The 57,671-nt window shown below is 69.6% G+C and carries 46 protein-coding genes and 1 pseudogene (2 of these 47 running past the window's edge); 28 read left to right on the top strand and 19 right to left on the bottom strand.

Annotated features, from left to right (window positions below; genetic code table 11):
- The 3 genes from I1A62_RS16090 to I1A62_RS16080 all read right to left on the bottom strand — a co-directional run.
- Nucleotides 1-325, bottom strand: the start of a protein-coding gene (locus I1A62_RS16090; protein WP_219459151.1) for a magnesium transporter CorA family protein. Its footprint begins 698 nt before the window's first position; the window shows 325 of its 1,023 coding nt (coding positions 1-325); the start codon lies at nucleotides 323-325; its stop codon lies beyond the left edge, outside the window.
- 37 nt (nucleotides 326-362) lie between these two features.
- Complete coding sequence (locus I1A62_RS16085; protein ID WP_219459150.1) at nucleotides 363-1,565, bottom strand: FAD-dependent monooxygenase; 1,203 nt, start codon at nucleotides 1,563-1,565, stop codon at nucleotides 363-365.
- Nucleotides 1,566-1,633: 68 nt separating this feature from the next.
- Nucleotides 1,634-2,863 (bottom strand): aromatic acid/H+ symport family MFS transporter, encoded by a 1,230-nt coding sequence (locus I1A62_RS16080; RefSeq protein WP_219459149.1) that lies wholly within the window; start codon nucleotides 2,861-2,863, stop codon nucleotides 1,634-1,636.
- A gap of 48 nt (nucleotides 2,864-2,911) precedes the next feature.
- Between I1A62_RS16080 and I1A62_RS16075 the strand changes: the two genes are divergently transcribed.
- From I1A62_RS16075 to I1A62_RS16060, 4 genes are all read left to right on the top strand, one after another.
- The gene (locus I1A62_RS16075) at nucleotides 2,912-3,718 is read left to right on the top strand and encodes an IclR family transcriptional regulator (protein ID WP_124389859.1); all 807 of its coding nucleotides are present in this window, start codon (nucleotides 2,912-2,914) and stop codon (nucleotides 3,716-3,718) included.
- 64 nt (nucleotides 3,719-3,782) lie between these two features.
- Nucleotides 3,783-4,862: a cupin domain-containing protein gene (locus I1A62_RS16070; protein WP_087557133.1), complete on the top strand. Its 1,080-nt coding sequence runs from the start codon at nucleotides 3,783-3,785 to the stop codon at nucleotides 4,860-4,862.
- A 6-nt stretch (nucleotides 4,863-4,868) separates the two neighbouring features.
- Nucleotides 4,869-5,696 (top strand): fumarylacetoacetate hydrolase family protein, encoded by an 828-nt coding sequence (locus tag I1A62_RS16065; protein ID WP_219459148.1) that lies wholly within the window; start codon nucleotides 4,869-4,871, stop codon nucleotides 5,694-5,696.
- A gap of 5 nt (nucleotides 5,697-5,701) precedes the next feature.
- A complete protein-coding gene (locus I1A62_RS16060; protein WP_219459147.1) occupies nucleotides 5,702-6,415 on the top strand; it encodes a maleylpyruvate isomerase family mycothiol-dependent enzyme in 714 nt (237 codons plus the stop codon).
- A gap of 3 nt (nucleotides 6,416-6,418) precedes the next feature.
- Here the strand turns inward: I1A62_RS16060 and I1A62_RS16055 are convergent, their stop codons facing one another.
- On the bottom strand, nucleotides 6,419-7,111 hold the full coding sequence (locus I1A62_RS16055) for an SDR family NAD(P)-dependent oxidoreductase (protein WP_124389855.1): 693 nt from the start codon (nucleotides 7,109-7,111) through the stop codon (nucleotides 6,419-6,421).
- A gap of 134 nt (nucleotides 7,112-7,245) precedes the next feature.
- Between I1A62_RS16055 and I1A62_RS16050 the strand changes: the two genes are divergently transcribed.
- The 14 genes and pseudogenes from I1A62_RS16050 to I1A62_RS15985 form a co-directional block, all read left to right on the top strand.
- Nucleotides 7,246-8,139 (top strand): LysR family transcriptional regulator, encoded by an 894-nt coding sequence (locus I1A62_RS16050; RefSeq protein WP_124389854.1) that lies wholly within the window; start codon nucleotides 7,246-7,248, stop codon nucleotides 8,137-8,139.
- A 152-nt stretch (nucleotides 8,140-8,291) separates the two neighbouring features.
- Nucleotides 8,292-9,656, top strand: a complete 1,365-nt coding sequence (locus I1A62_RS16045) for an MFS transporter (RefSeq protein WP_219459146.1) — start codon at nucleotides 8,292-8,294, stop codon at nucleotides 9,654-9,656.
- Between the two features lie 24 nt (nucleotides 9,657-9,680).
- A complete protein-coding gene (locus I1A62_RS16040) occupies nucleotides 9,681-10,583 on the top strand; it encodes a shikimate dehydrogenase (protein ID WP_219459145.1) in 903 nt (300 codons plus the stop codon).
- Entirely contained in the window at nucleotides 10,580-12,529 is a 1,950-nt protein-coding gene (locus tag I1A62_RS16035; protein WP_219459144.1) for an FAD-dependent oxidoreductase, read from the top strand. Before I1A62_RS16040 ends, I1A62_RS16035 begins: the two co-directional genes overlap by 4 nt.
- A complete protein-coding gene (locus tag I1A62_RS16030) occupies nucleotides 12,526-13,323 on the top strand; it encodes an aldo/keto reductase (RefSeq protein ID WP_219459143.1) in 798 nt (265 codons plus the stop codon). The genes I1A62_RS16035 and I1A62_RS16030 overlap by 4 nt, the downstream gene beginning before the upstream one ends.
- Nucleotides 13,323-14,414: a Gfo/Idh/MocA family protein gene (locus tag I1A62_RS16025; protein ID WP_219459142.1), complete on the top strand. Its 1,092-nt coding sequence runs from the start codon at nucleotides 13,323-13,325 to the stop codon at nucleotides 14,412-14,414. The genes I1A62_RS16030 and I1A62_RS16025 overlap by 1 nt, the downstream gene beginning before the upstream one ends.
- On the top strand, nucleotides 14,411-16,135 hold the full coding sequence (locus I1A62_RS16020; RefSeq protein ID WP_219459141.1) for an FAD-dependent oxidoreductase: 1,725 nt from the start codon (nucleotides 14,411-14,413) through the stop codon (nucleotides 16,133-16,135). Before I1A62_RS16025 ends, I1A62_RS16020 begins: the two co-directional genes overlap by 4 nt.
- Complete coding sequence (locus I1A62_RS16015; RefSeq protein ID WP_219459140.1) at nucleotides 16,132-16,959, top strand: sugar phosphate isomerase/epimerase; 828 nt, start codon at nucleotides 16,132-16,134, stop codon at nucleotides 16,957-16,959. The genes I1A62_RS16020 and I1A62_RS16015 overlap by 4 nt, the downstream gene beginning before the upstream one ends.
- 22 nt (nucleotides 16,960-16,981) lie before the next feature.
- Entirely contained in the window at nucleotides 16,982-17,893 is a 912-nt protein-coding gene (locus I1A62_RS16010; protein WP_219459139.1) for a LysR substrate-binding domain-containing protein, read from the top strand.
- 135 nt (nucleotides 17,894-18,028) lie between these two features.
- Nucleotides 18,029-19,342, top strand: a complete 1,314-nt coding sequence (locus I1A62_RS16005; RefSeq protein WP_219459138.1) for an MFS transporter — start codon at nucleotides 18,029-18,031, stop codon at nucleotides 19,340-19,342.
- Nucleotide 19,343: 1 nt separating this feature from the next.
- Nucleotides 19,344-21,290, top strand: a complete 1,947-nt coding sequence (locus tag I1A62_RS16000) for an FAD-dependent monooxygenase (protein WP_219459137.1) — start codon at nucleotides 19,344-19,346, stop codon at nucleotides 21,288-21,290.
- A 9-nt stretch (nucleotides 21,291-21,299) separates the two neighbouring features.
- Nucleotides 21,300-23,033: a dihydroxyacetone kinase subunit DhaL gene (gene dhaL / locus I1A62_RS15995; protein WP_219459136.1), complete on the top strand. Its 1,734-nt coding sequence runs from the start codon at nucleotides 21,300-21,302 to the stop codon at nucleotides 23,031-23,033.
- A gap of 124 nt (nucleotides 23,034-23,157) precedes the next feature.
- The gene (locus tag I1A62_RS15990; RefSeq protein ID WP_219459135.1) at nucleotides 23,158-23,955 is read left to right on the top strand and encodes a hypothetical protein; all 798 of its coding nucleotides are present in this window, start codon (nucleotides 23,158-23,160) and stop codon (nucleotides 23,953-23,955) included.
- 97 nt (nucleotides 23,956-24,052) lie between these two features.
- Nucleotides 24,053-28,327: pseudogene (locus tag I1A62_RS15985) on the top strand (HAD-IC family P-type ATPase); the annotation flags it as partial.
- Between the two features lie 101 nt (nucleotides 28,328-28,428).
- Here I1A62_RS15985 and I1A62_RS47210 read toward each other — a convergent pair.
- Nucleotides 28,429-28,500 (bottom strand): Rv1535 domain-containing protein, encoded by a 72-nt coding sequence (locus tag I1A62_RS47210; protein WP_369691050.1) that lies wholly within the window; start codon nucleotides 28,498-28,500, stop codon nucleotides 28,429-28,431.
- A 141-nt stretch (nucleotides 28,501-28,641) separates the two neighbouring features.
- Between I1A62_RS47210 and I1A62_RS15980 the strand changes: the two genes are divergently transcribed.
- Nucleotides 28,642-28,914 (top strand): hypothetical protein, encoded by a 273-nt coding sequence (locus I1A62_RS15980; protein ID WP_087557150.1) that lies wholly within the window; start codon nucleotides 28,642-28,644, stop codon nucleotides 28,912-28,914.
- Between the two features lie 13 nt (nucleotides 28,915-28,927).
- Here I1A62_RS15980 and I1A62_RS15975 read toward each other — a convergent pair whose 3' ends face one another.
- Both I1A62_RS15975 and I1A62_RS15970 read right to left on the bottom strand, forming a co-directional pair.
- Entirely contained in the window at nucleotides 28,928-29,434 is a 507-nt protein-coding gene (locus I1A62_RS15975; RefSeq protein WP_124389840.1) for a hypothetical protein, read from the bottom strand.
- A gap of 113 nt (nucleotides 29,435-29,547) precedes the next feature.
- Entirely contained in the window at nucleotides 29,548-29,817 is a 270-nt protein-coding gene (locus I1A62_RS15970) for an ANTAR domain-containing protein (RefSeq protein ID WP_124389839.1), read from the bottom strand.
- Nucleotides 29,818-29,952: 135 nt separating this feature from the next.
- Between I1A62_RS15970 and I1A62_RS15965 the strand changes: the two genes are divergently transcribed.
- The 4 genes from I1A62_RS15965 (at nucleotide 29,953) to recD (ending at nucleotide 39,592) form a co-directional block, all read left to right on the top strand.
- Nucleotides 29,953-31,050: a GIY-YIG nuclease family protein gene (locus tag I1A62_RS15965; RefSeq protein ID WP_124389838.1), complete on the top strand. Its 1,098-nt coding sequence runs from the start codon at nucleotides 29,953-29,955 to the stop codon at nucleotides 31,048-31,050.
- A 117-nt stretch (nucleotides 31,051-31,167) separates the two neighbouring features.
- The gene (gene recC / locus I1A62_RS15960) at nucleotides 31,168-34,428 is read left to right on the top strand and encodes an exodeoxyribonuclease V subunit gamma (RefSeq protein ID WP_219459133.1); all 3,261 of its coding nucleotides are present in this window, start codon (nucleotides 31,168-31,170) and stop codon (nucleotides 34,426-34,428) included.
- Complete coding sequence (locus tag I1A62_RS15955) at nucleotides 34,425-37,727, top strand: UvrD-helicase domain-containing protein (RefSeq protein WP_257890821.1); 3,303 nt, start codon at nucleotides 34,425-34,427, stop codon at nucleotides 37,725-37,727. The genes recC and I1A62_RS15955 overlap by 4 nt, the downstream gene beginning before the upstream one ends.
- Nucleotides 37,724-39,592 carry an exodeoxyribonuclease V subunit alpha gene (gene recD, locus I1A62_RS15950; protein ID WP_219459131.1) on the top strand — a complete coding sequence of 623 codons (1,869 nt, stop codon included), beginning with the start codon at nucleotides 37,724-37,726 and terminating at the stop codon, nucleotides 39,590-39,592. The genes I1A62_RS15955 and recD overlap by 4 nt, the downstream gene beginning before the upstream one ends.
- Here recD and I1A62_RS15945 read toward each other — a convergent pair.
- The 5 genes from I1A62_RS15945 to I1A62_RS15925 form a co-directional block, all read right to left on the bottom strand.
- A complete protein-coding gene (locus I1A62_RS15945) occupies nucleotides 39,510-40,040 on the bottom strand; it encodes a hypothetical protein (protein WP_219459130.1) in 531 nt (176 codons plus the stop codon). The two genes, recD and I1A62_RS15945, sit on opposite strands and share 83 nt — an antisense overlap.
- An 18-nt stretch (nucleotides 40,041-40,058) precedes the next feature.
- On the bottom strand, nucleotides 40,059-40,550 hold the full coding sequence (locus I1A62_RS15940) for a DUF4188 domain-containing protein (protein ID WP_219459129.1): 492 nt from the start codon (nucleotides 40,548-40,550) through the stop codon (nucleotides 40,059-40,061).
- 130 nt (nucleotides 40,551-40,680) lie between these two features.
- Complete coding sequence (locus I1A62_RS15935) at nucleotides 40,681-41,169, bottom strand: pentapeptide repeat-containing protein (RefSeq protein WP_219459128.1); 489 nt, start codon at nucleotides 41,167-41,169, stop codon at nucleotides 40,681-40,683.
- Nucleotides 41,170-41,378: 209 nt separating this feature from the next.
- On the bottom strand, nucleotides 41,379-42,305 hold the full coding sequence (locus I1A62_RS15930; RefSeq protein WP_219459127.1) for a polysaccharide deacetylase: 927 nt from the start codon (nucleotides 42,303-42,305) through the stop codon (nucleotides 41,379-41,381).
- A gap of 23 nt (nucleotides 42,306-42,328) precedes the next feature.
- Nucleotides 42,329-43,822, bottom strand: coding sequence for a cytosine permease (locus I1A62_RS15925; protein WP_219459126.1), 1,494 nt, complete (start codon nucleotides 43,820-43,822; stop codon nucleotides 42,329-42,331).
- Nucleotides 43,823-43,930: 108 nt separating this feature from the next.
- Between I1A62_RS15925 and I1A62_RS15920 the strand changes: the two genes are divergently transcribed.
- The 5 genes from I1A62_RS15920 (at nucleotide 43,931) to I1A62_RS15900 (ending at nucleotide 52,720) form a co-directional block, all read left to right on the top strand.
- Complete coding sequence (locus tag I1A62_RS15920; RefSeq protein WP_219459125.1) at nucleotides 43,931-45,421, top strand: PucR family transcriptional regulator; 1,491 nt, start codon at nucleotides 43,931-43,933, stop codon at nucleotides 45,419-45,421.
- 298 nt (nucleotides 45,422-45,719) lie between these two features.
- Entirely contained in the window at nucleotides 45,720-47,054 is a 1,335-nt protein-coding gene (locus tag I1A62_RS15915; protein WP_219459124.1) for an MFS transporter, read from the top strand.
- Nucleotides 47,055-47,117: 63 nt separating this feature from the next.
- Entirely contained in the window at nucleotides 47,118-48,338 is a 1,221-nt protein-coding gene (locus tag I1A62_RS15910) for a M24 family metallopeptidase (protein WP_219459123.1), read from the top strand.
- 74 nt (nucleotides 48,339-48,412) lie between these two features.
- The gene (locus tag I1A62_RS15905) at nucleotides 48,413-49,225 is read left to right on the top strand and encodes an IclR family transcriptional regulator (protein ID WP_219459122.1); all 813 of its coding nucleotides are present in this window, start codon (nucleotides 48,413-48,415) and stop codon (nucleotides 49,223-49,225) included.
- A gap of 66 nt (nucleotides 49,226-49,291) precedes the next feature.
- Complete coding sequence (locus I1A62_RS15900; RefSeq protein ID WP_219459121.1) at nucleotides 49,292-52,720, top strand: serine/threonine-protein kinase; 3,429 nt, start codon at nucleotides 49,292-49,294, stop codon at nucleotides 52,718-52,720.
- On the opposite strand, the gene I1A62_RS15895 is transcribed toward I1A62_RS15900, so the two are convergent.
- The 7 genes from I1A62_RS15895 to I1A62_RS15865 all read right to left on the bottom strand — a co-directional run.
- Nucleotides 52,689-53,381, bottom strand: coding sequence for a hypothetical protein (locus I1A62_RS15895; protein ID WP_219459120.1), 693 nt, complete (start codon nucleotides 53,379-53,381; stop codon nucleotides 52,689-52,691). The two genes, I1A62_RS15900 and I1A62_RS15895, sit on opposite strands and share 32 nt — an antisense overlap.
- Before the next feature lies 1 nt (nucleotide 53,382).
- Complete coding sequence (locus I1A62_RS15890) at nucleotides 53,383-54,765, bottom strand: L-serine ammonia-lyase (RefSeq protein ID WP_124389823.1); 1,383 nt, start codon at nucleotides 54,763-54,765, stop codon at nucleotides 53,383-53,385.
- Between the two features lie 4 nt (nucleotides 54,766-54,769).
- Nucleotides 54,770-55,183, bottom strand: coding sequence for a glycine cleavage system protein H (locus tag I1A62_RS15885; RefSeq protein ID WP_124389822.1), 414 nt, complete (start codon nucleotides 55,181-55,183; stop codon nucleotides 54,770-54,772).
- 152 nt (nucleotides 55,184-55,335) lie between these two features.
- On the bottom strand, nucleotides 55,336-55,995 hold the full coding sequence (locus I1A62_RS15880) for an aminotransferase class IV (protein WP_219459119.1): 660 nt from the start codon (nucleotides 55,993-55,995) through the stop codon (nucleotides 55,336-55,338).
- On the bottom strand, nucleotides 55,992-56,900 hold the full coding sequence (gene folP / locus I1A62_RS15875; protein WP_219459118.1) for a dihydropteroate synthase: 909 nt from the start codon (nucleotides 56,898-56,900) through the stop codon (nucleotides 55,992-55,994). Before folP ends, I1A62_RS15880 begins: the two co-directional genes overlap by 4 nt.
- A gap of 70 nt (nucleotides 56,901-56,970) precedes the next feature.
- The gene (locus tag I1A62_RS15870; protein ID WP_219459117.1) at nucleotides 56,971-57,564 is read right to left on the bottom strand and encodes a sarcosine oxidase subunit gamma; all 594 of its coding nucleotides are present in this window, start codon (nucleotides 57,562-57,564) and stop codon (nucleotides 56,971-56,973) included.
- Nucleotides 57,557-57,671, bottom strand: partial view of a 2Fe-2S iron-sulfur cluster-binding protein gene (locus I1A62_RS15865; protein ID WP_219459116.1) — the 3' end only. Its footprint extends 2,753 nt past the window's final position; only the last 115 of its 2,868 coding nucleotides appear in the window; its start codon lies off the right edge, out of view; it ends in the stop codon at nucleotides 57,557-57,559. Before I1A62_RS15865 ends, I1A62_RS15870 begins: the two co-directional genes overlap by 8 nt.

Below are 57,671 nucleotides of genomic sequence, written 5' to 3'. Positions count from 1 at the left end.
TGAGCCGAAGCCGTGAGTCGAGGACGCCGAGCGTGTTGACGTCGTCGGCGTCGAACCAGGTGGCGTACGCGGTCACGAATGCGTGGCCGGCGTAACGCGTCGCCTTCGGTCGCTCGCCGCGGGCGACGGCATCCTCGATGGCGTTCGGATCGAGCGACAATTCGTTCGCCAACTCGGTCAGGCGCTCGTGGTCGGGGTCGCACAGATCGACCCATACGAGCGCGTTCTCGTCCCGCACCTTCTCGGACACGTCGGCAAGCGGAAAGTCCTTGCCCACGCACTCGCCATCACGCCACACACGGGTTCGCACCAGGTTGAGGGTCACTCACCCAGTCTGCCGAACCCTCCGGGCGGGGAGGCGATTATGACGTGCGATCGGACGCGTAACCCCACAGCCAGTCGGTGTACTTGTAGCTCGACGTGTCCCGGGTGCGGAACAGTTCGTTGCGTGCGATGCGGGCGGTGCCGTCGAGGTGCCACAACTCGCCCCACATGCGTCCGGTGGTGATGATGCGATTGCAGCGCGGTGCGCGTTCGGTGTTGACCTCCTTCAGGATCTGCGGCCACGCGGAGTTGCCACCGCCGGCGGAGAAGTCCTCGTCGGCATAGTCGGCCAGGCACTTCGCGTCCTCGATCGCCATCACCGCTCCCGACGCCAGGTACTGCAGCGGGGGGTGCGCGGCGTCGCCGAGCAGGATCATCCGCCCGTCCACCCAGTTCTCGATGGGCTCGCGGTCGTACATCGGCCACCAGCGGTCCTTCCACAGGTAGTCGATACCGCGGCGGACGTTCTCGTGGCAGTGCGCGTAGGCCTGCTCGAGTTCCTCGGGGCCACCCCAGTTCTCGACCCCGTTCTTGTAGCCGGGCGATTCGAACACCGCGACCTGGTTGAGCATCTCGCCGCCGCGCAGCGGGTACTGGATGAAGTGGCATCCCGGTCCGATGTACCCGACCACGTCCTCGATGTCCTCGTCGAGGTCGACCTCGTCGTACGGCGTGGTGCCGCGGTAGGCGGCGTAGCCGGACGACACCGGTTCGTCGTCCGAGATCTTCGCCCGCAGCCGGGATTTGAGGCCGTCCATGCCGAGGGCGATGTCGGCCTCGTGGGTGCGCCCGTCGTCGGTGCTCACGTGCACCCGGTCGCCGTCGGTGACCACGTCGGTGACGGTGACACCCGTGTGCAGTTCGGCGCCCGCCGCCCGCGCGGCGTCGACGAGCGTCGCGTGCAGGTCGCTTCGGTGGGTCACGAAGTACGGTCCGCCGTAGCGGGCCCGGAACTCGGCGCCGAGGTCGATCTTCGTGAGCACCTCGGCGGTCACGGCGTCGCGGAACACGATGTTCTTGGGCAGGAAGGCTCGGGAGAGAACGTCGTCGAGCACGCCCCAGGAGTCGAGGATGCGGGCACCGTGCGGCCCGACCTGCAGTCCGGCGCCGACCTCACCGAATTCGGTGGCCCGTTCGAACAGGGTGACGTTCGCGCCCTTCCTGGCGAGGGCGAGGGCGTTGGCCGCGCCGCCGATCCCGCCTCCGGCGATGATGATGCGTGCGTCCTGCAGGTTCGACATGACAGTTCCTTCGTTTCGAGCGTTCGGGGCAGGTGAGTGGCAAAGCGTGCCGGGGGACACGGCGGCACTCACGTGGGGGAGGGGAAGCGGCGCCAGATCACGGTGAGCAGCAGTGCGGCGACGAGCGCGCTGACGCCGAAGAGAATGAAGTTGGAGTCCGCGCCGAGCCCGGCGGCCAGCAGCAAGCCGCCGATCTGCGGTGCGGCGACGGCCCCGACACGGCCGACGCCGAGCGCCCAGCCGAGGGCGGTGCCGCGCAGATAATCGGGATAGTAGGACGCGACCGCGGCGATGATGAGGCACTGGGTTCCGTGGGTCCCGACGCCGGCGAGCACGAAGATGACGTAGATCAGCGCCACCGGTGGGCTCGTCAGCAACGACAGCAGCGCGACACCTGCGAGGAGCGCGGCGACGATGCTGGTGGGGATCGTGCCGAACCGGACGCCGCCCCAGGCGGTGACGAACGATCCCGCGACGGCGCCGAGGTTGAGCGCGAGGGCGAACGTGAGCGCGCTGCCGAGGTCGGTGCCCGCACCCTGCATGAGTTTGGGCAGCCACGTGCCGAGGCCGTACCACGCGAGCAGGGTGACCATCGTGGCGAGAGCGAACATGATGCTGACGGAACGGAATCGGGTACCGAGAAGTGCGCTGAAGCCCGTGGCCGGCCGCACCTCCGTCGACGTCACAGCCGCAGTGTGGTCGGGCAGCGTCTTCCACGCGATCGGCACCAGCAGGATCAGCGGGACGAGCGCGAAAGCGAACATCGGCTGCCAGCCCCAGTTCGGGATGACGGGGATGCCGAGCAGTGCCGCGATCGAGCCGCCGATGGGAACCCCGGACATCATCATCGTGGCCACCGCGGCGCGCCACCTCGCGGGGACCAGTTCCGCGGCAAGCGCATTGGACGTCGGAACCAGGCCGCCCAGGCCGAGCCCGGCGATCAGACGCAACGCGCCGAACATGACGGGGCCGGTCGCCAGCGCGCACAGCGCGGTGAACACGGACAGGACGATCGCGCAGCCGATCACCGCCCGCTTGCGTCCCACGATGTCGGAGAGGCGGCCCGCGAGGACGGCGCCGATCATCATCCCCAGGAACGCGAGACTGCCGAGCGTGCCCGCGGTCGCGGCGCTGATGCCCCATTCGTTCTGGAGGCTCGGGATGACGTTGCCGTAGACGATGAGGTCGTAGCCGTCGAAGACCACGAAGAGCCAGCAGACGACGACGGCGATCGTGGCGGTGCGGTCCAGTCCGACGCGGTTCGTCGTCGGCGCCGCGGTGGTGGCGGTGAGGGGCATGTATCGAGGGTGATGCGGCGCACAGCACCCGTGCAATAAAGTTCTGCTGTGCAGAAAAAGAAAACCATCGAGAAGCCGGCGTACATGCTGGAGTCCGTCGACAACGCGCTGCGCCTGCTGCAGATGCTGCGCGACGTCGGAGCGCTGCGGATCAAGGACGCCGCCGAGGAACTCGGCATCGCACCGTCGACCGCGCATCGGCTGATGGCGATGCTGGTGTACCGGGGGTTCGCCGTTCAGGACGAGAAACGCCGGTACCACCCCGGGGCGGCGATGGGGGCCGGCCCGGCGCAGCGGGGGTGGACCCGCGAGTTCAACGACCTCTGCCGGCCCCACATGGAGGCACTCGCGATCCTGTGCGGCGAGACCGTCAACCTCGTGATCCGCGTCGGCACCCAGGCCCGCTTCCTGTCGTCCGCCGAGTCGGCGGGAATCCTACGGGTCGGCGACCGGCAGGGGCAGGTTCTCGATGCGGAATTGACTGCAGGAGGACGCATTCTGCTGGCGGAACTCCCGAGGGACACCCTCGCGCAGCTGTACCTGCGGCCCGCGGATCTGGCCGACGACGAACGCGAGTGGGGCGACCGCCGTCTGCCTGCCGACGAGTTCGAGCGGTTCTACCGGGAACTGTCCGCCGCCCGCGCCGTCGGGTTCGCCGTCAACGTGCAGCAGACCGAGGAAGGCGTCGCCGCATTCGGTGTCGCCATCCGGAACCGGGCCCGGACCGCCGTCGGAGCGCTGACCGTGGCCGTGCCGATCACCCGCTTCCGTCAGCACTCGCAGGGCCCGCTGGTGTCGCAGATCAAGAACGCGATCCGCGAACTCGAGGTCGACATCGCGGATCTCGAACCCTGACCAATTATTCTGCACACAAGAATCTTGTATCGACGTGGCGGCCTGAACTCCTAGCGTCGATGCCATGACCGCCACCGAACCGCACGTCGACGACGACCCCGCGCTGAAGCAGCTGTACACCGATTTCGAGGCCGAGCACCTGAATCCGTTGTGGACTCAGCTCGGCGATCTGATGCCGATGACGCCGACGTCGCGGGCGGTGCCGTTCGTGTGGAAGTGGTCGACGTTGTATCCGCTGGCGCAGCGGGCGGGGGATCTGGTCCCGGTCGGCCGTGGTGGGGAGCGGCGGGCGATCGCGCTGGCTAACCCGGGCCTGGGGGGTGTGCCGTATGTGACGCCGACGTTGTGGGCGGCCATCCAGTACCTGGGGCCGAAGGAGGTGGCCCCGGAGCACCGGCACGCGCAGAACGCGTTCCGGTTCGTCGTCGAGGGCGAGGGGGTCTGGACGGTCGTCAACGGGGATCCGGTTGCGATGCGGCGCGGCGACTTCCTGCTGACCCCGGGCTGGCATTTCCACGGCCACCACAACGAGACCGATCAGCCGATGGCCTGGATCGACGGCCTCGACATTCCGTTCGTGCACTACACCGACACCGGGTTCTTCGAGTTCGGCTCCGAGAACGTCACCGACGATTCGACCCCGGACGTGTCCCGGTCGGAGCGGTTGTGGGCGCATCCGGGACTGCGGCCGCTGGTGGGGTTGGACGCGAAGACATCGTCGCCGATCGCGGCGTACCGGTGGGAGCACACCGACGCGGCGCTGCGCGAGCAGTTGGCGCTCGAGGACGAGGGGTACGCGGCGACCACCGAACCCGGTCATGCCGCGGTCCGCTACACCAACCCGACCACCGGTGGGGACGTGATGCCCACGATCCGCGCCGAGTTCCACCGGCTGCGGGCCGGCGCCCACACCCGCCCGCGCCGGGACGTCGGCTCGACCGTCTATCAGGTGTTCGAGGGTTCGGGCCGGTTCGTCCTGGGCGGGCAGACCCGCACCGTCGGCAAGGGCGACATGATCGTGGTCCCGTCCTGGACGGAGTGGTCGATCGAGGCCGACACCGAGTTCGACCTGTTCGCGTTCTCCGACGCCCCGATCGTCGAGCGCCTGCACTTTCACCGCACGTACATTTCCGAAGGAGCCTGAAATCTCATGAAGCTTGCCACCCTGCGCCGCACCGGCGGCACCGTCGCCGTCCGCGTCGAGTCCGACACCACCGCCACCGTCATCGACGGCTACCCGGATCTGTCCGTGCTTTTGAACGACCCGGACTGGAAGTCGATCGCGGAGAACGCATCCGGTGACACCGTGAATCTCGACGGCGCGGATTACGCGCCGGTGGTCCCGAACCCGGGGAAGATCATCTGCGTCGGGTTGAACTACGCCAACCACATCAAGGAAATGGGCCGGGAACTGCCCGAGTTCCCGACCCTGTTCGCGAAGTTCCGGGAGGCGCTGACCGGACCGTACGACGACGTGATCGTCCCCGCCTACGCCGCCGCCCAGCTGGACTGGGAGGGGGAGTTGGCGTTCGTCGTCGGGAAGCAGGCGTATCAGGTCCCGGAGGCCGAGGCGGAGTCCTACATCGCCGGGTACTCCGTGATGAACGACTACACGATGCGGGACTACCAGTACCGCACGCTGCAGTGGGATCAGGGCAAGACATTCGAGAAGACCAGCGGCTTCGGACCGTTCCTGACGACCACCGACTCCTACACGTTCGGCGGTGCCCTCGTCACCACGCTCGACGGGCAGGTCGTGCAGACCACCACCACCGACGATCTGGTGTTCACCCCGGCGAAGCTGGTGGAGTACATCTCGCACATCGTGACGCTGCAGCCCGGTGACGTGGTGATCACCGGCACCCCGGGCGGGGTCGGGCACGCCCGCAAGCCCGGTCTCTACATTCAGGACGGGCAGACGGTCGAGGTCACCATCGACGGTCTCGGTTCGGTGCGTAACAAGACGATCGTCAAGTAGGGGCCGTGAGTTTCCACGATCTCGACCTGGCCGAGCAGTTGCTGATCGCCCGCCGCGGCACGGCGTATTTCGCGCAGCGTCTCGCCGAGCTGACCGACGAGCAACTGCACGAGCCGACGGCGCTGTCCGGGTGGTCGCGCGCGCACCTGGTGGCGCACGTCGGCTACAACGCGGCCGCGTTGTGCCGGCTGCTGGACTGGGCGGCCACCGGGATCGAGACCCCGATGTATGCGTCGCCGGAGCAGCGGGGGCGGGAGATCGCCGAGGGCGCCACCTTGTCGGCGGCGGCACTGCGGAACCTGTTCGACCACACCGTCGCCCGCCTCGACGAGAAGTGGCGGAACCTGCCGGCCGCGGCGTGGGAGGCGCAGGTGCGCACCGCGCAGGGCCGTACCGTGCCGGTGTCGGAGACGGCGTGGATGCGGACCCGGGAGGTGTGGATCCACGCCGTGGACCTGGGGAACGGGGGCCGGTTCGGCGACTTCCCCGACGTCGTGCTGGAGTCGCTGCTCACCGACATCGTCGGCATGTGGCGTCGCAAGGACCGCGGCGCGGGCCTCGTGCTCACGGTCGACGGCAGTGAACCGGCTGCGGTGCAGCCGGAGTCGCCGGCCGCCGGCAAGGTGTCCGGGCCCCTCGCCGCAGTCGTGCGGTGGGCCGCCGGCCGTGGCGCGGTCGGGCTCGGCGCGGACATCCCCGAGCCGCCGCACTGGTTGTGAGCGCTAGTACGACGCCCGGCCACCGCTGGCGTCGTAGACGGCACCGGTCGAGAAACTGAGCGCCTCGGACGACAGCCACGCGACGAGTTCGGCGATCTCCTCGGGCCGTCCCATCCTGGCCATCGGGGTGAGACTCTGCGAGCGCGCGAGGATCGCCGGGTCGGTGCCGGCGTTCATCGGGCTCTCCACCGCCGCCGGGGCGACCACATTGGCGAGGACGCCGGTCGTCGCGACCTCCTTGCCGAGCGATTTCGTCAACGCGATCACCGCCGCCTTGGACGCCGAGTAGGCGCTCTGCCCGGGATTACCGTCCTTGGCCGCGATGCTCGCCAAGTTCACGACCCGCCCCCAGCCGGCGTCGGTCATGGCGGGCACGAACGCGCGGCACACGAGGAACGTCCCCTCGACGTTGATGCGGAACGTGCGGCGCCAGTCGTCGAGTTCGACGTCGACCAGTGGCGCCGAGGGCCCCACGACACCGGCGCTGTTGACGAGGATGTCGACGCGGCCGAGGCGTGCGGCGAGGTTCTCGACGGCGTCGGCATCGGTGACGTCGAGGCGCTCGTCGGCCCCGGCGGCGATGTCCGCGGTGACGACGCGGACCCCGGCGTCGGCGAGGCGTTTCGCGCACGCCGCACCGATTCCGCTCGCGCCGCCGGTGACGAGCGCGGTCGCGCCCTCGGGATACGTGACCATGGTGGTTTCTCCTCGCGACTGTGTGCGCATTAGTCTTGTTCTATGTGCGAAATCGGAATGATCCATTTCGCACTGTGTACGAATTGGAATATATGGGCTGAGCCACACTCGTCAAACTCGCCGAAGGGGATCCGATGGAGATTCGCTGGCTTCAAGCGTTCGTCGCCGTCGCCGAAGAATTGCATTTCGGCAGGGCCGCCGCACGGCTCCAGATGGCGCAGTCGCCGCTGAGCCAGACGGTGCGCAAACTCGAGAAGGACATCGGCGTGCCGCTGTTCGAGCGGAGCACCCGCAGCGTCGCGCTCACGTCGGCGGGCCACACGTTCCTGCCGCACGCGTACCGCATTCTCGAGAGTGTCGACATCGCGCGTCAGGCCACGCGCGCGTCCGCCGGGGGCGTGTACGGCCGCATCAAGATCGGCTTCACCGGCGTGCTCAACCATCTGTCCCTGCCGCCGCTCACCCGTGCGCTCCGGCAGCGCTACCCCGACATCGAACTCACCCTCGTCGGGCGAATCATGACCCGCGACGCCATCACTCAACTGGACAGTGGCGCACTCGATCTCGCGTTCGTCGGGCTTCCCGTCGAGACGGCCTCGGTGTCGACGCGGCTGATCCGCCGGGAGCCGTTCGGTGCTGTGCTCCCGGCCGATCACCCGCTCGCATCGGAACCGCAGATCGACCTGCGCGACCTCGCCGAGGACGGGTTCGTGACGACGCCGCTGTCGGCCGGTTCGGCGTTGCAGGAGGTGGCGATGCGCGCCTGCGTCGATGCGGGGTTCCGTCCCCGCGTCGTCCAGGAGATCACCGATCCGTACATGATCCTGATGCTGGTGGCGACGGGTGTCGGCGTGGCGCTGATGACGTCGGGCATCGCCGCGATCACGCCCCCGGGCACGGTGTTCGTTCCCCTCACCGGCGAGCCCATCTACATGAACCACGGCCTCGCCTGGTCGCCCCGTCGTGTCTCTGATGCGCTCCGGGTCGCGCTCGCGGTGTCGGAGGAGATCCTGCCGACCCCCGATTAGGACGTTTTCGATCTATATCTAAGACTTTTTTTGCGCTGGACTGCGCATAGTCCGCCATGACACGCTCGTCACGGTCCGGAACTTCGTGTGAGGTGAGTCACCTCCGAAGAACGCCTCGCGGCGACACCGGATCCTGGGACGAAAGGAACACCATGGCAAGCACGTCTACACGCGACACCGGGGGACAACCGAACGAGAACGCCCGCCGGGCCGCCGTCTCGGGATTCCTCGGCAGCACGCTCGAGTACTACGACTTCTTCATCTACGGGTCCGCGGCAGCGCTCGTCTTCCCGAAGATCTTCTTCCCGGGCGGAGGAGCGACGGCGACGTTGCTGTCGATCGGCACGCTCGGCGTCGCGTACATCGCGCGTCCGCTCGGCGCCGTGCTGTGGGGGCACCTCGGCGATCGATACGGCCGCAAGAATTCCCTGCTGGCCTGCCTGCTCCTCATGGGCATCGCGACGGTCGTCGTCGGCTGCCTTCCCACGTACGAGCAGATCGGAATGGCCGCGCCCATCATCCTGGTGCTCCTGCGGTTGCTGCAGGGCCTGTCCGCCGGCGGCGAATCGCCGGGATCCTCCGCGTTGACCCTCGAACATGCGCCGGACGGTCGCCGCGCGTTCTTCACGTCGTTCACCATGAGCGGCATCATGTTCGGCATCGTCATCTCGAGTCTGGTGTTCATTCCCGTGGCCGCCCTGCCGGACGACGCGCTCTACTCGTGGGGCTGGCGGGTGCCGTTCCTGCTCAGCATCGTCGTGACGGGTGTCGCGGTCTGGCTGCGCCGCAAGCTCGACGAGCCGGAAGTCTTCGAGGAGCTGAAGGAGCACGACGACACGGCGGGCATCCCCGTCGTCGAGATGTTCCGCTCGCACTGGCGCACCGTGATCCGCATCAGCCTCAGCGCGACGTTCGCGATGATCAACACGATCGTCAACGTCTTCGCGCTGGCGTACGCCGTGCAGGTCGCCGGGCTCGAACGCTCCACGATGCTGTGGGCCATCGCCACCGCCAATTTCGTCGCCGTGCTCACCCAGCCACTGTTCGGCATCCTCGCCGACCGGATCGGCCGCAAGCCGGTGTTCGTCACGGGTGCCGTCGGCGCCGCAGGCATGGTCTTCGTGTTCTTCCACGCCATCGGAACCGGCAGCGCGCCCATGGTGTTCGCGGCCGGCATCGTCCTGATCGGCCTGTTCTACGCGATGCCCAACGGGGTATACCCCGCGTACTTCCCCGAGCAGTTCCCCGCCAAGGTCCGGTACACCGGAATGGCCGTCAGCCTGATGCTCGGACTGCTGGTCGCCGGTTTCACCCCGGCCATCGCGCAGTGGCTTTCGGCGGGCGACACCGCGAACTGGACCCCGGTCGCCTGGATGTGCCTGGGCTTCGCCCTGCTGTCCTCGGCCGCCGCGCTCACCGGTCCCGAGACCTACCGCACCCCCACCGAGCAGTTGGGCGAACCCGACGCGACGACGGCCGGCACGCGGGAGCAGGCGCTCGTCCGCAACGACGCCTGACCGACACCTCTGCAGGAGATCTTCATGCACCCCGAATCCACCCGGCACCGGATCCGCCTCCTCGGGGCAGGGATCGCCACGTCCCTGTCCCCGGCGCTGCACGAACACGAGGCCATCGCGCTCGGCCTCACCGACTACCGCTACGACCTGATCGACGTCGCCGCGGAGGGCATCCCCGTCGACAGGTCCGGTGACACACTGCGGCGTGCCGTCGCCGCAGGCTGCACCGGGTTCAACATCACCCACCCGTGCAAGCAGGCGGTCGCCGAATCCCTCGACGAATTGTCCGGCAACGCACGTCTTCTCGGTGCCGTCAACACCGTCGTCGTCCGCGACGGGCGGCTGATCGGGCACAACACCGACCACAGCGGGTTCCTCGCCGCGCTGCGCCGCGGACTGCCCGACGCCGCGCTCGGACGCGTCGTTCTCGCCGGCGCCGGCGGTGCCGGTTCGGCCGTCGCCTACGCGCTCGCCGCCGCCGGGGTGCGGGACCTGCGGATCGCCGACCTCGACCCGTCCCGTGCCGCGGACGTCTGCGCGCGCCTCGAGGCCGCCTTCCCGCTGACGACGGTCACGGCCATCGGACTCGACGCGATCGAAGCGAACCTGGCGCACTGCGACGGCGTCGTCAACGCGTCCCCGATCGGCATGGTCGGATATCCGGGAACGCCGTTCGACACCGGCGCGCTCCATCCCGGGCTGTGGGTCGCCGACATCGTCTACCGCCCGCTGCACACCGAACTCGTTCTGGCGGCCACCGCTCTCGGCTGCGCCGTCCTCGACGGCGGCCAGATGCTCGTCGCGCAGGCGGCCGACACGTTCGCACTCCTCACCGGTGTCATCCCCGACCCCGACCGCATGTGGCGCCACCTCGGCGACCTGCTCGCCGAGCAGTCCGCCCCGACCGTCCTGGAGGAGTCCCGATGACCGCGCACCCGTTCGCCGCGCCCCTCGACCTGGGCAACGTGCGACTGCGCAACCGCTTCGTGTCGGCCCCGATGGAACGCAACTACTGCGAGGTCGACGGCACGATGACCGACGAGTACATCGCGTACCTCGAACGCCGCGCGGCGGGCGGCGCGGCTCTCGTGTTCACCGAGGCCAGCTACGTGCGCGCCGACGGCAAGGGCCGCATCCGGCAGATGGGCGTCGACGTCGACGAACGGATCCCGGGCATCGCGAAGCTGGCCGACGCGATCCACGCGCAGGGCGCGCTGGTGGGTGTCGAACTCAACCACGGCGGCCGCACCGCGCAGGGCGCCGTCAGCGGATTCGTCCCCGTCGCACCGTCCCCGATCCCGTGCGCGGTGGTCGGCGGTGACATGCCCGAGCAACTCGACGGCGACGACATCGAGCACATCGTCGAATGCTTCGGCGAGGCCGCCGCGCGCTGTCAGCAGGCCGGAATCGACGTCATCTCGTTGCACGGCGGGCACGGCTACCTCATCCACCAATTCCTGTCGCCGGCGTACAACCACCGCGACGACGAGTGGGCCGACCCGACGCTGTTCGTCAACCGCGTCATCGACGCCGTCCGCACCATGGCCCCGGGTATCGCTCTCGGACTGCGGTTCTCGGCGTTCGAGGCGATCGACGGCGGACTCGACGCGCAGGCGACACGTGCCCGCATCGACGCGATCGACACCGACCGCCTCGACTTCCTCGACGTCTCCGCGGGCAACTACGAATCGGGACAGTGGATCATCCAGCCCGGTGAGTGGCCGCGCGGCCTCCTCGCCCCCTACTCCCGGCAGTACACGCGGGACTTCGACATCCCGGTCGGCGTCGCGGGCCGGATCAGCACACCCGAGATCGCGGCGCAGATCATCGAATCCGGGCAGGCCGACTTCGTCAGCATGGCCCGCACCCTGCACGCCGACCCGGACTTCCCGAACCGCGCGCTGGACGGCGGCCGGTACCGGCCGTGCATCGCCTGCAACTACTGCATCGACAGCCTCGCCGCCGGACCCGTCCCGTGCTCGGTCAACCCGTGGGTGGGCCGCGAACTCGAGCAGCCGTCGACACCGGCGGACGTGCCGGTGCGCGTCGCGGTGGTCGGGGCCGGACCGTCCGGCATGGCGGCCGCCCGCGACCTCGCCGTCGCCGGGCACCGCGTCGACCTGTACGACGAACGCGACAGCCTCGGTGGGGATTTCGCGCTGGCATCCCGGCTCCACGAGTATCCCGAGTATTCGCGGATCGTCGACTGGTACCTCGCCGAACTCGCCGACCTCGACGTCACCTGCCACCCCGGCACCCGGGTCGACGCCGCCGCACTGGCCGGCCTGGACTTCGACGCCATCGTGCTCGCGACGGGCGGCCGCGGACCCGCGGTCGATCTTCCCGGGGCCGGCACCCGCAGGGTCCGCGACGTCCGGGAGTACCTGGAATCCGGCGACCCCGCACCCGAGGCGATCACGATCTTCGGCGCCGACCGGGAGGCGGCCGCCGTCGCCGACGACCTGCTCCAGCACGGCACGACAGTCGTCATGATCGGCCCGCAGGAGACCATCGCCCACGACGTCGGCCGGCGCGGAAAGATCGTGCTGCTGCCACGGCTCGCGGCGAGCGAGAACCTCACCACCCATCTGTCGTCGATCGTGACGCGGATCGAGGAAGACCGGGTGGTGATCGCGACCGGCGGCGAGGAGCGGGTGGTGGACGCCCCGGGCGAACTGCTGATCTCACACGGCATCGAGCCCCGCGTCGACCTGCTCGCCGCACTGAGGGGGCTGGCACCGCGACTCGGCGTCCACCCCGTCGGCGACGCGAGCGGCGACGGCGGCTCCATCCACGCTGCGCTGGTGACCGCGGCCGACGTCGCCGCGAAGATCACCGCGGCCGCCGATGCCCGCGAGGAGGTCAGCGCATGATGGCGATTCCGCCCCTCGGTCTCGGGACCTGGCCGCTGACCGGTCCGGACGCCACCCGGGCCGTGCTCTGCGGCATCGAGGCCGGCTACCGGCTGATCGACACGGCCGCCATCTACGGGAACGAGGACGCCGTCGGCGCCGCCCTCGTGGCGTGCGATCTGCCCCGCGACGAACTGTTCGTCACCACCAAACTGCGGGGGAGCGATCACGTGTCGGGCGACATTCGCGGCGCCGTCGAACGCAGCCTGAAGGGTCTCGGGCTCGATCGGCTCGACCTGTTCCTCATCCATTGGCCGCTGCCACGCCACGACAGGTACGTGGCGGCATTCGAGGCGATGCTCGCCTGCCGCGACGCCGGCCTGGTGCGGCACGTGGGCGTCTCCAACTTCCTGGGCACGCACCTGCGCCGCGTCGTCGCCGAGACCGGAGAGGCCCCGGCCGTCAACCAGATTCAGATGGACCCCTCGCTCGCCCGGCTGCCCGTCCGCCGCGCGAACGACGAACTCGGGGTGTCCACGCAGTCGTGGAGTCCGCTCGGCCGCGGCGACGTGCTCGGCGCACCCGCGGTCACTGCGATCGCCGAACGCCTCGGCCACTCGCCCGCGCAGGTGGTCCTGGCCTGGCATCGCGCGCAGGGTGTCGTCCCGATTGTCCGGTCGGCCGATCCCGCACGTCAGGCCGAGAACCTGGCCGCCCTCGACGTCCGGCTCACGGCTGGGGACGTCGACGCCCTGAACCGTCTCGACCGCGGCGAGTCCGCGGCCCGGGACGTCGAAACCGAGGAGCACTTCTGATGGCACTACGAATCGGCATCGTCGGCTGCGGCAAGATCGCCGGCAACCACGCCCGGGCCTTGCAGCAGGTGCGCGGCGTCGAGGTCGTCGGGTGCTGCGACCCCGACCTGGAACGGGCCCGGACATTCGCTGCGGCGCACGGCATCACGACGGCCGTCGGGTCGGTCGGGGAACTGCTCGACCTCGGTCTCGACGCCTGCACCGTGTGCACGCCGCATCCCGTCCACGAAGAGGTCGTCGTCGCGGCCGCGCAGGCGGGCATTCACGTGCTGTGCGAGAAGCCGATCGCCGTCGACGTCGTCGCCGCCGACCGGATGATCGAGGCCGCCGACCGCGCGGGCATCACGTTCGGGGTGCTGTTCCAGCGCCGATTCTGGCCCGCCGCCCGCCGCATCCGGGATGCGATCGACGACGGCCGGATCGGCGTCCCGGTACTCGGTGAGGCGTCGGTGATCCTGCACCGTCCGTCTTCGTACTACTCCGCCGACGCGTGGCGCGGACGGTGGGACACCGACGGCGGCGGCGTCCTCATGACGCAGGCCGTGCATCAGATCGACATGCTGCAGTGGTTCATGGGCGAGGCCGTCCAGGTGAGCGGCTTCATCCGCACCCACACGCACACCGAGCACATCGAGACCGAGGACAGCGCGTCGGCGGTCGTGTCGTTCGCGTCGGGCGGCACCGCCACCGTCACCGCGACCACCGGCGCCAACCACAACCTCGGCAACCGGGTCACCGTGATCGGGCAGACCGGTGCGATCGCGAGCGTCCTCGAGTTCCCGGAAGGACAGGAGGGTGTCAACGAGATCTGGACCGTGCCGGGCAGCACCGAGTTCCGGGCGCCCTTCACCTCCGGCGTCCGCGCCAACCTCGACGTCACCGAGGTCAACGCCGGACTCTCCGATTTCCACACCCTCCAGGTGCAGGACTTCGCGGACGCCGTCCTGACCGGCCGGGCGCCTGCCGTCACCGGACGCGACGCCCGCGCCTCGCTCGCGATCGTCGCCGCCGTCTACGAGTCGTCCCGCACCGGCCGGGTCGTCGACCTCACGCCCGCCCCGGCCCCCGTCACCACCAAGGAGAACGCATGACCCCCGACCCTTCCACCCCGGCCTACGACGTCGTCGTCATCGGCTCCGGCGCGGGCGGCCTGTCCGCCGCCGTCGCCGCCGCCGACGGGGGAGCGTCCGTCCTCGTCGTCGAGAAGGCGGACACGTGCGGCGGCGCCACGGCGTGGTCGGGCGGGTGGATGTGGACGCCGCGGAACCTGTTCGCGCACGCGGACGGTGTCAACGAGGACCGCTCGGCGCCCCGCACGTATCTCGAACACCGGCTCGGCGAGAACTTCGACGCCGCCAAAGTCGACGCCCTGCTCGACGGCGCACCCGAGATGGTGGAGTTCTTCGAGAAGAAGACGGCGCTGCAGTTCGTTCCGGGCGCGAAGATCGCCGACATCCACGGCGACACACCCGGTGCCGGAACGGGCCACCGCTCGGTCGGACCGAAACCGGTGAGTCTGCGGAAACTCGGACCCGACGTCGCGGCCCTGCTCCGGCGGCAACTCTACGAGACGTCGTTCCTCGGCATGGGCATCATGGCCGGCCCCGACCTGCAGGCGTTCCTGCACTCGACCCGGTCGGCGAAGGCGTTTCTCCACTGCACGAAACGGGTGTCCACCCACCTGCTCGACCTCGCCACCAAGCGTCGCGGGCAGCAACTCGTCAACGGCACCGCGCTCGTCGGCAGGCTGTTGCGGTCGGCGCTCGACGCCGGCGTCGAGATCCGCGTGAGCACGGCGGCCACCGCGTTGACCACCGACTCCGCGGGCAGTGTCACCGGTGTCCGGTTGGCGGGCCCGGACGGCGCCTACACCGTGAGCGCCCGCCGCGGCGTCGTCCTCGCGACCGGCGGCTTCTCCCACGACCTCGACCGGCGCCGCGCACTGTTCCCCCGCACCCCCACCGGACGCGAGCACTGGACGCTGACCCCGTCCACGACCACCGGCGACGGCATCACCCTCGGCGAATCCGCAGGCGGCCGACTCGACCGCTCGGTCGCCTCGCCGGTCGCGTACTGCCCGGTGTCGATCATCCGGTACCGCAACGGCAAGGAGGGCGTGTTCCCGCACATCCTCGACCGCGGAAAGCCCGGCGCCATCGGTGTTCTCGCGGACGGACGACGCTTCGTCAACGAGGGGCTCGGCTACCACGACTACACGCTCGCGATGGTCGAGCAGGTGCCCGACGGCGAGGAGGTGTGCTCCTGGCTGATCGCCGACCAGCGGTACCTGCGGTACTTCCCGCTCGGCATGGCCAAGCCGCTGCCGATCCCCACGTGGCCGTACCTGAAGTCGGGCTACCTCACCCGCGGCCGCACGGTCCGCGAACTGGCCGAGAAGATCGGTATCGACCCGGACGGCCTGGAGAAGACGGTCGCGGCGTTCAACGAGGGTGCCCGCGACGGCGTCGACCCCGACTTCGGTCGTGGCACCACACCATTCACCGTCGGGTCCGGAGACGCCGACAACCCCTGGCCCAATCCGGCGCTCGCGCCACTCGAAGAAGGCCCGTTCTACGCGGTCAAGGTGGTCCCCGGCAGCTTCGGCACGTTCGCAGGCCTGGTCACCGACTCGACGTCCCGGGTGCTGAACGACGACGACCAGCCGATCCGCGGACTGTTCGCCGTCGGCGTCGACCAGTCCAGCGTCATGGGCGGTCACTACCCGTCCGGCGGCATCAACCTCGGCCCGGCCATGACCTTCGGCTACCTCACCGGTCGCCGCCTCGCCTCGACGACAGGAGACCTGCGATGACCGCCCCACTCGGCCTTGCCGCGCTCACGGTGCTCGACACCGCGCCGCTCGAGCAGGTGGACCTCGCCGAGAAACACGGCTTCGACACCATCGGCATCCGGTTGCTGCCCGCCGCACCCGGCACCACCGCCTACCCGCTGCACGAGGACCCGGCCGCCCTCGACGCGCTGGTGCGCCGTCTCGAGGATTCGCCGATCGAGGTGTTCGACCTCGAAATCATCCGTCTGGGAGCGGATTTCGACGAGAAGGACTACGTTCCGCTCCTCGAGGCGGGCGCACGGCTGGGGGCCAGGGCCGTGCTCGTCGGCGGCGACGACCGCGACCGCACAAGGCTCACCGACTCGTACGCCCGGCTCGCGGCACTGTGCGCGAACTACGGCATCGTCGCGAGCCTCGAGTTCATGCCGTGGACGGCGGTCCCCGACGCAACCGCCGCGGTCGAGATCGTGTCGCAGGCCGACGGGCCTGCCCGTAGCGTGCTGGTGGACGCCCTGCACGTCGGACGGTCGAGCACCACTGCGGCCGACCTCGCGGCGATCCCGCGGGACTGGCTGCACTACGCGCAGATGTGCGACGGCTCGGTGCCCGCGCCCACGGACGACGCCGAACTGATCCGTCAGGCGCGCGAGGAGCGGCTCGTTCCCGGGGCTGGTGGTATCCCGCTCGCCGACATCTGGTCGACGTTGCCGGCAGGCCTGCCGGTGAGCATCGAACTCCCCAACGAGCCGCTCCGGCGGGCCGTCGGCACGGACGCGTGGCTCGAGCGGCTGGTCACCGCCACCCGGGAGGTGCTCGCGCAGGTTCCGGCGGCCACCGGCGGCTGATCGTCCGCGCTACCGTTCTTGCATGCCGCGCCCCGACAACGTCCCCGTGTACACGATGCGCCAGCTGGCGGCGTTCGTCGCGGTGGCGGAGACCGGCACGATCAGCGGTGCGGCCGAGCGGATGCACCTGTCGCAGTCGGCGCTGTCCGCGGCGGTGACGGACCTGGAGAAGGCACTGAAGGCGCAACTGTGTGTGCGCCGGCGGGCCCGCGGCGTGCAGCTGACCCCGACGGGGGAGGCGGTCCTGTCGCGGGCGCGTGCCCTGTTACAGCAGGCCGGGGAATTGCAGACCGACGCGTCCGGTGCGGGCGGGGTCGTCGCCGGGCCGATCGCCGTCGGTTGCTACCCGGCACTCGGCCCGACGATCCTGCCGTCGATGCTGTACGCGTTCACCACCGAATACCCGCGCGCGTCGGTGGAGTTCCGCGAAGACACCCAGAACCGGTTGCGGACGGAACTCGAGGGCGGCGAACTCGACGTCGCCATCGTCTACGACCTCGACCTGCCCCCGGACTGGCAGACCGTGCCGCTGATGACCCGGGAGCCGATGGTGGTGCTCGGGGCGGAACATCCGCTGGCGGGCGTCGACGGGCCGGTGCGCCTCGCGGATCTCGCGGAGCACCCGATGGTGCTGCTGGACGCGCCGCCGAGCACCAACCATGCGATGGACGTCTGCCGGCAGGCCGGGTTCGCGCCCCGGGTGGCGTACCGCACCGCGAACTTCGAGACGGCGCGGGCCTTCGTCGGGCGCGGCCTCGGGTGGACGCTGCTGCTGCAACGGCCCCGGGTGGACGTCACGTACGAGGGCCTGCCCGTCGTCGTGAAACCGATAGCCGAACCGAAACCGGCGTCGGTGGCCGTCGTCGTCGCGTGGCATCAGGAGGCGACGCTGAGCCGGGTCGCGCGGGCGTTCATCCGCTTTGTCACGGCCTGAACTGCGGATTCATGCCATCCACGGATTTTCTGCAATTCATGCGGGGATAGTCCCGCTTTTCAGACGTATGTGAGTGGGGTCATTGTTTTCCGGTAGCGCGATGAGTGTGGCGCAGCAGAACCGGGAAGGCAGACGATGACGGCAATCACCGAGGCGACACCGCCGGTGTCTCACAAGGAAGCGCGCAGGGCAGTCCTGTCGAGCTTCGTCGGTACCGCGATCGAGTGGTACGACTTCTTCATCTACGGCACCGCCGCGGCCCTCGTGATCGGACCGCAGTTCTTCCCCGGCGCGTCGACGTTCGCCGGAACCCTGGCCGCCTTCGCCACCTTCGCGGTCGGCTTCATCGCCCGCCCGATCGGCGGCGTCGTCATGGGTCACTTCGGTGACCGCATCGGGCGCAAGTCGATGCTGGTGCTGTCGTTGACGATGATGGGCGCCGCGACCGTCGGCATCGGACTGCTCCCGAACTTCGAGGCCATCGGGGTGGCCGCACCCATCCTGCTGGTCGCGTTGCGGTTCGTGCAGGGCATCGGCGTCGGCGGCGAATGGGGCGGCGCGGTGCTCATGGCCACCGAGCACGCCCCCGAGGGCAAGCGCGGCCTGTACGGCGCGGCGCCGCAGATGGGCGTTCCGGCCGGAGTGATCATGGCGAACGTCGTGTTCCTCGCCGTCACCCAGCTGCTGTCCGACGACGCGTTCCAGACGTGGGGCTGGCGGGTGCCGTTCCTGATGAGCGCCGTGCTCGTCGGCGTCGCGATGTGGATTCGGCTCGGCGTGTTCGAGTCCCCGGCGTTCGCGGAGGCCAAGGAGAGCGACACGATCGTGAAGATGCCGATCGTCGAGGTGCTGACGAAGAACTGGCGGACGGTGCTGCTCGCGGCGGGCACATTCATCGCGACCAACGGCATCGCCTACGTGTTCATGGTGTACGTCCTGACGTACGGCACCACGGAACTCGGGTACAGCCGCGCCACGATGCTCACATTGCTGATCGTCGCGTGCCCGGTCTGGATGGCGGGCATGGCGGTGTCGGCCTGGAAGTCCGACGTGCTCGGGCGGCGCCGCGTGTACACGTGGAGTTCGGTCGCTCTGGTGATCGTCGCGGCGGCGTTCTTCCCCCTGATCGACACGGCGTCGATCCCCGTCATGCTGCTCGCCATGATCGTGATGGCGGCTGTGCTCGGCACCACCGCGGGGCCGCAGTCGGCACTGTTCGCCGAACTCTTCCCCGCCCACATCCGCTACAGCGGTGCGTCACTCGGCTACCAGATCGGTGCCATCCTCGGCGGCGGGCTCGCACCGTTCATGGCGACGTGGCTGTTCGGGGCCTTCGGGAGTTCGACGGCCGTCACCGCCTATTTCGTGGTGATCGCCGTGATCAGTCTCGTCGCGATCCTGCTGCTGCCGGAAACGAACAAGATCGCGAAGAAAGCGGAGGCCGCCTGACATGTCCACCTACTTCCAACCCCGGAAATACGCGGCGACGGACTTCGCGTCGACCAATGCAACCGACGAGGCCCTGCCCGTCGTCGTCGTAGGTGCCGGACCGGTCGGCATGGGCGTCGCGCTGGGCCTCGCGCAGCGCGGCATCCCCGTCACCGTGCTCGAGGCCGCCGACCAGGTGTCGTTCGGCAGCCGCGCCATTTGTATCTCCCGGCACAGCCTCGAGGTCGCGGCCAGGCTCGGGTTCGGACCGGAACTCGAGAAGATCGTGCTCCCCTGGGTGGGTGGGCGCAGCTTCTACCGCGACGAACAGGTGCTGCACTTCGAGATGGCGCACGGCGAACACGACGTCCGCGGGCCCATGGTCAACGTGTCGCAGTCCGAGATCGAGCAGATCATGACCGACACCCTGCTCGCGCACCCGCTGATCACGTTCCACTGGTCGTCGAGCGTCGCCGGGGTCCTGCGGTCGGACGAGGACGTGACCCTCGACGTCGACACCGCGTTCGGTGTGCGCCGGCTCCACGCACGCTGGGTCGTCGCCGCCGACGGCGGTCGCAGCCGGATGCGGGAATTGGCGGGAATCCGCTTGCAGGGAAACAGCTATGAGGGCAGCTACGTCATCGCCGACATCCACTGGGAATCGGCGCTGCCCGCCGAGCGGATGGTGTGGTTCGACCCGCCGAGCAACCCCGGATCGACGATCATCATGCATCGGCAGCCCCGCGACATCTGGCGCATCGACTACCAACTCGACAGTGCCGACGACGCCGAACTCGAGACGCAGGAAGACCGCATCCGCGACCGGATCACGCGGCACCTCGACTGGCTCGAGAACGACGTGCCGTGGACCCTCGAATGGCACGGCTTCTACCGTGCGCACGCGCTCGCACTGGACGACTTCACGCACGGCCGGATCCTGTTCGCCGGCGACGCCGCCCACCTGGTTCCGATCTTCGGCGTCCGCGGGCTGAACTCCGGCATGGAGGACGCCGAGACCCTCGCCTGGACCCTGGCCGCCGTCGTCAACGGAACGGCGGACCGCGCACTCCTGCAGGCATATTCGTCCGAACGACGCGACGCCTGGCAGCAGAACGTCGACAACGCGGGCAAGTCGACGCTCATCATGTCGCCCGGCAGCCACGGTTACCGCACCACCCGCGACGCAGTCCTGGCGCTGGCCACGACCCGCCCGGAGTTCGGTCACCTCATCAACCCGCGGCAGTCGAGTGCCACGCACGCGCACCTGTCGCCGCTCACCTGGCCGGTGGCCGAGGGGACGACCGGTGTGCTGCCCGGGGATCCGATGGAGGACCGCCGCGTTCGGGTCGTCACCGCCGGGGGACCGGTGGAGTCTTCGCTGAACCGGGTCCGCGGAACGGGTTTCGCGGTGCTGGGCATCGGGGTCGACGCCGCCGGCGCCGACGTCGTCGCCGCACACGCCGCCGCGATGTCGATGGCGCTGGCGCCGGAGTCGGTGCGCGCGGTCGTCGTCCCGGCGCAGGGTGTGGCGGTGGACGCGGCGGACGACCTGACGGTCCTCGACGACTCCGACGGTGCGCTGGCGCAGGCCCTCGGCGCGTCCGCGGGGGAATGCTTCGTGATCCGTCCGGACGGGCTCGTCCTGTGCCGGATCCGGGACCTGTCGCTGCTCGGCGACGTGCCCGCGCACCTGCGAGCGGCGACCGCCCCCGTGCTCGGTGTCGTCCCCGCGCACACGGAGACGGCTGCGACGCCGGAGGAACTGCTGCGCGAGAACGTGTGGACGGGACTGTCCGAGGCGCTGGACCAGGCGGAGGAGTCGGACCGGGAGGGCTTCCTGACCCGGCTCGCGTTGCTGCTCGGATCGCAGTCCGGCAGGCGGGAGTTCGAGGAAGCGCTCGCCGCCGCCTCCCACGTGAGTGGCAAAGTGTGCTCCGGCACGCCACGGCACTCACATGTGGGCGCTTAGCCTGGGGGCATGGCGCACGCACAGTTCCTGAACTCACCCAAGACCTTCGTCGTCGACGCCCTCCGCGGGACCGTCGCCACCACCGACGACCTCGAATGGCATCCGGAACCGGGCTATCTCACCCGCCGGGAGCCGTTGCCGTCCGGGCAGGTCGCGTTGCTGTCCGGCGGTGGGTCCGGGCACGAACCGCTGCACGCCGGATTCATCGGCCGGGGCATGCTCACCGGAGCCTGCCCCGGCCTGATCTTCAGCTCGCCCAACGCGCTGCAGGTGCGTGCCGCCACCCGGGCCGTCGACGCCGGTGGCGGAGTCGTGCACATCGTGAAGAACTACACCGGCGACGTCCTCAACTTCCGCATCGCCGGCGACCTGGCGGCGGAGGACGGCATCACGGTCGAGCACGTGCTCGTCGACGACGACGTCGCGTCCGAACGGGAGGACGGACCCGGACGTCGCGGCACTGCGGCCACGATCGCGGTCGAGAAGATCTGCGGCGCTTCGGCCGAACGCGGAGACGACCTCGCCACCGTCGCGGAATTCGGGCGACGCACGGCCCGGAACTCGCGCAGCATGGCGGTGGCACTGAGAGCGTGCACTGTGCCCGGGTCGGACTCGCCGTCGTTCGACCTGCCGGAGGGGCAGATCGAACTCGGGATCGGCATCCACGGCGAGCGCGGAACCGAACGGGTCGACGCACTGCCCGCCACGGAACTCGTCCGCCGGCTCACCGACCCCGTGCTGGACTCGCTCGGCGTGCAGCGGGGCGATCCGGTGATCGCGATCGTCAACGGCCTCGGCGCGGCCCATCCGCTGGAGTTGCAACTGCTGTTCGGTGAATTCGCCGACCATCTCGCAGACCGGGGTGTGGTGATCCGACGCTCGCTGGTCGGCAGCTTCGTCACCGCGCTGGACATGGACGGCGCCTCCGTCACGCTGGTGCGCTGCGACGATCAGCTCCTGGAACTGTGGGACGCACCCACCGCCGCACCGGGATGGCCCAACGCCCCGGCCGGTGAATTCCGCGGCGTCCCAGGCAAATCCGATGTGCAGGTCCATTCGAAGGTCGCCTCCCGGGCGGATGGGTCGGATGTGTCCGGCACCGCGGATGCTCTGGGCCGGGCCGTGGTGGGCCGATGGATGGGCGCATTCGTGGAGAAGGTGCTCGCCGAGGAGTCGAACCTTACCGACCTCGACCGCCGCGCAGGCGACGGTGACTTCGGCACCAACATGGTGGCCGCACTTGATCACGTCGACGTCGCCGGGATCCGCGACCGCTACTCCCCGGCGACGGTGTTCGAGTCACTGTCCGACGCCTACCTCGGTCACGCGGGCGGCACGTCGGGCGCGCTGTTCGGGGTCTGGTTCCGGCAGTTCTACCGGGTAGCCGCCGACGCACCGCAGGGTCTGGACACGAAGGCGATCGCCGCCGCGGCACGGGCGGGCCTCGACACGATTCAGGAACTCGGCCGGGCGCAACCCGGGGACAAGACGATGATCGACGCCATCGCCCCCGCCGTCGCCGCCCTCGAATCCGCCGCCGAGGCCGGGAAGAATCCGTCCGACGGTCTGGCCGGGGCCGCGGACGCCGCCGCCCGTGGTGCCGAGGCGACCGCGGACATCACCGCGCGGCGCGGCCGGGCCAGCTACATCGGTGAGGCGGCGCGCGGTGTCGTGGACCCCGGTGCCCTGGTGCTGTCCTGGTTCTTCGCCGAGGCGGCGGAAGCGGCCCGCGCGGTCGGGTAGTCACCGAAACCGGGCTCGGCACGTAAGGTGAGGAGAAGAACGCCGAGTCGTGCTGCGCAAACCCGTCGCCACACCACTCTCCACCTGCGTACGGGACGCAGCATCACGGACGGACACGTACACAGTGGAAGACACCGCCAGCCGGGGAATCCAGGCTTTCATCGCCGATGTCGTGGAGCGGGGTGGCAAAGCGGTCCGGCTCACCCACTCGCGGCGCAACCCCGTCCAGGTCTGGGGCGACGACGGCACGAGTCGCATCGTGCGGGTGCGCTCCAAGCTCAGCGGCGACTGGCAGGCCCGGAAACAGGACGAATCGCTCGACGACGACGACACCGGCTCACAATTCTGGGTGTTCGTGGACCTCGCGAGTTCGCCCGAGGAGTTCTTCGTCGTGCCCTCGTCCGAGGTCGCCGACGACATCCGCGCCGAGGTGGACCTGTGGATGATGGACACACCCGGTCGCACGCGGACGGGGCATCACGCGATTCCGCTGAGCCGGGTCGCGCACGGCCGCGGGCGCTGGGACCTGCTCGGTCTCGCCGGCGAGAAGGACCCCAGCCGCTACAGCGACGCGCAGCGCGCCACGACGGCCGCCACGTTGCGGGCGGACGCCGCCGCCCGCGCCTCCGCCAGGAAGAAGCCGGCAAAAGCGACCGCAGCGCTGGAGGAACTGGTCGATACCCGGCTCGAGGTGGTCGCCGACTTCGAGGGATATCGGTTGGTCGGACGGTTCGACCCCGGCACCGGGACGTTGGAGATCACCCGCGGTCCGATGCAGGGCCGCCGGTTCCCGGATCCCACGACCGCGGCGACCGCCGTTGCCAGTCACATCAGCGGGGATGTCGAGACCCGCGACGGGTGGGAATTCTGGCGCACCGAACAGGGCGAACGAATTACTCTGGGGCAGAACAGTATCCGATAGTTCCCCGAAACTCGTTCGGCGCGCGGCGGTTGAGAATACCCTGAGGTGGGTATCGCAGACATGATCCGCCGTGCCCCGGCGGGAGTGGCCACGGCCGATGGGAGCTCATCATGCGAATCGTCGACGGCGCACAGTAGCTGCCGTGGGACTCGGTCGATACCTCTCCGCTGCCGCGTCCCTGCCGGTGCGCGGCGCCGGCATCGGCCTCGGGGTGGCGTCCTACGGCGGCGCCGTTGCAGCCGATCTGGTGGCGACCACCGCGCGGACCGCGACCCAGATCGCCACCGAGGTGCTGGGCGGAACCCCGGCCCGCCGCACGAGTTCCGGACACGGCCGTGCCTGGATCGAGGTCCGCGGACTCGACGGACCGCGCGGCGCCGACGTGGCCGCGACCGTTCTCGCGGCGGTCCGGGCGACCGCCGGTGTGGACGGGGCCGAACTGAACCGCGCGCTGTCCCGGCTGGTGGTGACGGTCGGCGACCACGGACCGTCGGTGGCCGCGCTGTGCGCGGTGGTCGCGCACGCGGAGGATGCCAGCCGACCGCTCGCTCGCGGGGCCGTCCGGGACCGGCCCAGGGAACTGCCGGGTGACGACGTCGCACTCGCCGAACGGGCTCTCGCACTGGCCGCGGCGACGACGGGCCTCGTCGCGGTTGCCGGCGTCCGCCTGCTTCCGATGCCCAGCCTGCCGGCGGCGGTGCCCGCCGCCGCGGTGACGTTCGTCAACTATCAGCCGCGACTGCGCGGCATGGTCGAGGACCGGCTCGGGCCGGACGCCGCCGAACTGCTGCTCGCCACCGCTCAGGCTATCGGCGACGTGCTGCGGCGCGCGCCGGCGTCTCTCGCAGTCGACGTGGCGCTGCGGTCGGCGATCACGGCCGAGGCGTGGTCGGGCCGCCGGGTGTGGCACCGCCGCGAACCCGAACTGGCCCGCGACCCCGCGGACGACTCGGACAGTCGTGCCCGCGAGCGCGGCACGTCCGGACCGGTGGAGCGGGACGTCGGCCGGGCCGCGATCGCGCAGTTCGCAGGGGCGACAGCCGTCGGAATGGCGACTCGCAGTGTCGCGGGCGCCGCGGACGCGGCCCTGGTCGCCGCACCGAAGGCGGCCCGCACCGCACGGGAGGCCTTCGCCGCGACGCTCGGCCGCGGACTCGCCGACCGCCACTCCGTGCTGATGCTGCGACCCGCCGCACTGCGCCGCCTGGACCGGGTCGACGCGGTGGTCGTCGACCCGGCGGTGCTGCACACGGCGGAGCTGCGGGTGAGCGGACTCCGTTCCGTTCGGGACGCCGACCGGACGAGGGTGTGGGAGGCCGCGCGGTCCGCCGTCGAGACCGGCGCGCTCGGGGTGGGCTGGCACGCGCTCGCCGACCTTCCGGGCGATGTCGCCTCGGCCGCCGTGGACGAGGATTCCGCCGTCCTCGTGACACAAGCCCATCACGCGAACGCGGCGGCCGTGCTCGCGCAGGCCCGCACGTCGGGAGCCCAGGTGATCTCGGTGAACGTGGACGGCCTCGGCGTGCTGCGCTCGGCTTTCGACGACCTGCTCCCGTCGAGCGGATCGCCGGACGCGGACCTCCGCGACGCCGTCGCGCAGTTGCAGGCGACCGGCGCGACGGTCGCGGTGGTGGCAGGCCGCGCGCCGCACGCCCTGTCGGAGGCCGACATCGGTATCGGAGTTCTCGTCGACGACGCCCCGCCGCCGTGGTGTGCGGACCTGCTGGTCGACGATCTCGTCGGGGTCTGGCGGGTGCTGCGGTCGCTGCCCGACGCCCGGACGGCGAGCCGGCGCGGAGTCGAGATCGCCACGGCGGCGTCGATGCTCGGCGCGCTCGTGATGCTGCCGGGAGTGCGCGGCCGCGGACCCGGGCCCGTCACGGTCGGCGCGGCGGCAGGACTGTGGACGGGACATTCCCTCGCACGCGGTGTGCTGCGTGCCGAAATTCCTCCGGCCGCCCCGGTTCACGCCTGGCACGAGATGCCGGCGACGGAGGTGCGCCGCCTGCTGCCCGTGCACGAAGGCGAGAGCACTGTCACGCCCCGCCGCCGCTCGGTGCGTCTGGTGCTGACCCCGGTCGAGGCGATCGGGCGGCTCACCGCGTGGCCGGTCGGCCTGGCCTGGGACTTCGGGCGGGCGATGCGCACGGAACTGTCGGATCCGCTGACCCCCGTCCTCGCCACCGGATCGGCGGCCAGCGCGCTGCTGGGGTCGCCGATCGACGCGGTGCTTGTGGGATCGGTGCTCGCGGGGAACGCCGCGCTGTCGGCCGTGCAACGCCTGCACGCGGAACGACTGCTGGACAGGTTGCTGGCGGCGGGGGATCCGCCCGCGCACCGCGTCGCCGGATCCCCGAACAGCCGGGTGACCGAGCGGGTGGAGGCGTCGCGGTTGCGTCCGGGCGACGTGATCGAGATCTGCCCCGGCGAGGTGGTGCCCGCCGACGGCAGGCTCGTCGAGGCACCCGGCGTCGAGGTCGACGAATCCTCGCTCACCGGGGAATCGCTGCCGGTGAGCAAGCAGACGTCGCCGACGCCGGGCGCACCGATCGGCGAACGTGCCTGCATGGTGTTCGCGGGAACCACGATCCTCACGGGCACGGCGACGGCGATCGTCACCGCCGTCGGTGACGCCACGGAAGCGGGACGTGCCGGCGCGATCACGCCCGCGAGTGCGTCGCACGTGGGTCTGCAGGCGCAGCTCAGGAGCCTCACCGACCGGGTGCTGCCCGTCAGCGTCGGGGGCGGGGCGCTGGTGACCGCCGTCGGATTCCTGCGCGGCACCGGACTGCGGCAGGCGGTCACCAGTGGTGTCGCGGTCGCGGTGGCAGCGGTTCCGGAGGGGCTGCCGCTCGTCGCGACCCTGGCGCAGCAGGCCGCCGCGCGCAGACTGACCCGGTCGGGCGCGCTGGTGCGGGCGCCGCGGTCCGTCGAGGCGCTCGGCCGCGTCGACGTGGTGTGCTTCGACAAGACCGGAACCCTGAGCGAGAACCGACTGAGGGTGGTATCCGCCGTCCCACGACCCGGGTTCGAGCGCGAGGACGTGCTCGCGTGCGCGGGCCGCAGCGCCGTCACCCCCGACGGCAGCCCGGCCGCGCACGCCACCGACGTCGCGATCGCCGACGCGGCAGCGGACCTGCTGCCACCGGAGGACGAGCACCGCAGCTATCTTCCGTTCCGGTCCGGACGGCCCTACTCCGCCTCGGTGTCGGGGACGCACCTGTCGTTGAAGGGCGCACCGGAGGTCGTGATCGCCGCCTGCACCGGAATCGACGCCGACGACGTCCACGACACCGTTCTCGGCATGGCCGCCGACGGGCTGCGCGTCATCGCCGTCGCCCGGCGGACCGTCACGGCATTCCAGGCGCGACGCGCGGCCGACGACGCCGACGTCCTCGACGACCTGTGCGGCGGCGGGCTGCAACTCGTCGGACTGCTCGGGCTGGCCGACACCTCGCGCCCCGAGGCGGCCGGGCTGCTCCCCGACCTGGAACGCCTCCGGGTCGGGGTCCGGCTGATCACCGGCGACCATCCCGTCACGGCCACCGCCATCACGCGGGAGCTGGGACTGCCCGTGTCGTCCGAGGAGGTGATCAGCGGCCCCGAGTGGGACACCCTGTCGCACCGGGGGCAGGAGAACGCCGTCGAGAAGTGCGTCGTGTTCGCCCGGATGACGCCCGAACACAAGGTGCAGATCGTGCAGACCCTCGAACGCGTCGGTCACGTCTGCGCGATGGTCGGCGACGGCGCCAACGACGCCGCCGCGATCCGGGCCGCCAGCGTGGGGGTCGGCGTCAGCTCGCGCGGCAGCGACCCCGCCCGCAGCGCCGCCGACGTGGTGCTCCTCGACGGCCGCGTCGACGCGTTGCGCGACGCCCTCGACGAAGGCCGCCAGCTGTGGCGGCGGGTGCAGGCCGGAGTGTCGGTGCTGCTCGGCGGGAACGCCGGGGAGGTGGCGTTCGCCCTGATCGGCAGCGCGATCGCCGGACGGTCGCCGCTCACCGCGCGTCAGCTTCTGCTGGTGAACGTGCTCACCGACGCCCTGCCGGCGGCCGCGCTCGCGGTGAGCCCGCCCAACGAACAGACCCGGGGAGAGGGTCGCGGACCGGACAGTGCGGCGCTGTGGCGGACCGTCGCTATCCGCGGCGCCGCCACCGCGGCAGGAGCGACGTCGGCGTGGGCGCTGGCGAGTGTGACCGGCAGACAACGCCGGGCGTCGACGGTCGGGCTGGTCGCGCTGGTCGGAACGCAGTTGGGGCAGACGCTGATCGATTCGCGCAGCCCGCTCGTCGTCCTCACCGCGGGCGGGTCACTCGCCGCGCTCACCGTGATGGTCAGTACGCCCGGAGTCAGTCAGCTCCTGGGATGCACCCCGCTCGGACCGGTCGGGTGGACCCAGGCGCTGGGATGCGCGGGTGCGGCGACCGCGGCAGCCGCGTTCGCCCCGGCACTGCTGGAAAAGCTTGCGGGCGATCAGTCGACGATCTCGATCACGCCCGCGCGCAGCAGCACGGCATACACCTCCCGGAGCGGTGGGGTGAGCACCCGGGTGACCACCCCGGTCAACGGGTCCCCGGCACCGGAGAAGACACCGGCGGCGGTCTGGGCGACGGCACTCAGCACACCCGACACGGTCCACGGTCAAGGTGGCTGACCGGAAAACGGCACGCACAAGGGAGACGAACCATGGCCCAACGAACGTCGGAGGCGCAGTCGCACGGCGACGCCGTCCAGCGGGTGCAGGAGGCCCACAGCTTCGCGGTGCAGCTACCGATCCTCGGCAGGGTGCCGCTGCCTCGCCCTGAGCAGCTGGCATTCTTCGCGGCGATCGGCCTGCTCGCCGCCGTCGAAATCATCGAATGGCCGGTTGCGCTGACCATCGCAGCAGGACATGTGCTGATCACCGATCAGCACAACCGGGCCGTCCAGGAGATCGGGGAGGCGCTGGAAGGCGTGTGACGCGGGGTCCGGATCAGGCGGGCGGGCACGCCGGTGACGTCAGCTGCGCGATCGCCACGATCGAGCAGGCCGTCGCCTTCGACAGCTTCCACGTCCCGTTCTCGCCGGGCACGAAGATGGCGGGCAGGGTGTTCTGCTGCACCTGGCCGTTGATCGTCAACTGCAGTTGCGCGCTGGCGCTGCCGTCGCCGTTGTCGATCACCGGGTCCAGCACCTGCACCTGCGCACCCGCCTGCTGAGCGGCGGCGGCGACCTGGTTGAACAGGTTCGGATCCTGCTCCGAACCCTCCACCATGGCGATCTTCTCCTCGAGGGGAGTGGCCGGGTCGAGGCCCTTCGCCAGCAGGGCGTTGAGGTCGGCGGCCGTCGGCAGAACGAGGTCATCCGTCGTTTCAGCCGCTGCGGTGGTGGTGGACGTGGTGGTCCCGCCCGAGCCGGACGGCTCGTCGGAACCACAGGCGGACATCGTGAGGGCTGCGGCGATCGCTACCGCGGCAACCGTGATCTTGCGGATCGTCAACTCAGTTACCTCTTCGTATCTCGGTGCGCAGGTCGTTCGGTCTCACATCGAGTCTGAAGGTTTGCGGAGCGTCGCGCCGTCGAAGCCAGAGAATTCTCAGACTTCGGCCGAAATCAGGCCGCCGTGCCGAACGCGCCGCGGTACGGAGTGGCGTGACTCCACTGCAGGGCCGCAGCGGTGACGTCGGTCGCGGGAAGGTCGTCGTGATGGGTCTGGATGAACGCGATCAACGCGCGGGCGGTGCGGGCGAGGGCAACCTTGTGCTGCCGGGACGTCTCCGCGAGTTCGGTGAACGCGTCGTTCTCGGAGCAGCCGCGGAAGGCGATGAGGATGCCGACCGCGATGTCGACCGCCGTGCGGGTGGAGTAGCTGGGCGTCGTCATGAATGTTCTCCCAACCTGCGTCGGAACGGGTACCACTCCATCCTCCCGCACTCGGTAGGACGTCGAAAGGGTTGGAATCTGCTCGAGCCTTGCCGGTGCGAGTTCTTCACCCAGGTTTTCCCTTACGGTAGGGGCATGGCTACCGTCTGGACGATCCCGATCGACATCACTTCTCGCTGGCTCGACAATTCCGAGGTCCAGACCTTCCTCGCGTCCAACGACCTGGACAACGCGTCCCCCGACCCCCGGGTGCGGTTCGCGCAGTTCGCGGACGTCACGAAGTCCCTCGAACGGCACATCGGGCACACCTTCTCCTCCGTGCAGGGCGCCGCCACCGCACTGTTCGACGGCATCGACGGCGGGGTCCCCGTCGCGTTGAAACTGGCGGCGCTGCGCCTGATCCTGAAAGAGGTGTATCAGACACGCCATGCGCCGCAGCCGTTCCCGAAGCGGGTGGGTGAGGAACTCGGCACCTACGTCTACGCGCTCCTCGACCCCCGCAACAGGTCGGTGTTCTACGTCGGCTCCGGGCGCGGCACCCGGGTGTACGGCTACGTGTGGGAGGCGCTGGCCGAGAACGAGCACCGGCAGACGCTCGAGGATCCGGAGACCGACGGCGCCGAGGTGAAAGCCGCGACGATCGCCCGCATCCGGGAGATCTACGACTCCGGCCACGAGGTCGAGCACTACATCGTGGCGCATCGGATCGCCGACACCGCCGACGTTGCCGACGCGGTGCGGGGCGGAGTCGTGGGAGCGCTGGGGCTCGTCGAGGGTTCCGCGCTCGGCAACCTCGCCGGCGGCGCGGGCGAGCATCGCGCCGTGCCCGTCGACGACCTCGTGTTGCAGTACGCAGCAGAACCCGTGCCGAACCTGCCGACCCCGTGCGTCGTCCTCGAGGTGCCCGCCGCGTCCCGGCGGGGCGTGACGTCGGAAGAGGTCTACGAACTGTCCCGCGGCGCGTGGGCGGCAGGCGCCGCCGTCCGCAACACCGACGACATCCCGGTGATCGTGTTCGCGGACAACATCGTTCGCGCCGCGTACCGGGCCAGGTCCTGGTCGTCGGTGGCACGACCCGGCGACGCGGCGCTGTGGCGATTCACGGGCGAGTCCGACACCGAACTGGAGAGCCGATTCGTGAACAAGCGGATCGTCCCCGCCAAGGTCGGCCTGAAGAAGTGGCCCACCCACGGCTGGGTCCCGCACCTCACGCAGGCCCGCCCCGGCCGCTGACGTGAGCGGCAAAGCGTGCCCCGGCACACTTTGCCGCTCACCTGCGGAGTGGCCTCCCGAGTCGGTGGGTTGTGGTAAGTCTGAGCCGACCGGAGTTGGGGAGCGAAGGGAGGCCACGTGCTCGTACTGCATCGCGCCGAGCGTTCCACCACCCTCGCGTCGGCTCTCGGCGACGTGCTCGCGACCCCGCTGTCCGATCCGTTCGCCCGTGAGGTCGTCGCCGTCCCGGCGAAGGGTGTGGAGCGCTGGCTCACGCAGCGACTCTCGACCGCGCTCGGCGCCCGGCCCGGCGTCGGCGACGGGGTGGCCGCGAACATCGACTTCCCGTCACCCACCCGGTTCGTGGACGAGTGCCTCGCCGCCGCCACCGGAGTGGCCGCCGACGACGACCCGTGGCATCCGTCCCGGGTGCTGTGGGCGGTGCTCGGTGTCGTCGACGACTGCCTCGGCGAATCCTGGTGCGCGGTCCTCGCGAAACACCTCGGGCACGGCCGCCCCGACGGCGACGACCACCGGCCCGGCAGGCGCTACGCCACCGCGTCGCACCTGACCGAACTGTTCCGCAGTTACGCCGCGCAGCGGCCGGCGATGCTGGTCGACTGGGCGGCGGACCGGGACACCGATGGTGCGGGCGGCCCGCTCGACGACGACCTGTTGTGGCAAGCCGAATTGTGGCGGCGGCTGCGTGCGAGGATCGGCGGTCCCGCGCCCGCCGAGCGCCTCGACTCCGCCTGCGCCCGGCTGCGCGAGGAACCGGCCCTCGTCGAACTCCCCGGTCGGCTGTCGCTGTTCGGTCCGACCCGCCTCGCGACCGATCAGATCGCCGTGCTCGCTGCATTGGCCGTCAATCGTGATGTGCACCTGTGGCTTCCGCATCCGAGTCCCGCACTGTGGTCGTCGTTGTCGACGGCGGAGAAAGTGCTCGCGCGCGCCGACGACCACACCGCCCTGTCCGTCGCCCACCCGCTGCTGTCGAGCCTGGCGCGGGACGTCCGCGAACTCGAGTCGAGACTGACCCGCCTCGACGTCGACGACCTCCACCACGCGGGACCCCCGCCGCCCGACTCTCTGCTGGGGTGCCTGCAGGCCGACGTCCGGGACGACCGGGCGCCGGTGCGCGCCGAGTGCACCGCCGACGCGTCCGTGCAGGTCCACGCGTGCCACGGGCCTGCCCGTCAGGTGGAGGTCCTGCGCGAATGCCTCCTGCATCTCTTCGAGGACGATTCGACTCTCGAACCGCGCGACGTGCTCGTCATGTGCCCCGACGTCGAGTCGTACGCGCCGCTGATCCGGGCCGCGTTCGGGCAGGACGTGCTCGGGCACCCCGGTCACCGTCTGCGGGTCCGCCTCGCTGATCGGGCCCTGCACCAGACCAATCCGGTGCTCGCCGTGGTGTCCAGCCTCCTCGAACTCGCCGACGCGAGGGTGACGGCCAGTCAGATTCTGGACCTGTCGGCGGCCGCGCCGGTGCGCAGGCGGTTCCGGTTCGGCGACGACGACCTCGAGCGGATCCGGGAGTGGGCGTCCGCGACGGGCGCCCGCTGGGGAATCGGACCGCGCCAGCGCGCGGCGTTCGGTCTCGGTGACTTCCCGCAGAACACGTTCACCACCGCACTCGACCGCATCCTGCTCGGCGCCGCGGCCGACGAGTCGGAAGGGGAATGGCTTGCCCTGGCACTTCCGCTCGACGACGTCGACAGTAACGACATCGACCTCACCGGGAGGCTGGCCGAGTTCGTCGACCGCCTCGACGTCGCGTTGCGCGGGCTGGCCGGGCCACAGTCGGTCGCGGATTGGTCGAGCGCGCTCACCCGGGCGCTGGACCTGCTCGTCGACGTCGGTGCCGCCGACACGTGGCAATTGGCGCAGGCCAGAAGGGAACTGGGGGCGGTGACGGAGCACGGCAGCGACACGGTCCTGCGACTGTCCGATGTACGCGCCATGCTCGCCACCCGGCTCGCGGGACGTCCCACCCGCGCGAACTTCCGCACCGGGGAGCTGACGGTGTGCACCATGGTGCCGATGCGCTCGGTACCGCACCGCGTCGTCGTCCTCCTCGGCCTCGACGACGAAGTGTTCCCGCGGAGCGTGAGTGTGGACGGCGACGACGTGCTGGCCCGCAAACCTCTGCTCGGCGAACGCGATCCGCGCAGCGAGGACCGGCAGTTGCTGCTCGACGCCGTCATGTCCGCCAGCGAGAAGCTCCTGCTGTTCTACACGGGCGCCGACCCCGTCACCGGTATGTCGAGGCCTCCGGCGATCCCGCTGTCCGAACTGCTCGACGCGGTCGCGGCCACCGTGGGGAGCGATGCCCTGCCCGGCATCGTGACGCGGCATCCGTTGCAGCCGTTCGACGCCCGCAACTTCCGGCCCGAGCACCCGCTCAGTTTCGACCGGGCGGCGCTGGCCGGTGCCCGCGCGGCGCAGCACCCGCCCGAACCGGTACCCGCGTTCCTGCCGGCGCCGCTGGTGCCGCCGAAGTTGGAGGACGTCGATCTCGCCGAACTCGTGGCGTTCCTGGTGCACCCGACGCAGGCGTTCCTGCGGCAACGGCTCGGGTTGCGGGTCCCCGACGTGGACGAGGACCTCGCCGACGCACTGGACATGGCGCCCGATCCGCTCGCCCGCTGGGACCTCGGCCAGAGGATGCTCGTCGCGCGCCTGTCGGGAATCGAACAGGCCGACTTCCGCGCCGCCGAGTGGCGCCGGGGTACGTTGCCGCCGTACAAGTTGGGGGAGGCGGTGCTCGGTGACATCGAGCACGCGGTGGAGTCGCTCGTCGCGGTCAGCGGGTCGGTGCACGTCGGGCGCGCGGAGACCGTCGACGTCGATGTCGATCTCGGGAATGGACGGCGCCTCACCGGGACCGTGGGGGGTGTGCACGGATCGGTGATCGCGAGCACCACGTATTCGAGGTTGGGGCCGAAACACCGCCTCACCGCCTGGGTCCAGTTGCTGGCGGTCGCGGCCTCTGATCGCAACGGCGACACCGACTGGACGGCCGTGACGACCGGCCGCGGCTCGTACAGTCGCCCGGCGTGGCGCTCGACGCTGACGGCACCGGAGGACGCGCGGGAGGAACTGGTGCGACTGGTCGAACTGCGTGATCTCGGGTTGCATGCGCCGTTGCCGATCGCCACGGGCGCGTCGGCGGCCTACGCCGAGCGACGGCACGGCGGCAGCAGCATGGAGGACGCGATCGAGGCGGCACGGAAGGAATGGAGCAGCGATTTCGGTGACGCACGCGACCGCCACATCACGTACGTGTACGGGTCCTCGCCCGGTATCGACGTCCTCGGCGACGCGGTGACGATCGAGAACTACGCCCGGCAACTGTGGGCGCCGCTGCTCGCCGCCGAGACGGTGGCGCAGCCGTGACCGGCGCGCGGGGCTTCGACCTGCTCGGTCCGCTGCCGGAGGGCACGACGGTGCTCGAGGCGAGCGCCGGTACCGGCAAGACGTACGCGATCGTCGGGCTCGCGGCCCGCTTCGTAGCCGAGGGACGTGTCGACCTGTCGCGGTTGTTGCTGGTGACGTTCAGCCGCGCGGCCACACAGGAACTGCGGGAACGCACCCGTGAGCGATTCGGTTCCGCCGCAGCCGCATTGGCCGACCCCGCGGCGGCCCGGGTGAGCGCGGACCACGTGATCCGGCACCTCGCCGAGGCGGGCGCCGACGAGGTGACGCTGCGCCGCCGGCGCCTGCTGCAGGCACTGTCGGACTTCGACGCCGCCACCATCGTCACCACCCACAGCTTCTGCCAGCGCATGCTCGACGGACTCGGGATCGCGGGCGAACGCGACCCCGACACGGTGCTCGTCGAGGCCGCCGACGACCTCACCACGGAGGTGATCGCCGACCTGTACCTCCGGGCGTACAGTCGCGCCGACTCCGCCCCGATCACGCCGGCGGAGGCCACCGCCGCGGCCCGCGCCGCCATCTTCGACCCGCAGGCCGTGCTCGCCCCGGAGGATGCGCGGGGCACCCCGGCCGGAGATCGGGTGGCGTTCGCCGAGGCGGTCCGCGCCGAAGTCGAGCGCCGCAAACGCGCGGTGGGTTTGCGTGACTTCGACGATCTCCCGATGCTCCTCCACCGCGTCCTCAGCGATCCCGAGCACGGCGCGGCGGCCTGCAGGCGGGTCCGCGAACGCTACAGCGTCGTGCTCGTCGACGAGTTCCAGGACACCGACCCCCTGCAATGGGACATCCTGCGCCGCACATTCCACGGCAGCGGAACGCTGGTGCTCGTCGGCGATCCGAAGCAGGCGATCTACGCGTTCCGCGGGGCCGAGGTGCTCAGCTACCTGGACGCGGTGCGCTCCGCAGACCGGCACCAGGAATTGACCACCAACTGGCGCAGCGATCAGGAACTCCTCGACGGCCTCGAATACCTGCACGGCGGCGCCGCACTCGGGCATCCCGAGATCGTCGTGCACCGCGTCGACGGCGCGCGGCCCAAGTCGCGCCTGACGGGTGCCGTGCCGCTGCGACTGCGGTACCTGCCGCGGACCGGCGCCGGGTCGATCAACAAGTCGGGATACCCGGCGGTGGGGGCGCTCCGGAAGAAGATCGCCGCAGACCTCGCCGCCGATATCGTCGCCCTCCTCGACGGCGGCGCGACACTCGACGTCGGGGGAACCGTCCGACTCGTCGAGCCCGGCGACATCGCGGTCCTGGTGCGCACCAACGCGCAGATCACCCTGGTCCACGACGCCCTCGACCGGGCCGGGGTGCCGTCCGTGCTCGCCGGCGGGGCCAGCGTCTTCACCACTCCCGCTGCGCAGCACTGGCTCTGGCTCCTGCAGGCCATCGAGCAGCCGCACCGTTCCGACCGGGTGCGGCTGGCTGCGCTCACCCCGCTGCTCGGCCACACAGCCGAAGCACTCGACGCCCGCGGCGACGATATCGTCGCGGAGGTCGGCGGGCAGCTCCGGGAGCTCGGCTCGGTGTTCGCGAAGTCCGGTTTCGCGGCCCTGTTCGAACGACTGTCCGCGGTCGGCGCGCTGGAGGCGAGACTGCTCCGGGTGGCGGCGGGCGAGCGGGCGCTGACCGATCTCCGGCACGTGGCGCAGTTGCTCAATGGTGCCGCCGTCGCGCAGTCGCTGGGCCTGACGGCGGTCACTCGCTGGCTCACCGAACGCATGAAGGATCCGACGTCGGGCGGGGTGGACCGCAGCCGGCGGCTCGACAGCGACGCCGCGGCAGTGCAGATCGCGACCGTCCACGCGAGCAAGGGCCTCGAATTCCCGCTCGTCTACCTGCCGTACGCATGGGACGCCGCCACGATCTCGAAGCCGAGCAAACTGCTGCTGCACGACGACGACGGGCGACGCGTCCTCGACGTCGGCGGCCCGGGCAGCCCCGGCTACGCCGACCGCAGGAACCGGCACGACGCCGAAGAGGCGGGGGAGGAGTTGCGGCTGCTGTACGTCGCGGTCACCCGGGCGATGTGCGGGCTCGTGATGTGGTGGGCGCCGGCCTTCACGACGGCCGGCGCGCCGCTGCACCGGATGATCCTGGGCCGGCCGCCGGGGCAGCGGGACGTCCCGCAGAAGGTCACCGTCCCCGAGGATCCGATTGTCGCGGAACGGCTGTCTGCCTGGGGCACGGCGGCGCCGGAGACGGTGACCGTCGAGGCGGTGGGTTCCGAACCCATCCCGCGGGTCGACTGGACACCCCAGCGTGAGCCCAGCGGCGACCTCGAGGCCGCGCGGTTCCGTCGGCTGCTGGACATGCGGTGGCGTCGCACGTCGTATTCGGCGCTGACGGCGTCCGCACACGACGCGCCCGCCGTCGGCAGCGAAGCGGAGGTCGAGGAGAAGACGGACGAGCCGGACGAACCGCCGCTGCACGCGCCGGACGACGTCACCGCGGGACTGCCGTCGACGATGAACGAACTACCGGGCGGCGCGACATTCGGCACGCTCGTGCACGCCGTCTTCGAGATCGTCGACACCGCGGCACCCGATCTGGACGACGAAGTCCTGCGGTGCTGCCGCGACGTGATCGCGTCGACCCTGTCGGACGTCGATCCGGCCCAGCTCGCCACGGCACTGGTACCGGTGCTGCGCACTCCGCTCGGCGCGGGGGCACTCGCCGACCTGGCACCCGCAGACCTGTTGGCGGAACTCGACTTCGAACTGCCCCTCGCCGGCGGCGACACGCCGTCGCTCACCGTGATGCTCGACGGCATCGGCAGACTGCTGCGCACCCACCTTCCCGACGACGACCCACTCCGGTCGTACGCCGACGCCGTGCAGACACTCGAACCGACCCCGCTGCGCGGGTACCTCACCGGCAGCATCGACGCGGTGCTGCGTCTGCCCGGACCGCGGTACGTCGTGGTCGACTACAAGACCAACCGTCTCGCGCAGGGCGACCTGACCACCGCGCACTACACCCGCGAGAGGATGGCTGCGGAAATGCTGCGGGCGCACTATCCACTGCAGGCGCTGCTGTATTCCGTTGCGCTGCATCGATACCTGCGCTGGCGGCAGCCGGGCTATGATCCGGCGGTGCACCTCGGCGGTGTGCAGTACCTGTTCGTCCGCGGGATGGTCGGGCCCGGCACCCCACCGGGTTGCGGAGTCTTCGACTGGGCGCCGCCCGCCGCGCTGATCACCGCGCTGTCCGATCTGCTGTCCGGGTCGGCCTCCACGCAGGCGGCGGCGCGATGACCGGGGTAGAGGTGGCGCAGCGCGGCAAGGGGATGCTGCGGATCTTCAACGAGGCCGGGGTGCTGGCCGCGGCGGACGTGCACGTCGCGCTGCGGTTGTCGGCGCTCGGCGGCGAATCCTCGGAAGACGTCGTGCTGGCGACGGCGCTGGCGGTGCGTGCGGTCCGGTCCGGCTCGGTGTGCCTGGACCTGACGCGGTTCCGGGAAGTCACCGTCGACGAGGAATCCGAGGTCGATCTCGACGCCCTGCCCTGGCCGGACGACGACACCGTCGTCGCGGCACTGCGCCGGAGTCCGCTGGTCACGGGCGGTCCCGCGGGACCACTGAGACCGCTGCGGCTCGTCGACACGGCCGAGGGCGGGCTGCTCTACCTCGACCGGTACTTCCGGCAGGAAGCGACCATCCGGCGGGTTCTCGACCAGCGCGCCGTCGGGTATCCCCTCGTCGACGAGCAGTCGCTGCGGGACGGGCTGGACGCGTTGTTCCGCGACCAGCACGACGACACGGCGCCGGCCCCGTCACCGGATCGGCAACGGATCGCGGCGGCGGTCGCGGCCACCCAGTGGACGTCGGTCGTGGTCGGCGGACCTGGAACGGGCAAGACCCACACCGTCGCCCGGGTGCTGGCGTTGCTGACCAGGCAGCCGGGACCGGGTCGGCGTATCGCGCTGGCGGCACCCACCGGGAAGGCCGCGGCGCGGTTGCAGGAATCGGTGCGCGAACAGGCCGACGCACTCGGGTTGCCGCCCGAACTGAAAGCGATGACACTGCATCGGCTGCTGGGCTGGCAGCGTGGACGTGGCAGCCGGTTCCGTTACAACGCGAACAACCACCTGCCCTACGACGTGATCGTGGTCGACGAGACGTCGATGGTGTCGCTGACGATGATGTGCCGACTCCTCGAGGCCGTCCGCCCCGACACCCAATTGGTGCTCGTCGGGGATCCGGATCAGCTGACGTCCGTCGACGCGGGCGCGGTCCTCGCCGATCTCGTGGCGCGGCCGGTGTCCGGCACCGAGAATCCGGTGCTCGCCAGGATCGTCGGCGACGACCTCGACGCCGCCGACGACCCGCTCGAAGCCGCCCTGAGTGCGGGGGAACGGGACAGATTGCGGGGCGGCGTGATCCGGCTCAGCCGCGGGCGGCGCTTCGGCGGAGCCATCGCCGAGCTTGCCGTCGCGGTGCGGGAAGGCGAGCCGGACGAGGTCGTGGAGATCCTGTCGCGCGGTGCCCCCGAGGTGTCGTTCCACGGACCCGAAGATCTGGACGCACTGCGGGCGGACGTGGTGGCGACGGCTGCCGCGGTGACGGATTCCGCGGAATCCGGTGATGCCGCTGCTGCACTGCAGCATTCGGAGAAGCACCGGCTGTTGTGCGCGCACCGGGAAGGTCCGTACGGGGTACAGCGGTGGGCGCGGCAGGCGATGGAGTGGATCGGGGAGTCGACAGGGCAGCGACTGGACCCGGATCGCTGGTACCCGGGTCAGCCGCTGATGGTGACCGCCAACGATCACGAAACGAAAATCTACAACGGCGACACCGGGGTGATCGTGCGTCGGGACGACGACGAACTGTTCGCCGCGTTCGTGCGCGGCAGCGAACCGTTCCTGTTGCATCCGACGCACCTGTCCGCGGTGCAGACGGTGTACGCGATGACAATTCATCGCAGTCAGGGCAGCCAGTACGACACGGTGACCGTGGTGCTGCCCGGCGCGGCGTCGTCCCTGCTGACCCGCGAATTGCTGTACACCGCGATCACCCGGGCACGAAAGCACGTGCGGATCATCGGGACCGAGGATGCGGTGCGGGCGGGAGTGCAACGTCGGGTGCTGCGAGCGAGTGGGCTGCGGAGGGCGATTCCGTAGCCCGGCCCCGCACGGACGAGATGACGACGGCGAGGGTCGCCGACAGGAACACGACCTGCAGGAGAGTGCGGGGGAGCAGCGCCTCGAACGGTCCCGTCGACAGTCCGTCCACGGCGGCGTACACGTTCGCCGGGAACATCAGGATCAGCAGGGCGGAGAGGCACCCGGCCGCCCACGGCGCGGTGCGCCGGATCAGCAGTCCCGCGGCACCGGCGAGTTCGAGCAGACCGGTCAGCGTCACCAGCAGGCCCGGGTTCGGCAGAGACGGCGGAACCATGGCGACGAGTTCCGCACGCAGTCCGACGAAGTGGGCCATTCCGGTCAGTGTGAACATGGCCGCGAGTCCACCCCGTAGGGCGACAGGCCACGGCCGGAAGCGGCTCACACCGGCCGCGCCCGCGGCGAGCAGTGCCAGAGTGACGGCGACGAGGGCGATCAACGGTTCCATGTCGGTCTCCTGAATCGATCAGTGTTCGTGGGTGTGACCGCTGCGCAACAGCCGGTCGCGGGCGGCGCTGAACTTCCGCGCGACGGGCACGCGGGTGGTCGCCCGGGCCAGGCCCATCGCCGGTGTGCCGACGTAGATCGACTCGGCGCGGTCCACCGGGTAGGTCTCGTGCCAGACGCCGACGGCTCCGGGTGCCTTGCGGGCCCGCCGGTTGAACGCGGCCCAGGCCGGGCGGTGCTTCGCCTGACTGTCACTGGCGTGGGCGTACAACTTGTCGACGGAGTTCCAGTACTGAATCACCGTCGGGCCGCGTCCCTCGAACGTCAGGCGGTAACCCAGCAGACCCGAATCGGGGTCCTCCGAGAGTTCGCGCAGCATTCTCGGCATCGCGACGAGAGTGGGCAGCCACAGGTCGGGTCGCCACGGCCGGTTGATGGTCATCCCGATCAGGAAGACCACCAGTTCGCCGTCGTAGTGGTGCGTCGAACGGGTGGGTTCGATCGTCGTCATCTGACGCCTCCGAAGATTGGATATTGGAACTATCTAATAATGGATAGTTGCAGTATCCAATGTCAAGGGGTGCGGGCACGCAAAAACCGGGCCGCGAGGTGCGCGGCCCGGGTGGGTGGTGCGGGGTGGATTACGGCAACGGGACCTGCGGTGTCGCCGGCACGACCGAGGCGAGCGCGCGCTCGTGGGCGTCGGTGGACCATTCAGGTTCGGTCGTGATGTTCAGGTCCCCGACGATCGTGCCGAAGAGGTCGATGTCCGTGCTGTACAGGATCACCGCGTTGCGCTGCGAGTCCGTGAAGTTCGTGCCGGTGATGTTCGCGTCACTCAGGTCGGCGTGCGACAGATCCGCGGCGGCGAAGTTGGTGCCGGTGAGGTTCGCCCGCTTCATGTTCGCGCCCGCCAGGTCGGCGAAGCTCAGGTTCAGGCCCGCCAGGTTCGCGGAACTCAGATCCGCGCCCGGGCAGGTCGTGCGATCCTCGGGACTCGGATTCGCCACGATCCTGCAGCCGTTGATCTCGGTGAGCACATCCGCCCCGGCCGTGCCGGCGCCCGCAGTGAGCGCGGCACCTCCGGCCAACGCGACCGCACCCAGTGCCCTGAAATACGTCCTGCCCATGCCGGACCGCCCCCTCGCGTAGAACCTCAACCGTCATCGCCGAACTTAGTGCCGACCGCCCGGCGCCGCACGGGGAACGGCGACACCGGCGGGGTCGAAGCACAGACGCACCCCTTCTCGGTAGCCGCACCCGTTCTGGGGCTCGAAAAGGGGTGCGTCTGCGCAGAAGGGGTGCGCCTGCGGGTGCAGAAGTCGACGACTGAGGATCCTCACCGATCGGAACGGACCTCGACAGGTGCCGGGGGAGTCCGTCGGATGTGTATGTCGGGGAAGGTGGGGATCTCGAATCGGGTGTGGGTGAAGGGTTCGGTGCAGACGCGCTGGGCGTGTGCGGCGATGTCGCCGAGGGTGGTCACCCACATTCCGTCCATTGCCTTGACGTTCTCGATGAGCCGTTCGAGTGCGGCCGCTTTGGAGGGCCGTCCGGAGATGAACGGGTGGTTTGTGAGGACGAAGCACCCGCCTTCGGTATGCTGGGCCTCCGCTTCCAGGGTCCACATCTCGAGGACCTTGGCGGGACTTTCGATGACGCCGCTGCCGGTGACACCCGGGTAGAACGCGTATTGCTCCCAGTCGTCGAGTGCCCAGTCGACGGGAATTTCGATCAGGGTCCGCCCCGATTCCGGGCTGGTCGCCATCAGGTAGGGTTCGTCGCCGTCGAGCAGGCTGGAGTCGTAGACGAATCCTCGTTCGGCGAGGAGTTCGGGTGTGTGCCAGTTCATTTCCCACCAGGGTGCGCGATAGCCGACGGGACGGATGCCCGCGACCTCTTCGAGCGCGTCGAGTCCCCGGTCGAGGTAGCGTGCCTCGGTGGCCGCGTCGAGGCCTTTCATGGGTTCGTGCAGATACCCGTGGTGCCCGACCTCGTGGCCGCCGTCGATGATGGCGCGAACCGTGTCGGGGTAGCACTCGGCGGTGAATCCCGGCACGAAGAACGTCGCATGCACGCCCTGGCGCTCGAGCAGTCGCAGAATGCGGGGGACGCCGACGCGGGGCCCGTAGGACTGGTGGCTCATCAGTGACATTCGGTTCGCCGAGGTGGGATCGTGGGCGAGGACGCAGGATTCGGCATCGACGTCGAAAGTGAAGGCGGCGGCTGCGGTGTGGCCCTCCGGCCACGTGAAATCGTTGTTCACGAGTGCTCCTGGTGTGTCGAGGTTCAATTGCCGGTGAGGGCGTCGGGGGAGTCGGTGGTCGCGGCCGATCGTGCCGGGGATTGACCGGTGATGTGGTAGGGGCGGTGCGCGCGGGGGCCGAGGACGGCGTAGAGCGCGGCGGCGACTCCGCCACCTGCCAGCCAGGACAGGTCGAGCCCGCCGAGGGCGCGTGCCGCGAATCCCTGTGTGAGGCTCGTGGCGCCGTACATGAACAGCCACGTCGCGGCGATTCCGGCGACGAAGCATCCCATCGTGGTCCAGTTGACGTCGGGCAGTCGGCGGGATCCGATCGGGTCGAAGAGCCGGCGTGCGTCGATCTGTCGTTTCTCGACCCGGAAGTAGTGGACGAGCATGATGCCTGCCCAGCTCGCGATCCAGGCCACGATCGCCGCCAGCCACGTCTCCAGCACGGTGGCCAGGCTGGATTGGAAGATGAAGAAGACGACCACGACCAGGGCGAACATGCCGACCAGCAGGTTCAGCTTCCGGCGGTGCACCTTGATGTCGAGGGCCTGCGCGGCGACCGAGAACGTGTAGATGTTGAGGATGTTGGTGGCGATCGGCCCGTGAATGACGAGGAACAGCACCGGCAGCGCCAGGGCGCCGAAATTCGACACGATCAGCTCACCCGGGTCCACGGAACCGTTGGTCGTGGCGAGGCTGGCGCCGAGTACTCCGAGCCACACCACGGGAACGAACTGGCCGAGGGTGCTGGTCAGGTACAGCTTGCGCCGCGACACCGTCCGGCTCACGAACCGTGAGTAGTCGCAGGCGTAGGTGAACCACGTGATTCCCCAGCCGATTCCGATCACGGTCATCACCGTCGACATGGCCGCGATCCGGGCGCCGCCGTGCAGGACTTCACCGGTGGGCCCGGCATACGACCAGTCGATGTCGAGGTGGAACCAGGCGACGACGGACATCAGAACCAGTACCGCCAGCGTCGGGGGAACCGTCCACCGCTCGAATGCGGCGATGACGCGGTACCCGAACCACGCGATGGTCACCTGGATCGTCATGATGACCGCTCCGACGAGGACCTTCGCTGCCAGGTTCCGCTCGTGCGGGTCGACGAGGTCCAACTTGCCGAGCAGTGCCATGACCAGGTCGAGGACGATCCAGGTGTTCACGGCGCACCACCCGACGGCCAGGCAGGCCTGGATTGCGGCCGGCAGATAGGCGCCGCGCCGGCCGAACGCCGCCCGCGACAACACCATGCCGGTGACGCCGGTACGCTGGCCGATGAGAACGAAAACGCCGAAAAGTGCCATGCCGACGATGTTTCCGGCGACAAGAACGATGAGGGTGTCGCGGAGACCCAGTCCGAGACCGATGCCGAGTGCGCCGAGAACCCAGTTGATGGGCGCAATATTTGCCCCCGCCCAGATCCAGAACTGGCCGGAGACACGCGTCGTGCGCGCTTCCTCGGGGATGGGTTGCAGTACTTCTTCGACGTCGTGAATGTGGGGACTGTCGGTGGGAATGTTCGTGACCATCGGACTCCCTTGGTGAGGCCTTGTGGGCTTCCCATCTTCCGGTGCGTGACCCGCATCACACCATTTACACTTTGCCAATAAAATCGGATTGTCAACGAACGGAATGTCATGCCGCTGTCGTTAGCCGACGTCCTCGCACACCCGAGCCTGGCTGCCGGACGCCCCGTCGTCCGTGTCGGAGCCCACCTGCTGACGCAGCCGGTGCGGTGGGTGCATTCGAGCGAGGTCATCGACATCGCGCACCTTCTTCGCGGCGGCGAACTGCTGCTGACTGCAGGGTTCGCGCTCGCGTCCGCCGATCCGGACCGACTGCGGCGGTACGTGCGTGAATTGTCGGCTCGCCGCGTCGCCGGAGTGGCTATCGAGACGGGGTCGCAACTGCCGCGGATCCCCACGGAACTGGTCGAGGAGGCGTCGGCGGCGGGGTTGCCGGTGGTGGAGTTGCGGGGCGTTGTGCCGTTCGTCGAGGTGGCCGAGGCGATCAACGGCCTGCTGGTCAACGAATCGGTGCAGCGGCTGCGTCGTGGTGACTCTGTCGCGCACGCGTTGTCGGAGGAACTGGCGCGCGGTGGCGGTCCCGACGAGTTGCTCGCGGTGCTTGCGCGACTCCTGCCCGGCGATGTGACCCTGCTCGACGCGGCCGGCGACGTGATCGCGGCCCTCGGGAACGAGATCGCCACTTCTGCCATCTCGGTACCGGTGGTGGTGCAGGGTGTCGGCGTCGCCACGCTCGTGGTGTCTCCGGACGACCCGGCCGATCACGTCACTGCGGAGGCGATCGTCGAGCGAGCGCCGGCAGCGCTGGCGATCTCGCTTCTGCGATCCTTTCCGCCGTCGGCCGCGGTTCGCGCCGCGCAGGCGTTGCTGCGGATCGTCGGCCAGCCGAATCCCGCGCCCGAGCGTCTCGTTGCGGCAGCCCGCGCGGCGGGGCTGGCCGACGGGGTGTCGTACGTCGGGGTCGTCGGTCGTTCGGTCGACGGTCCCGTGGCTCTCGCCGCTGTCGACGCGGCGCTGCATCGGTACTCGGCCGGAACGGTGTCGTCCGTGGCCGGCGACGAGTTGCACGCGATCGTCGCTGTTCGGGCCGACGACCGGTCGGGGTCGTGCGCTGCACTGGTCGAGTCGTTGCGCACGACGTCCCGGGCGGAGCAGTCCCGGGTGGCGGTGGGGCCGGTGGTCACCGGTCTGACCGGATTGCCCGGGACGCTGGCGGAGGCGCGGTTCGTGCTCGACCTCGCAGGCGATCTGGGTATCGCCGATACCGTGGTGGTCGCCGCGGAACTCGTTGTCGAACGCCTGGTCCGGCGGATCGGCGATCCTGTGTTGCTGGCCGCGTTTGTCCGGGAAGTCCTCGGGCCCCTCCTCGCGGTGGGTGCAGAACGTGGTCGCCGCCTGATCGACACGTTGGACGTCTACCTGCAGTGCGGGTGCAACAAGACCGAGGCGGCGGCCCGGCTGCACGTGCAGCGCCAGACGCTGTACCAGCGGCTCGAGCAGATCTTCGCACTGCTCGGCGAGGATCCGACGGGTTCGCCGCGGCTTGCCGCCGTGCACCTCGCGACGCGCCTCTACCTCGGTGGTGTGGTCGACGCCAACTGACAACCTTCGGGGTCGCCGGAACCCGCGCAAAGGATCGCCTGTTGCAACAGCGTTGCATTCACGTGAACTTCGCCGGGAATCGTGCATCTGGGTGGCGCAGTCTCCGACCTGCCGTGTTTACTGCAGTTTCAGTCCTGGTGCAGTCATTGCAATCGTGATTCGAATGTGGTGACAACACACCCCGTTGACATGTGATGGTGCACACAATATCGTCACTGAACGAATCGCAGTTGCAGTGAAAGCAACAACAGCCATTCGTCGCAGTCGGCAGGCGCCGACGCCCCGAGAAGGAGTGGGCATGGCCCAAAACCTCAATTCCCCCTCAGCTGCGCCGCAATCGGAAGAGGCCGGTGCGGTGAACCCCTCGCCCCGAGTTCTCCGGCGCGTCGTCGCGGCGAGCTTCGTCGGCAACTTCGTCGAGTGGTTCGATTACGCCGTATATGGTTATCTTGCAACGGTTATCGCGGTGGTCTTCTTCCCCGAGGCCGCGCCCACGACGGGCCTGCTGGCCACGTTCGCCGTCTTCGCCATCTCGTTCGTCATCCGCCCGATCGGCGGCCTGGTCTGGGGTCACTTCGGGGACAAGATCGGCCGCCGCACCGCGTTGTCGCTGTCGATCCTCATCATGTCGGCGTCGACGTTCTGTATCGGCCTGATCCCCGGCTTCGATCAGATCGGGTACCTCGCGCCGGTCCTGCTGCTGCTCGTCCGCATGGTGCAGGGATTCTCGGCCGCCGGCGAATATGCGGGCGCCTCGGCGTTTCTCGCCGAATACGCCCCGGACCGCAAGCGAGGCCTCTTCACCAGTGTGGTACCCGCGTCCACCGCCGCCGGACTTCTGTTCGGGTCGTTGATCGCGGCACTGCTCACCGCGGTGCTCTCGACGGAACAGCTCAACGGATGGGGCTGGCGGTTGCCGTTCCTGCTCGCGGCGCCGATGGGTCTGATCGGCCGCTACATCCGGTTGAAGCTCGAGGACACCCCGAAGTTCCAGGAAATGGAACAGAAAGTGGAGGCCAACGCGCCGCTGTCGATCCTGTTCACCCATCATCGACGTGCGATCGTCATCGCGTTCGGGGTCACGTGCCTCAACGCGGTCGGCTTCTACCTGATCCTCAGCTACATGCCGACCTACCTGTCGGAGGTGTTGCACGTCGGGCACACGGCCTCGTTCGTCGCCGCGTCGATCGCCCTCGCCTGCTACATCGTCTTCATCTTCGGGATGGGTGCGCTCTCGGATCGATTCGGCCGCAAGCGAGTTCTCATCGGCGCGTCGATCTGCTTCGCCGTGTTCACCGTCCCGTTGTTCAGTGTGCTCGGAGTCGCCGGGATCGTCGGTGTCGTCGTCATCCAGATCGTGCTGTGCGCGTTCCTCACGATGAACGACGGCACGCTCCCGACCTTTCTATCCGAGATCTTCCCCACCCAGGTCCGCTACAGCGGGTTCGCCTTCAGCTTCAACACTGCCAATGCCCTGTTCGGCGGCACCGCGCCGTTCGTCGCCACCCTGCTGATCGAGGTCACCGGCAACCCACTGGCGCCCGCCTGGTACCTCGTCGCCGCAGCCCTCGTCGCGATGGGCTCGATGCTGATGGCGCGCGAAACCTCCCAGCGCCCACTTGCCGACACCTGACCACCCGTTCACCCACCACTTGCGGCATCACCCGATGCCGCCGGCAACTCGACAAGGAGCACCATGAACCTCGAGCGCATCAAGAGCATCCCCAACGGCGAGAAGGTCGTTCCCACGTTCTCCCCGGTGGAAATGGACCGCAGGCTCGTCGCCCTGCGTAAGCACATGGCGGACAACGGGGTTGTCGCCGTGCTGTTCACCAGCTACCACAACATCAACTACTACTCCGACTTCCTCTACACCGCGTTCGGCCGCCCCTACGCCCTCGTCGTCACCCAGGACAGCTCGACCACCGTGTCCGCGAACATCGACGCCGGCATGCCGTGGCGGCGCACGTTCGGCGAGAACGTCGTCTACACCGACTGGCGCCGCGACAACTTCGAGTACGCCGTGCAGCAGGTGCTGGCGAACCAGGGCATCTCGCGCGGCATGCTCGGTGTCGAGGACGACCACCTCACCCCAGACCTGCGGTCCCGCGTCGCCGCGGTCCTGCCGGGAATGACGTTCGCCGATGTCGCCAAGGCCACGATGCGGCAGCGCATGGTGAAGTCGCCCGAGGAGATCGAACTGATCAAACACGGCGCCCGGATCGGCGACCTGGGCGGCGAGGCCATCCGCGACGCCGTCACAGAGGGCGTCCCGGAGTACGAGGTGGCGATCGCCGGGTCGAACGCGATGATCCGGGAGATCGCGGCCACCTTCCCACACGCCGAACTGCGCGACACGTGGGTGTGGTTCCAGTCGGGTATCAACACCGACGGTGCCCACAACTGGGCTACCAGCCGTCGCGTCGAGCGCGGAGACATCCTGTCGCTGAACTGTTTCCCGATGATCGCCGGCTACTACACGGCGCTCGAGCGCACGCTGTTCTACGGTGAGCCGTCGGCGGAACATCTACGACTGTGGGAGGTCAACGTCAAGGTCCATCGCCGCGGCCTCGAGCTCATCAAGCCGGGCGCGATCTGCAAGGACATCGCCGCTGAGCTGAACGAGATCTACGAGGCCGAGGGTCTGCTGCCGAACCGCACGTTCGGATACGGGCACTCCTTCGGCGTGCTCTCGCACTACTACGGGCGCGAGGCGGGCCTCGAGCTGCGCGAGGACATCGACACCGTCCTCGAACCCGGCATGGTCGTGTCGATGGAACCGATGATCATGGTTCCCGAGGGAATGCCCGGTGCCGGTGGCTACCGTGAACACGACATCCTGGTCGTCGGCGAGGACGACGCGGAGAACATCACCCGGTTCCCGTTCGGACCCGAACACAACATCCTCGGCGTCTGACCGGTACGCCGACCCTGCCGCAGGTGTGGCAGGGTCGGCAGAAGTACCAGCCGAGTCGAAGGAGCGCAGCGGACATGAGTGTGGACGACGTCGATCAACTCGGCGATCAGAACGGTGACACGAAGCCGTCGCCGTCGGTTCTGCTCAACGGGCTGCGCGTTCTGGAGGCGTTCTCGATCACCGAACCGGTGCTCGGCGTCACCGAGATCGCGCGGAAGGTCGATCTACACAAGAGCAGTGTGTCCCGGATGCTCGCGACCCTCGAGAAAGCCGGCTACGTCGAACGGGAGGAGGGGACCGGGCGGTACCGGCTCGGTCTCGGCGTGATCGGCCTGGCCGGGCCGTTGCTGGCGAACCTCGACGTTCGGCGGGTGGCGCTGCCCGAACTCGAAGGCTTGACGCGGCGGACCGAGGAGACGAGTGCCCTGATGGTGTGGAACGGCCACGAATCCGTCGTCGTCGAACAGGTTCCGAGTCCCAAGCAGGTCAAGCACACGGCCGCGGTCGGCACGCGATACGACACGTACGCGAGTTCGTCGGTCCAGGTCTTCCTGTCCGACATGCCGCGCGCCGAGGTGGAGCGGCTGTTCGAACGGCGGCTGCTGCTGGGGCCGGACGACGTCGACTCCGTGGGCGAGTACCTCGACGAGCTGGGCGAGATCCGCGATCGCGGGTACGCCGTCAACGACGGCCGGACGTCGATCGAGGAGGTCGGCATCTCGGCGCCGGTCCACGACCACCGCGGCGTCCTCGTCGGCGCGGTGATGCTTTCCGCACCCCGGTTCCGGGTTCCCCACACCATGCTCGACTCGCTCGGCCGCATCGTCGCCGAGTCGGCCCGCACGGTGTCCGCGCGGCTCGGTGCCCCCGCCGCGACGCGCGACTGACGACCCGATCTCCGGGTGTCCCCGCGGACTATCCTGGGTGGAGCGTGTCGGAGGTGGTGCAGGCCGATGGCGAACGACGATCCGTGGGCAACCCAGCGCCAGCCGGAGATCACGTCCGAGCTGGCAGCGGCAGGGTTCGACGATGCCGTGGAAATCGGCCGCGGCGGGTTCGGGGTCGTGTACCGCTGCCTGCAGGAAGACCTCGATCGCACGGTCGCCGTCAAAGTCCTGACGTCGAACCTCGATCCCGACAACGTGACGAGGTTCGTGCGGGAGCAACGGGCGATGGGCCGGACGTCCGGGCACCCGAACATCGTCGCCGTCTACCAGGTCGGGGTCACCCGGAGCGGTCGCCCGTTTCTCGTCATGCCGTACCACTCGTTCGGTTCCCTCGACGCGCAGATCCGTCGTTCGGGGCCTCTCGGGTGGCAGGAGGTGCTGCGGCTCGGGATCAAGATCTCCGGCGCCCTCGAGACCGCGCACCGCGGTGGGATGCTGCACCGCGACGTCAAGCCGGCGAACATCCTGCTCACCGAATACGACGAACCGCAGTTGACCGACTTCGGCATCGCCCGTGTCTCGGGTGGATTCGAGACGACGGCAGGGTCGATCACCGGCTCCCCGGCGTTCACTGCGCCCGAGGTACTCGAAGGCAGGCCGCCGACGGTGGAGTCGGACGTGTACAGCCTCGGGTCCACCCTGTTCTGCGCGCTGACCGGTCATGCCGCGTACGAGCGCCGCAGCGGTGAACAGGTAGTCGGTCAGTTCCTGCGGATTTCCACACAGGCGGTTCCCGATCTGCGGGATGCCGGAATCCCCGGTGACGTGTGTAGCGCGGTCGAACATGCCATGTCTCGCGCGGTCGAGGACAGGCCGGGCGCTGCCGCGGACTTCGGCAACGAGCTTCGCGCGGTCGAGCGACGCAACGGTGTGACCGTCGACGACATGTACATCCCGATTCAGCGGGCACCCGAGCAATCTCACGACCATGCCGGCGAATCCATCCGGTCCCGCGGCACCGGGCTCCCGTACAACGTGCGGACGCCGCCGACTCCGCCCGCGCCGGTGACGAAGTTCCGCCCACCCACGACCACCCGGCAGCTCGTGCCCCGCCGCCGGCTGCTCGCCGCCCTGCGCGCGGGACGGGACCGCAGGCTGACACTCGTCCACGCGCCGGCCGGGTTCGGCAAGAGCAGTCTCGTCGCCCAGTGGCGCGACGACCTGGTCGAGGCCGGGACCGCGGTCGCGTGGCTGACTGTGGACCGGGACGACAACAACGTGGTGTGGTTTCTCTCCCATCTGGTCGAGGCGGTCCGGCGGGTCCGCCCGGACGTCGTCACCGACCTGGGGCAGTCCCTGGAAGAACACGGGGAGGCGGTCGAACGGTTCGTCCTCACGTCGCTGATCAACCGGCTTCACGACAGCGAGGACGCGCTGGTCGTCGTGATCGACGACTGGCATCGCATCTCCGACCCCGGGTCGATCGAGGCGATGACGTTCCTCCTCGACAACGGCTGTCACCACCTGAAGATCGTCGTGGCGAGCAGAAGCCGGTCGGGGCTGCCCCTGAGCCGGATGCGGGTGCTCGACGAACTCAACGAAATAGCCTCCGAAGAACTGTGTTTCGATTTCGATGAATCGCAGAACTTCCTGTCGGGCCGGGTGCAGGTTCCACTGAAGGACACCGAGGTCGAGCAACTCCGGGAATCGACCGACGGCTGGATCGCGGCACTGCAGTTGGCCTCGTTGTCGTTGCGGGAAGCCGGAAGTCCGGAGAACCTGATCGAACAGCTGCGGACGGGCACCGACGCCATCGGCGAGTATCTCGCCGAGAACGTGCTCGACGCCCTCGAGCCGGACATGCTCGATTTCATGCTCGCCACCTCGGTTCCGGACAAGGTGTGCGGCGACCTGGCGTCGGCGCTGGGCGGTGTGCGGGACGGGCAGGCGAGACTCGAACAGGTCGCCGCACGCGATCTGTTCCTCGGCAGGACGGGGGACGACCGTCAGTGGTATCGCTATCACCACCTGTTCGCCCAGATCCTTCATCAGCGCCTCGAGCGGGATCACCCCGGGCGCATCACCGATCTGCACCGCCGGGCGTACGACTGGTTCCGGGAGCGGCACCTGCTGGGCGAGGCCGTCGACCACATCCTCGCGGCCGGTGAACCGCAGCGCGCGGTGGAACTGCTCGAGGAGGACGACCTCTACCTTCTCGATCGGTCACAGATGTCGACGCTGCTCGGCCTGATCGGGAAACTGCCCGCCGACCTGGTGGCCGCCAGCCCGCGGCTGCAGCTCACTATCGGATGGGCGAACTGCGAACTTCAGCGACTCGAACTCGCGCAGGCCGCCCGAACCCGCGCACTCGAGCAGATCGACGCCGGGGAGATGTCCGAGAGTCACGCCGCCCAGCTCCGGGTGGAAGCGGATGTCCTGCAGGCCGACATCGAGGCGACCGCCGACCGCATCGAGGGTGTGCGCGAGCTCGTCGCCGAATGCCTCGCCCGTCCCACGGAGTATCACCCCTTCGTGGTGTCGATGGCCGCTCTCATCGAGACGTTCGTGGACACGTGTGAATTCCGGTTCGAGGACGCGTACCGCAGGCAGAGCTGGGCGGCCCCGTACCACCGGCAGAACACGGGGCCGTACTCCGTCGCGTACGGATACTGCTTTGCCGGGCTCGCGAAGTTCGAACAGCTCGACGTCGGCGGTGCGATGGAGCTGTACCGCAAGGCGTGCCGGCTGGTCCGGGAGGCGGAGAACACGCAGTCGCAGCATGCGCGGCTCACGCGCACGCTTCTCGCCGAAGTCCACTACGAGCAGGGCCGGATCGACGAAGCGGACGAGTTGCTCAACGAGACGTTCGACCCCGCCGCGCTCGGTGGCGCAGCGGATTTCATGATCCGGCACTACTGCCTCAGGGGGCGGATCATGGCGTTGCGTGGCGATCCCGGCGCCGCGGCACGACAGCTCGACGAGGGGGTGCGGACCGCCGAGACGTTCTCCCTGCCTCGTCTGCGGGCCGCCGTCGACAACGAGCGGGTGCGGATCGGGCTGCCCCCGGCGCCCGGGTTCGTGCCCGTCACGCGCGAGACCCGGCGTACCCCGACGGACGGGCTCGACCTGGCGACGGCGCAGCTCGAGGAAGAGGCGGCCATCATGTTGCTCGCGGCGCAGGGCGATTCGGCGGCCGCGGATCGGGCGTGCGAGTGGGCGAACGACTGGGTGCGGCAACTCGACGGCACCGGGCGGCGCCGGGCCGGGCTGCAGGCGGTCCGGTTGCTGGTGTCGTGTCTCTGGGCGGCCGGACGTCGTGACGAGGCGCAGGCGACGCTTCTTCCCGCGGCAGTGGAGTGCGCTCGGCACGAACTGATCCGATTCCTACCCGACGGCGGCCCGAACGTCGTCGCAGCGCTGTCGGCGCTGCGGGAGAGCGGTCATCAGGGCCTGCCGCGGACGTTCACCGATGCAGTGCTCGCGGCAGTCCACTAGCGCCCTCCGGCGAACAGAGGCGCCACGGTTCCAGCAGGGTTTCGTAGTGTGCCCTGGTGAAATCGTGTGTTCCGACGAGATCCGACACCGCGTGCGCAGCCGCCGCGTCGCGCACGGCGGTCGCGAGATCGGCACGCATCCGCTCGTCCTCGCGCAGGGGCACCCCGTCCATGTAGTGGCGTTCCCACGCGGCGTCCTGGGCGCGGTACCAGGACCTGATCCGGCCGGCTTCCGACGCCGCGTCTCGTGCGCAGATCCAGGCGCCGAGCCGCCGGCGGCCGTCGACGGCGCTGCTCGTCCGCGTCAGTGCTCCGAACCGTTCGTCGACGAGTGCTGCCGCATCGACGGCGTGCCGCACGACGTCGTCCCAGTTCGGACCGAAGGCCTGTTCGCATTCGTCCTCGGTCACGGTGAACGAGTCGAGGGCGGACAGCGCGTCGTCCAGCACATCGAGGCGGAGAAGGTACGAGTCCGGCAGGGCGCTTCGGCTCAGTAACTGGAATGCGACGAACGCGTCGCCGCGCACCGGCGCGCAATGCACGAGAATGTCGAGCACCGACAGTCGGGTCTCCGGCGCGTACGCGCCGCGCGCCGGAACCGGGTGCTGCCGGATGAAATGAGCGGCGCGGGCGGGGAGTAGGCGGAGTTCGTCTGTGATCATGTCAGCACTCGACGTAGTTGACGGGGACGTTGACGGCGAGACCACCGGTGGACGTCTCCTTGTACTTCGACAGCATGTCGGCGCCGGTCGAGCGCATCGTCTCGATCACCTGGTCCAGGCTGACGCGGTGGGTCCCGTCGCCGCGCAGGGCCATCCGGGCGGCGTTGATGGCCTTGCCTGCCGAGATCGCGTTCCTCTCGATGCACGGAATCTGGACGAGGCCTTCGATGGGATCGCAGGTGAGGCCGAGGCTGTGTTCCATGGCGATCTCCGCGGCGTTCTCCACCTGTTCCGGTGTGCCGCCGAGGATCTCGGCCAGTCCTGCGGCGGCCATCGACGCCGCCGAGCCCACCTCGCCCTGGCAGCCGACTTCGGCGCCGGAGATCGACGCCCGCTCCTTGTAGAGGGATCCGACCGCGCCGGCCGCGAGGAGGAACCGGACCGCGGTCTCGTCCGGGTCGGCCCGGCCGGCGGGCGTGTAGTGGACGGCGTAGTGCAGGACGGCGGGGATGATGCCCGCGGCGCCGTTGGTGGGGGCGGTGACGATGCGCCCACCCGACGCGTTCTCCTCGTTGACCGCGAGCGCGACGAGGTTGACCCAGTCCTCTGCGAACGCGGGATCACGCTGTGGGTCTTCCTGATCGAGCCGGAGATACCAGTCCCGGGCGCGACGCCGGACGCGCAGCGCACCGGGAAGGAGCCCGTCGCGGGAGATGCCGCGTCGCTCGCATTCGACCATGACGTCGCGGATGTGGAGCAGCCGGTCACGGATCTCCGCGGCCGAACGGGTTTCGCTCTCGAACTCGTGCATGACCTGGCTGATGCGGTAGCCGTGCCGCGCGCAGATGTCGAGGAGTTCCTTCGCGGACCCGAACGACGACGCGCTCGCCGGCGCCGGCCGGTGTTCCGTGCTCTCGGCTTCGGTGACCACGAACCCGCCACCGATCGAGAAGTACGTCTCCCGATGGATTTCCACGTCCCCGGCCGCATAGGCCGTCACCGTCATCCCGTTCGGGTGGAACGGCAGGATCGTCAGCGGATGAAGGACGATCTCGTCCTCGGCCAGCGCGATGTGCTGCGAGCCGCCGAGCGCGATGCGCCGCGTGGTCCGCATCGCCTCGAGTCGCTGCTCCATCTCCTCGGTTTCGATCGTCTCGGGTCGATACCCCTCGAGTCCGAGCAGGACTGCGGACATCGTCCCGTGGCCGGCGCCGGTTGCGGCGAGCGAGCCGTACAGGTCGACGCGGACATCGGTGACGTCCTCGAACGCGCCGAGCGTGTGCAGGTCGGACACGAATCGCGCGGCCGCGCGCATGGGTCCGACGGTGTGCGAACTGGAGGGGCCCACACCGACGGAGAACAGGTCGAACACGCTGATGGTCATGTGGTTACACCGCCTCGCTGAGTTCGGTCGCGTATTGCGCGGGTGTGAGGAGTCCGTACGCGGACGACGTCGGCGAGGGCAGGACTGCGAACAGCCAGCCCCGGTGGAACGGGTCGTCGGCGACGAGCGCCGGATTCTCGGCTGCGTCGGCGTTCGTCATCGTGACGAGTCCGCTGATCGGCGCGTGCACCGTGACGGCGGTCCGCGCGGACGTCCACACCAGCGCGCAGGGGGCGCCTGCCTCGATCGTGCTGCGGACTGCCGGAAGTTCCAGCCGGACCACCTCGACGTCGTCGAGAGCGCGGTCGGTGACGCCGGCGCGGAGCGGAAAGTCGGAGAAGTTCTGTCCCGGTGCGAGGGCCAGCCAGCTGTGCGTGGCCGTGAACCGTCGATCCGAGGGAATCTGTCGAGCTCTCATGCCTTTTCCTTTGACAGTCGGGCGGTGGGGTCGCGGACATCTCACTGGTGATCAAACAGGTCGGATATTGATATATCAGTGTTGCCGATAACGGTAGGTCAGCGGTCGAGGTGGGTCAAGAGGTGATCCGGGGAAGGTTCGGAAGGGAGCGGCTACGGCCGGAGGGTGGCGGGCAGCACACCCTTGAGCGAACTCGTCACGGCCAGTGCCTCGGCGGTCAGGAGGTCGCTCGGCGTGAGAATTCGCTCGCGCATCAACCCGCGGTCGAGCTGCCACGACCGCTCGACACCCGGCAGGCATCCCGACGACAACGGCGGCGTCCACCAGACGCCGTCGATCCGGGCGGCGAGGTTCGCGATCGTGGTCTCGGTGACGTGCCCGAGTTCGTTGACCAGCACGACGTCGTCGGCATCGGGATTGCGGTGACGCCGGCGGTCGTACCGCTCACGCAGCGTCGTCTTGTGCCCGAGGAGGATGTCGAGGGAGTCGACGGGCTCGTCGTCCAGGGCGAGGGACACGCAGGCAGGCGCGACCGGCGGAGCGAAGACGTCGACGTCCACCCCGCCGCCGCGGTGCAGGCGCACCCGGACCCGGGCGGCTCCGGCGCACGACAGTTGTTGCGCGAGGTGGCGCCGGACCTCTCGTTCCCCGAACTCGTATCCGAGGACCGCCGCGGAGTGGGCCAGACGCGACAGGTGACGGTCGAGATGCCGCAAGCCGGTGCGGGGATCGTGATACATCGTCTCCATCAGCTGAACGTCAGCTGAGTCGAGCGTCGCGAGCCCCACTGCGGCGGACACGGAAGTGTTCACAGGGCGGGGTCTCGATTCGGCACGTGACTGGAGGTGGCGGGACCACGATATACGAGCGCGCGGTATACCGATACCGCGTCCACCGTGGCGGCGACATCGTGCACGCGGAGGATCGCGGCGCCGTTCTGGGCGGCGACCATCGCGGCGGCCACCGAAGCGGCCTGGCGGTGGTCGACGTCGCGGCCGGTGATGGCCCCGAGCATGCCCTTCCTCGACAGGCCCGCCATGACCGGAAGTCCGATCTCGGTGATCTGCCGGAGTTCGGACAGCAGCCGAAGGTTGTGTGCCAGGGTCTTGCCGAATCCGAAGCCGGGATCGAGCAGGATGTGCTCGCTCGGGATTCCGGCCTCGAGACACGCCTGGAGGCGGGCGACGAGGAAACCCCGGACCTCGTGCACGACGTCCCGGTATCGCGGTGCGACCTGCATCGTCGCCGGATCCCCGAGCATGTGCATCAGGCAGACCGGGACGTGCAGGTCCGCCGCGGCCTGCAGGGCGCCGGGCAGTCGCAGGGCGCGAACGTCGTTGATCATCGACGCGCCGGCGGCGACGGCCTCGCGCATCACCTCGGGACGTGAGGTGTCGACCGAGATCGGCACCGACGTGTGCCGGGCGAGGGCCTCGACCACGGGAACCACCCGCTCGACCTCGTCGGACACCGACGGTGGTGTCGATCCGGGCCGGGTCGACTCCCCGCCGACGTCGAGGAGATCGGCGCCCTCGGCGACGAGCGACAACCCGTGATCGACCGCCCGTGCGGGATCGCGGTAGCGGCCGCCGTCCGAGAACGAATCCGGGGTCGCGTTGACGATTCCGCAGACCAGGGGAATGTCGCGGGCGAGCGCGCCGAGCAGTCGTTCGGCGTCGGCCGTCGGGGGCGCGTGCAGGATCGAACGTGGGGGCATGGTGCGAACCTCCTTGCAGAGATCGGCCCGGGGGGCGCCGTCATGTCGCCCCCCGGGCCGAACTGTTCTGTTACACGGGATCGACGCCGAATTCCTCGGCGGCATCGATCAGCCACGCCGCGAGATACCGGGCGAACGAGGCCCGCACCAGGATGCGGTAGTCGGTGCCCTGTTCGTCGAGTGCGATGAGGACGACACCGGCGAGGCCGAGCATGGTCTGCACGGCCGATCCCGGTCGGAATACTTTGGGGTGCAGGTCGATCGAGCAGCCCTTGGCCAGGATGTCGCGGGCGTGCGCTCCCGTGAGCCGGATCGTCGTGCGCTGCCCGGAGACGTCGATCGCCGCGCCGCCGTGCGGGGTGACCGCATTGCGGAGTTGGGTTTCGAGTTCCTCGGGGGACTGGGATCGTGTGGTGATCAGCCATTCCTCCGGACCGAGCCAGACCGCGGTGACCTCGCCGTTGTCCACGCGGGTCGACGGTGTGGTGGGCAGGTCGACACCGAGCGCGGTGCCCGCCGCCGCTCCTCCGGGGCCGCTCGGGTCGACCCACAGGTCGACCATCGAGACGAACGGTTCCTCGGTGATGCGCACCGACGCGGGGAGCGCCGAGAACTTCTCGTCCCAGCCGTGCAGGGGGGACAGCGGGGTGAGGGTGTCAGCCATCGCGACGTGCTCCTTCGGGGTCGACGAGAACGGAACCGGTGACCTCCACGGCCACCAGGCGGCCGTCCACCGGGACGTGCAGGGTGTCACCGACTCGGGCTCGGCCG

The organism is Rhodococcus sp. USK10, from assembly GCF_019378875.1.
Taxonomy (GTDB): domain Bacteria; phylum Actinomycetota; class Actinomycetes; order Mycobacteriales; family Mycobacteriaceae; genus Rhodococcus_F; species Rhodococcus_F pseudokoreensis.
The sequence above is the reverse complement of the archived record's forward strand: the minus strand, read 5'-3'. Positions and strand labels throughout refer to the sequence as shown.

What these genes read in the sequence shown, in the direction of transcription:
- I1A62_RS16085 (WP_219459150.1), bottom strand. Translation starts at nt 1,565, where the DNA reads ATGTCGAACCTGCAGGACGCACGCATCATCATCGCCGGAGGCGGGATC.
- I1A62_RS16080 (WP_219459149.1), bottom strand. Translation starts at nt 2,863, where the DNA reads ATGCCCCTCACCGCCACCACCGCGGCGCCGACGACGAACCGCGTCGGA.
- I1A62_RS16070 (WP_087557133.1), top strand. Translation starts at nt 3,783, where the DNA reads ATGACCGCCACCGAACCGCACGTCGACGACGACCCCGCGCTGAAGCAG.
- I1A62_RS16065 (WP_219459148.1), top strand. Translation starts at nt 4,869, where the DNA reads ATGAAGCTTGCCACCCTGCGCCGCACCGGCGGCACCGTCGCCGTCCGC.
- I1A62_RS16055 (WP_124389855.1), bottom strand. Translation starts at nt 7,111, where the DNA reads ATGGTCACGTATCCCGAGGGCGCGACCGCGCTCGTCACCGGCGGCGCG.
- I1A62_RS16050 (WP_124389854.1), top strand. Translation starts at nt 7,246, where the DNA reads ATGGAGATTCGCTGGCTTCAAGCGTTCGTCGCCGTCGCCGAAGAATTG.
- I1A62_RS16045 (WP_219459146.1), top strand. Translation starts at nt 8,292, where the DNA reads ATGGCAAGCACGTCTACACGCGACACCGGGGGACAACCGAACGAGAAC.
- I1A62_RS16040 (WP_219459145.1), top strand. Translation starts at nt 9,681, where the DNA reads ATGCACCCCGAATCCACCCGGCACCGGATCCGCCTCCTCGGGGCAGGG.
- I1A62_RS16035 (WP_219459144.1), top strand. Translation starts at nt 10,580, where the DNA reads ATGACCGCGCACCCGTTCGCCGCGCCCCTCGACCTGGGCAACGTGCGA.
- I1A62_RS16030 (WP_219459143.1), top strand. Translation starts at nt 12,526, where the DNA reads ATGATGGCGATTCCGCCCCTCGGTCTCGGGACCTGGCCGCTGACCGGT.
- I1A62_RS16025 (WP_219459142.1), top strand. Translation starts at nt 13,323, where the DNA reads ATGGCACTACGAATCGGCATCGTCGGCTGCGGCAAGATCGCCGGCAAC.
- I1A62_RS16020 (WP_219459141.1), top strand. Translation starts at nt 14,411, where the DNA reads ATGACCCCCGACCCTTCCACCCCGGCCTACGACGTCGTCGTCATCGGC.
- I1A62_RS16015 (WP_219459140.1), top strand. Translation starts at nt 16,132, where the DNA reads ATGACCGCCCCACTCGGCCTTGCCGCGCTCACGGTGCTCGACACCGCG.
- I1A62_RS16010 (WP_219459139.1), top strand. Translation starts at nt 16,982, where the DNA reads ATGCCGCGCCCCGACAACGTCCCCGTGTACACGATGCGCCAGCTGGCG.
- I1A62_RS16005 (WP_219459138.1), top strand. Translation starts at nt 18,029, where the DNA reads ATGACGGCAATCACCGAGGCGACACCGCCGGTGTCTCACAAGGAAGCG.
- I1A62_RS16000 (WP_219459137.1), top strand. Translation starts at nt 19,344, where the DNA reads ATGTCCACCTACTTCCAACCCCGGAAATACGCGGCGACGGACTTCGCG.
- dhaL (WP_219459136.1), top strand. Translation starts at nt 21,300, where the DNA reads ATGGCGCACGCACAGTTCCTGAACTCACCCAAGACCTTCGTCGTCGAC.
- I1A62_RS15980 (WP_087557150.1), top strand. Translation starts at nt 28,642, where the DNA reads ATGGCCCAACGAACGTCGGAGGCGCAGTCGCACGGCGACGCCGTCCAG.
- I1A62_RS15970 (WP_124389839.1), bottom strand. Translation starts at nt 29,817, where the DNA reads ATGACGACGCCCAGCTACTCCACCCGCACGGCGGTCGACATCGCGGTC.
- I1A62_RS15965 (WP_124389838.1), top strand. Translation starts at nt 29,953, where the DNA reads ATGGCTACCGTCTGGACGATCCCGATCGACATCACTTCTCGCTGGCTC.
- recD (WP_219459131.1), top strand. Translation starts at nt 37,724, where the DNA reads ATGACCGGGGTAGAGGTGGCGCAGCGCGGCAAGGGGATGCTGCGGATC.
- I1A62_RS15945 (WP_219459130.1), bottom strand. Translation starts at nt 40,040, where the DNA reads ATGGAACCGTTGATCGCCCTCGTCGCCGTCACTCTGGCACTGCTCGCC.
- I1A62_RS15940 (WP_219459129.1), bottom strand. Translation starts at nt 40,550, where the DNA reads ATGACGACGATCGAACCCACCCGTTCGACGCACCACTACGACGGCGAA.
- I1A62_RS15935 (WP_219459128.1), bottom strand. Translation starts at nt 41,169, where the DNA reads ATGGGCAGGACGTATTTCAGGGCACTGGGTGCGGTCGCGTTGGCCGGA.
- I1A62_RS15925 (WP_219459126.1), bottom strand. Translation starts at nt 43,822, where the DNA reads ATGGTCACGAACATTCCCACCGACAGTCCCCACATTCACGACGTCGAA.
- I1A62_RS15920 (WP_219459125.1), top strand. Translation starts at nt 43,931, where the DNA reads ATGCCGCTGTCGTTAGCCGACGTCCTCGCACACCCGAGCCTGGCTGCC.
- I1A62_RS15915 (WP_219459124.1), top strand. Translation starts at nt 45,720, where the DNA reads ATGGCCCAAAACCTCAATTCCCCCTCAGCTGCGCCGCAATCGGAAGAG.
- I1A62_RS15910 (WP_219459123.1), top strand. Translation starts at nt 47,118, where the DNA reads ATGAACCTCGAGCGCATCAAGAGCATCCCCAACGGCGAGAAGGTCGTT.
- I1A62_RS15905 (WP_219459122.1), top strand. Translation starts at nt 48,413, where the DNA reads ATGAGTGTGGACGACGTCGATCAACTCGGCGATCAGAACGGTGACACG.
- I1A62_RS15900 (WP_219459121.1), top strand. Translation starts at nt 49,292, where the DNA reads ATGGCGAACGACGATCCGTGGGCAACCCAGCGCCAGCCGGAGATCACG.
- I1A62_RS15895 (WP_219459120.1), bottom strand. Translation starts at nt 53,381, where the DNA reads ATGATCACAGACGAACTCCGCCTACTCCCCGCCCGCGCCGCTCATTTC.
- I1A62_RS15890 (WP_124389823.1), bottom strand. Translation starts at nt 54,765, where the DNA reads ATGACCATCAGCGTGTTCGACCTGTTCTCCGTCGGTGTGGGCCCCTCC.
- I1A62_RS15885 (WP_124389822.1), bottom strand. Translation starts at nt 55,183, where the DNA reads ATGAGAGCTCGACAGATTCCCTCGGATCGACGGTTCACGGCCACGCAC.
- folP (WP_219459118.1), bottom strand. Translation starts at nt 56,900, where the DNA reads ATGCCCCCACGTTCGATCCTGCACGCGCCCCCGACGGCCGACGCCGAA.
- I1A62_RS15870 (WP_219459117.1), bottom strand. Translation starts at nt 57,564, where the DNA reads ATGGCTGACACCCTCACCCCGCTGTCCCCCCTGCACGGCTGGGACGAG.